This is a genomic window from Alloalcanivorax profundimaris, from assembly GCF_015265435.1.
GTDB classification, from domain to species: Bacteria; Pseudomonadota; Gammaproteobacteria; order Pseudomonadales; family Alcanivoracaceae; genus Alloalcanivorax; species Alloalcanivorax profundimaris.
This window is the reverse complement of sequence record NZ_JABJWH010000036.1, coordinates 392,377-439,666: the sequence shown is the minus strand read 5'-3', so window position 1 is coordinate 439,666 and position 47,290 is coordinate 392,377. Positions and strand designations below refer to the sequence as shown.

Genomic DNA, 47,290 nt, shown 5'->3' with positions numbered 1-47,290 from the left:
ACTGGCATCGACCCCATTCCAGCCTTGGCTATCTGCCTCCCGTCAGCCGGCTGCCCTTACTGAACAACCTGGTGGCTTTACACAACTAGCCCCAATCCCGAAGCCCCTATTACTGCGTAAAACTTTTGCACGATGGGATTTCGATCAATCACTTCTACACCTAACGCAAAGCTAAGCGGCGGCCCGTCAGGGACGTCCGGTGGACGGCCGACAGGCCGGGAACGTACTTGAGCGATTTGTTAAAAATGGCTCAAGGCTGCAACCAGTCCTTATCGGGCCTCGCAAGCTGTCGTGCGTTGTTATAGGCCATTTCCAAGGTTAAGCACGTTGATGCTCGGTAGAACGCACCGTGGTTTTCTACCACTAGTGCCAGATCGGCTACACCGGGGCTACCTATACACAGAGGCAACATCAACTGAACTCGACCGCGATAGTATTGGGGTATGGCCGTTTTATAGTTTCTTTTCACGCGCTCTTGGGCGTTGTCTATCGCACCTTTCAAAAAGGTCTGGAGGGGGTATTCATCCATTGAACGGTACGGCTCCGGAAATCGCTCCTTGTTGTCGGCGATTACGTGCTCAACGTTAACCCTCAACTCCTTTCGAGGATCTAACACTAAAACCGTAGGGTCGTCGAAATAATGGGCCATTTCTGGCAGTGCAGAAAAAGACGACAAGGCGTGGTCGCCTTTCCGTTTCCACGCCGTAAAATGCCACTGTACATCTGTATCCGGCATGTTATTGGGTGTGCAATAACAAAATATGGGCTCTTGGGAAGAGGTGACAAGACCAGTATTGAACACAAGAGCGCGGCCATCATCAGCGATTGCGATCTTGTCTTCCTCAGCCAGCCGCTTGTATGTGTATTTTATGTAGTTGTACAAAATTGGCTTTCGGTGATCAGCTTCAGAATGCTCGTACGCCCAGTCCTCGGGCTCTGCCATGGCAGCCAGATCGTCAATGTGCTCATCAATCCTTGGCAGGAAAATGAGATCGTGAAAGTTATCTGGCCAATCTACATTTGACATACTATCTCCATGTCTCTTCTTTATTTTTAACAGGTATTAGGACGCCGGCTCGAATATCCAGTGAACGAGCGGGCGTCATATCTTGTAAACCGGCATGTAATGGCTTCAGATCAAACCAGAAATCTCCAAGCTCGACAAATCCGGATAACGCCCTGTCGCGAAAGCACAAAAAACGCGGCCGAAGCCGCGTTTTTGTATCGGTACCGCTCGCGCTGCGCGCGGCGGCCGAAGGTTTGCCCGCGTGGGGCGGGTATTTACCAGGTCACGCTGAAGTCGGTGACACGGCCGCTTTTCCAGAGGTTTTTGGCGCCGTTGGGGGGCAGGCAGTTGGTGCGGCTGTTGCCGGAGAAGCCGCACAGGGCTTCGTCCCAGTCCGGGGAGCCGGTGGTGTTGTAGCCGTAGGCGCCGTTGCCTTTGGGGACCGCCGGCGAGAGGCGGACGTAGCCGCGGCCGCCGCGGCCGTCTTCGACTTTTAGCCAGAGGGTGGTGGAGGACGGGAGCGAGCAGTTGCCGTTGCCGGTCCATTTGTAGGAGCCGCTGACGGTGGGTTCGCCCATGAGGCTGTCGAGTTTGTAGATGACCTGCATGCTGCTGACCTGGCAGTTGCCGACGCGGAAGTTGTGGCGGCTTTGCGAGCCGGAGCCGGGGCCGACGGCGAGCGCGGCCACCGGGGCGGCGAGGAGCAGGGCGGCGAGGCCGCGTTGGAGAGAGGAAGAAAGGATCATGGTGGTGTCCCCAGTAATGACGGTATACGCCGGATAATCCACGCTCTGGAACCGGGGCGCATGCCCCATCTGGGGGGTGCGGTGGCGCGTGCGTCAGTGGCCGAGCAGGGCGCGCACCACGCCGTCGGCCAGGGCGTCCCGGTGTTCCAGGGGGCTGGCGGGCATCAGGCCGTCGAGCCAGGGGCGGGCCAGGTAGTCCACCGGGCCGAATACCAGGGCCAGCACCAGGGCGGGGCGACGGGCCAGGGGACGGGTTTCCGGCCAGCGATTCAGCCAGTCGCGCAGAGCGGTGAAGTAGCGCCCGTTGGCGTCGCGCAGTTGGGGGCCGGCCTGGCCTTCCAGGCGGGGACGGGCGGTGAGCAGGAAGCGGGCCCAGTCCGGGTGCGCCACGATCCATTCCAGGTAGTCACCGACCAGGGCGCGCAGGCCTGCTTCGGCGGAGTCGCCCCGGGCCATGGCGGCCATGGCGATCTCGCCGAAGTGCTCCACGCCGGCCACGAACAGGGCGGTGAACACGCCCTGTTTGTCGCCGAAATGGTGGTAGAGGCTGCCCACGCTGACGCCGCTGCGGGCACGGATCGCTTCGATGGTGACCGCGTCCATGCCGCTTTCCGTGGCGCAGGCCAGGGCCGCCGCCAGTACCCGTTCCCGGGCACCGGGGCGGGGCCGCAGGGGGCTTGCTTCGCTCATACTAGAATCCTATTCTAGAACAATATTCTAATTCACTGTTTCCTAGAGGTTGCCATGACACCGCAAGAATTGCAGGCCCTGGGCGAGCGCGTGCTGGAGGCCCAGCCGTTCAGCCGTTTCCTGGGCGCGCGTCTGGATCGTTTCGTGGAGGGAGAGGCCCAGCTTTCCCTGGCGATGAAACCGGAGTTCCTGCAGCAGCACGGCCGCCCCCACGGCGGCGTGCTCAGCTATCTGGCGGACAATGCCCTGACCTTCGCCGGCGGTTCGCTGTACGGCGACGGCCTGACGCTGGAGTTCAAGATCAACTACGTGAAGGCGGCCAAGGGCGATACCCTGGTGGCCCGCGCCCGGGTGGAGAGCGCGGGCCGTCAGGCGGCGGTGTGCCGGTGCGATCTGTTCGCGGTGGCCGACGACGGCGCCGAGACCCTGTGCGCCGTGGCCCAGGGCACCATCATGGCGCCGGCGGCCTAGGCCGGATCAGCGGCCGAGAATATCCCGGGCGATGATTTCCTTCATGATCTCGCTGGTGCCGCCGTAGATGCGCTGGATACGGGCGTCGACGAAGTCCCGGGAGATGGGGTATTCCTTCATGTAGCCGTAGCCGCCGAACAGTTGCAGGCACTGGTCGGCCACCTTGCCTTGCAGCTCGGTGGTGGTGAGCTTGGCGATGGAGGCGTTGGCGGTGCTCAGCTCGCCCCGGTCGTACTGGTCGGTGCACTGGGCGCAGAAGGCTTTGTTGACCTGGACCTGGGCGTGCAGGTCCGCCAGCACGAAGCGGGTGTTCTGGAATTTGCTGATGGGCTGGCCGAAGGCCTGGCGCTCCTGGGTGTAGGTGACGGTGCGCTCGATCATGCCTTCGCAGGCGGCGACGGCGCCCAGGGCCAGGATCAGGCGCTCGCGGGGCAGCTCGTTCATCAGGTTGAAGAAGCCCTTGCCTTCGCCGCCGAGGATCTGGTCGGCGCCCACTTTGACGCCCTCGAAGAACAGCTCGGAGGTGTCGGCGGCGTGGTGGCCCATCTTCTCCAGGTTGCGGCCCCGGGAGAAGCCCGGCAGGGAGGCGTCCACGGTGAACAGGGTGACGCCCTTGGCGCCGGCGTTGGGGTCGGTCTTGGTAGCGAGCACGATGACGTCGCAGTGCTGGCCGTTGGTGATGAAGGTTTTCTGGCCGTTGATCACGTAGCCGTCGCCGTCTTTTTCGGCGCGGGTTTTCATGCCTTGCAGGTCGGAGCCGGCGCCGGGTTCGGTCATGCCGATGGAGCCCACCGCTTCGCCGGTGACCATTTTCGGCAGCCAGGCCTGTTTTTGCTCCTCGGTGCCCAGGTGCAGGATGTAGGGGGCGACGATGTCGGAGTGCACGGAGAGGTTGGAGGCGAGCGCGCCGAAGCCCATGCGCGAGGCCTCTTCCACCATCACCGCGGAGAGCCGGAAGTCGGCGCCGAAGCCGCCGTATTGCTCGGGCACGTCCACGCACAGCAGGCCGTTTTCGCCCATGCGGTTCCACAGTTCGCGGGGCAGTTTCTCGTCCTTTTCCCACTGGTCGTAGTGGGGTTGCACTTCCTTCTCCAGGAACTTGCGGACGTTGTCGCGGAACAGGTCGATTTCGTTCTGATCAAGCATGGGGCGCCCTCTCTACTCTCTACAACGGCGGGAAAGCGGCTCCTGGCCGCCGGTGGAAGGCGACAGTTTAGCGACTCAAGGCCACGCGGTCGCCGGCCGGGCGTGGCCGGCCGGTCACGGGTGGCGGGGGCTCAGTCGTCGGGCTGGACCACCACTTCGGCGCGCAGGGAATTGGCGACGAAGCAGTTGCGGTGGGCGGCGTCGTGGAGCTTTTTCAGGGCCGCCGTCTCCGGGTCGGTTTCGAACACCACCCGGGGACGCAGCTCGATGCGGGTGATCGCCATGCGCCCGTCCTCGTTCTTCTCCACCACACCCTGGGGGCGGTCCACGTAGCTGAGCACCTTGAGGTGCTGCTTGGCGGCGATGGACAGGAAGGTGAGCATATGACAGCTGGCGGTGGCGGCGATCACCGCCTCGTCCGGGTTGACCCGGTTGGCGGAGCCGAAGAATTCCGGCGACGCGGACGCCTGTACCACCTCGCCGCCGGCGAAGGTCCACTCGTGGGACCGGTCGAAGTTCTCGTATTCGAAACTGGCATCCGGCGCCAGATGCCAGGCCACGGTGGCGCCGTATTCACTCATGGTGCCTCTCCCCTTTTTTCCGGTTGTTACCAACACCATGCTACGCCTTCACGGGTCGCGCAATACTGAGCCGCGTCAACGTTTGATCGGCACCCCCAGATACTGCAGTTTCACCGCGTTTTGCGGAATCCGCAGATCAATGTTGGCGCTCAGGAAACCCAGCAGCCGGGTCAGTTCCACGTTCACCGGGATCGGGTTGCGGTTGTACTGCTGGATGGCCATGCGCCCGTTGGGCAGGAAGGTGAGCGGGCCGGCCAGATCCATGGTCAGCGGGTAGCTGTGCTGGTTGTGCTCGCCGCCCAGGGGCGCCTCCAGATACGGCGCGTCCAGGTAGAGGTCGACCTTGGCGCGGAATTCCGGCCCGTCCTCCGTTTCCAGAATCCAGCCGGGAATCAGGCCGTCGCGGTCGCCGCAGTCCCCGTCGCCCTGGCCCGCCGAGCAGGTGTAACGCATGCGCATCACCTGGGTGCCGGTGGGGCTTTCGATGGGGATGCCACCCTGGATCAGCACGTCCGCTTTCACGGTCACCGAGGACGCCAGGATCAGGGTGGGGTGCAGCGCCACCCGCACGCCGGGAATGCGCTCCTCCTCGGGAGTGGACGGGTCGTCGTAGGTGCCGGGGCCGAGCACCTCGGAATTCAGGCCACCCACCACCTGGATGTCGCAGGATTCCGGGGTGTCGCAGTCCAGGCGCGGGTTCTGGGTCAGGGTGCTGCCGCCTTGCACCTGCAGCCGGGTGGTGTTGAAGCCCGGTTCGCCGGCGGCGTAACCCGGCTCGCCGGTGTCGAAGCGGCCGTTGCCGTTGACGTCGGCGCTGGGCAGGTTGTCCAGGGCCTGGAACACCCCGACCTTGGCGGGCTCGCCCCGGAAATGGATCTCCAGGTCCGGGCCGCCCCAGTCCGGCTCCGGACCTTCCAGCAGAGCGGTCTGCAGCCGCAGGCCGGCGCTGGAGCAAATCGCCTCGCCGCTGCGGCAGTCGTCGCCGGCCTGGCCGGAGGCGCGGTTCACCGATTGCAGCGCGTAGCGGTAGGCGACGCCGGGCTCCCAGGGCTGGTCGGGGACGAAAGTCAGCACGCGGGCGTGTTTCTCCAGGCGGCCGGGGACCGCTGCCTGGCAGTCGTATTTGCGTTTATCGCCATCGGCCCGGGCCACCGGATCCCCGTTGCCGTCGGTGGCCACGCGCTCGACCCGGAAGCTGCCTTCGCCGCAGCGCTGGCCGAGGATCACCGAATCCGGGTCGATGTCCTGGGAAAAGGTGACGCGGATCGGCCGCTTGGCCGGCAGCCGCGACACCGGCAGGTGATCGTCGTCCCCACGGCTGCCCCGACACAGGCCATGGTCGCCCTCGGCGATGCGCCAGGTGGTCTTGTCCACGGCGCAGGGGAAGCCCGGATAGACGGTGGTGGCCACCGGCGCCACCGGGTCGCCCACCAGGGCCGGCAGACGGAAATCGCGGCTCACCGGCAGCAGCGGGTTGGGCGGCTCGGCCAGGTCGGTGGCGCGGTCGTCCAGGGCCACCCGGTAGCGGCTACCGGGCCGCAGGGGCGTGGTGGGCCGCACCACCACGGTGGCGCCGTCCAGGGACCAGGTGAACGGTTCCGCCTGGCCGTCGCGGGTCAGCGACAGGGCCCGTTCCACGCTGTCCGGGTCCAGGGGCTCGCTGAAGTTAAGCACCAGGGGGTCGCCGGGCTTCACCGTGGTGGCCAGGCCGCCGTCCTCCACCCGGGGGGTCATCGATTGCAGCACCGGCGAGGTGGTGTCCGGCACCGGGGCCGGCGCGCCGGTCTGGTCCGGGTAGGATTCGGTGTGCAGGCTGAGCAGGCCGAAGCCGGTTTCCTGGCCCAGCACTTCCGGCTCCACCACGCCGAGGGCGTCCATCACCAGGCTGGCGCCATTGGTGCGCGCCTCGCCCACCAGTTCCACCTGCAGCAGGGTCTGGCTGAGGCCGCCGTTGGCTTCGGAATGCTCGGCGGTCATCGCCATGTCCACGTACAGCCGCACCTGGCGCGGCGCGTCGTCCCGGTTGCTGTAGGGGTTGGGCATCAGGTAGCCGGTGGCGTCGGACAGGAAGGTGACGGTGACATCGCCGGTTTCGATGCCGGCGGGCACGGTGCCGGCCACTTTCACGCTCACGTTGGTGCCGTTGAGCAGGCTGCCACGCGGAATGCGCAGCGGCGACACCTGGGGGAAATCGGGCTGGTAGGCCAGCTCGGTGAAGACATTGCCGCTTTGCTGGGTGGCGTCGCGGTCGCCGAGCAGCACCGCGTCGATGGGCACGCAGTTGAGCGGCGCGCCGGACAGTCGGGACATGCCGGCGTCCCCCGCGTGGCAGGGATCGGCCCGCTCCGAGGCGGGCGGCGTGTTCTGGACCATCACCGAGCGCGGCCGGGTATCCCGGGCCACCCAGCTGCGCTCCACCGGTTCGGCCAGAGTGGTGCCGTCAAAGGCCCGCACCGAGGTGTCCAGGGTCAGGGTGTAGCGCTCTCCGGGCCGCAGGTCCTGGCGCGGGTCCAGGCTTACCGCGTCGTCCTGTGCCAGCATCACCGCCGGTACCAGCTCGCCGCCCCGGGTCAGCCGCACGGACTGGCCGTAGACCAGGCTGTCGGTGTCCAGCACCCGGCTGAAGCGCAGCCGCCAGGTGGCGAAATCCGTGGCCGGTTGTTGCTCGCCGTCCGGGGTCATGGAGACCAGCCGCAGGGGGCCGTCCCGGCGCCGCTCCCGGTTGGGGCCGTCCGGGTCGAAGCGGGTCCGGAACACCAGACCGTCGTCCGGAAAGGCGAACGTAACCTCGTCACCGCCCAGGCCGGTGAGGCGCAGACGGTAGAGGGTATCCGGCTGCAGCGGGCCGTCCGCCGGGCGCACCACCAGACTTCGCCCGTCGCCCACCACCCGGGGTGTCGCCAGCGGCACCGGGTTGCCTTGCCCGTCCTGGAGCAGCAGATCGCTGGCCACCGGGTTGTCCACCGGCGCGGACAGACGCAGCACCAAGGGCGTGTTCGGAGAAACCCGCTCCTGGCCGTGGTAGGGGTAGCTGTAGAACACCTCGCCGCCGTCCGCGCCGGTGCGCGGCACGGCGGCGCTGCCCCCGGCGCTGCCGCCACCTCCACCGCCGCAGGCGCTCAGCGCGGCGAGGGCGGTTACCAACAACAGCACCGGGAGGGAAAAGGAATGCCTTGCCATGATCGTGGTCTCCAACGCCGCGCCGGGCGCCGGGCGGCGGTTTCTTGTTCTGGGGGCCGCGCTCGGAGGGAGCGGGCTGGTACGATTGTTCTATATTTGCACTAACGTACCACTTTTGCCCGGACAAGGAAGACCACGATTCCCGTCCTTACAAAAAACCAACAATCGGCGGCGAGTGCCCTCAGTCGGCGCGCAACCGGTCGGCCACGGCCCGCGCCACCCGGGGGCTGTAAAGCAGCGAGCAGTGGCCCAGGTAGGGCAGATGCAGGTTTTCCTCCGCGTTCTCGAGCACGGCGGTGGCGGCCGGCAGCACGAAGTTGTCCATCTCCGAGTAGAGGCAGAAGAAGCGGGCTCCGCCGGGGCATTCGCCCTCTTCCGCCAGTTCCTGGACGAAGGGGCTGCGGTAACGCATCTGGGCGGCGGCGCCCCGGGCCGGGAACAGGGCGGCGATGCGCGAGCCGTAGTGGGGGCTGCCCAGGGCGATCACCTTGCGCACCCGGCCGGCCAGGCCCAGGTTCTTGATCGCGTAGCGGCTCAGGGGGCCGCCCATGGAGTGGCAGACCAGGTCCACCTGCTCGGCGCCGGTGCGCTCCAGCACCCGCTCCACGTGGCGTGCCACCTGGTCGGAGAGCTTGCGCATATTGATGTGCGGCGGCGTGTAGCTCACCGCGTAAACGTTGCGGAACCCCCCGCGGCGCAAGCGCCACTGCATCCACAGAAAGTTGGCGCTGTTGCCGCCGTAGCCGTGGATCAGCACCACCGGCGGACGATCCGAGGCGTGGGCCCGCTTCGGCGAGGCGTCCTGAATCACGCGCAGCGGATAGGTGGCCACCAGAAAGGTCAGGCTGGCGGCCTCCAACAGCATGGCGCGCACCACCCGGCCGGGTTTCAGGGCCGGGGGCGCCTCGCCCAGCACCGGCTCCGGGAAATTGCGCCGGTCATAGTGCCAGACCAGATAGAAGGCCAGGGTGACGTAGGTGGGGATCAGGACGATCACCACCAGTACAACGGAAAGAATCCAGAACATGGCGGTCTCCAGTACCTCGATCACCGACCCTACCCCGGAGCGGCATCCTTGCTCAACGGAGCCGGCCCGAACACAACGGGCGCCGGCCATTGACCGGCGCCGGCGGCTGTGGCCGCCCGCCTGCCGCCATGGCACACTGCGGCTCCCCCCCCAAGGCACCGGGACACACCCATGACCGAAACCGCGATCATCAACGAAGTGGGCCTGCGCGACGGCCTGCAGAACCAGCCCACGCCGGTGGATACCGATACCAAGGCGCGCATCGCCGAGGCCCTGGTGGCCGCCGGGGTGCGCTATCTGGAGCCGGTCAGCTTCGTCAGCCCCAAGGCGGTGCCGCGAATGGCCGACGCCGCCGCCCTCACCGAGCGGCTGCCGCGCCGGGACGACCTGCACTACACCGCCCTGGTGCCCAACCTGAAGGGCTACCAGCTGGCCCGGGACGCGGGCTACCCCACCGTGGCCCTGGTGCTTTCCACCACCGACACCTTCAACCAGCGCAACCTGAACATGAGCCTGGAGCAGGCGGCGGCCAGCTGCGAGGCGATTCTGGCGGCGGCCCGCCAGGACGGCGTCGCCACCCGCACCTACATCTCCGGCGCCTTTGCCTGCCCCTACGACGGGCCTGTACCGGTGAGCCTGAGCCAGTCCCTGGCGGAGCGCATGTTCGCCGCCGGCAGTGACGAGGTGGCCATCGCCGACACCATCGGCGGCGGCAACCCGCGCCAGATGAAGGACATCATGGGCCCGCTGATCCGCGACTTCGGCGCCGAGCGCTTCTACGTGCACCTGCACGATACCCGCGGCCTGGCGGCGGCCATGGCCTGGGAGGCGGCGGATCTGGGCGTGCGCCGCTTCGACGCCTCCCTGGGCGGCCTGGGCGGCTGCCCGTTCGCCCCCGGCGCCACCGGCAACATGGCCACCGAGGATCTGGCCTACCTGCTGGAGAGCGTCGGCCTGAAGACCGGCATCGACATCGAGGGGCTGGGCGAGGCCATCGCGCTGGCCGCCGACGCCACCCAACGCCCCCTGGGCGGGCGCATCCTGTCCTGGATGGCGTCCCAGGAGCAGCAGGGCAAAACCGTCTGCGCCTGGTGACGGGGCCTTTGTTCACACCGCGCCATCAACCGATGCGGAGCGTCGCCATGGCATCCGCGTAGGGGGCCACCGGCGTGGGCCGGTGGCTGCGCCGGTCCAGCAACACCATGACGCTCTCCGCCGCCGCCACCGCCTCACCGTCCACGGCAATGCCACCGCTGAGCACGAAGGAGGTGTTACCCACCCGGCCCAGGCCGGTGGCCAGGCGCACCTCGTCCCCCATGCCCAGGTCCCAGCGGCCGAAACTCAGATCGATGCGCGCCACCAGCAGCCCCAGCTCCGGCTGGCGCAGCTCGGTGAGCGAACCGGCCCGGGCCTGCTCCGCATAACGCGCCAGGGCCAGCTCGGAGAGGCCCCGATCCGGGTCCAGATCCACGTAGCGGGCGCTCAGCGGCACCTGCAGGGGGTAGCCGGTGAAGGCCCCGGCGTCCAGGGCGGTCTCCGCCGGCCAGACCGCCTCCAGGGGCCGCTCGCCCAGGGCCCGCGACACGTCGTCCGGCAGCGCCACCCAGCGATCCCCTTGCCAGGCCCCCAGCAGGCAATCCTGCACGCCCACGCAGTCCCCGTGCTGGAACAGGGCGGTGCGCAGGTGGACACGGTCGGCGTCCGCCCCCAGCACCGCCGCCGTGGCGGTGACCGGATGGGGATAGTGGGTTTCCCCCAGGAACTGGGTCAGGGTCCGGCGCGGTCGCAGCAGCACGTCGTCCGAGTACCACACCGGCCGGTCCAGGGTGTCCATGAGCAGGCGAGTGCGCGCTTCCAGATGAAAACTCTGTACCGCCACGTTGTTGACGTGGCGCTCGGTGTCCAGGTGGCTGTAGTGGGGCACCAGGGGCAGATGGAAGGGGTAGGCGTCCGGCGTGCGCCAGATGCCGTCCGGTTTGCTGCCAGGGTTCAAGGTTCGCTCTCCCAAAACGATTTCAAGGCCGCAAGCCTACCGCCGCCGGCGGCCGGCGCCCAGGGGCGGCGATGACCAAAACCGCCGGACCGGCGTCGTAACTGGTGGTTGCGGGGGCCCCGGGGCTGGCCAATCATGAACGGTCACGCTTGCACCGAGGAGTCGCCATGGACCTGCCCGTTTTCAACACCCTGGAACTGACCGTCGACGACGACGGCATCGCCACCCTTTACCTGAACCGCCCGGAGAAGATGAACGCCTTCAACCGGGAGATGAAGGACGAGCTGCTGGCCGCCTTCGACTTCACCGACCAGCACGACGAAGTGCGCGCGGTGATCGTCACCGGCAAGGGCCGTGCCTTCTGCGCCGGTGCCGACCTGTCCTCCGGGGGCGACACCTTCGATTACAAGAAACGCGGTGGCGAGGGCGCCAACCCGGACGACGCCCACCGGGACGGCGGCGGCCAGGTGGCGATGCGCATCTACCGCAGCCTCAAGCCGGTGATCGGCGCGGTGAACGGCGCCGCCGTGGGCGTGGGCATCACCATGCAGCTGCCCATGGACGTGCGCATGGCCTCCGAGGACGCCAAGTTCGGCTTCGTGTTCTCGCGCCGGGGCATCGTCAACGAGGCCGCCTCGTCCTGGTTCCTGAGCCGGGTGGTGGGCATCTCCTCGGCCCTGGAATGGTGCTTCACCGGCCGCGTCTTCAAGGCCGACGAAGCCAAGGAGCGCGGCCTGGTGCGTTCGCTGCACAAGCCCGAGGATCTGTACCCGGCGGCGGTGGCCCTGGCCAAGGAGATGGTGGAACAGAGCGCGCCGGTGTCGGTGGCGGTGATCCGCCAGATGATCTGGCGCATGGCCGGCGCCGAGCATCCCATGGAGGCGCACAAGCTGGACAGCAAGGCGATGAAATCCCGGGGTGGCTCCGAGGACGTGAAGGAGGGGGTGATGTCGTTTTTGGAGAAGCGCCCGGCGGTGTTCCCGGACAAGGTGTCCCGGGATTTGCCGGACTTCTTCGACTGGCAGGGTGAGCCGCCGTTCGAATAGGCGGATCGCGGCTGAAGCCGCGATGCCGCGATCAGTGAAGCTGGAACAGAATCTTCAGGAACTGCACCCCCAGCAGCACGATCAGCGGGCTCAGATCGAGCCCGCCCATGTCCGGCAGCAACCGCCGGCAGGGCGCCATGATCGGCTCGGTGATCTGGATCACCACCCGCACGATGGGGTTGGAAGGGTCCGGCGCCACCCAGCTCAGAATCACCCGGATCAGCACCGCCCAGAAGATGTAGTTGAGCAGCAGGGTGGCCAGCTCCTGCAACGTATAGACCAGCAACACCGGCCCGATGCCATCCGGGATGCCACCGCGTTGCAGGGTCGTCAGCATCAACGCCTTGACCACGATCAGAACCACCACCAAGACCAGGGACGCTATGTCCAATCCCCGGTAGCCGGGGATGATGCGCCGCAGCGGCGCCAGCAACGGGTTGGTGGCGCGCAGCACGAACTGGGAAATCGGGTTGTAGAAATCCGCCCGTGCCACTTGCAGCACGAAGCGGGTCAAAACGATGAAGATGTAGACGCTGAACGCGAAATCGATCAGGAAAACCGCGGCACCCTGAGGGTTCATGGTGACTCCAGACTGTCCGTTTGGCGTCAGAGTATTGGGGTAAAGCGGAACGGTTTCAAATTTTACTCGGCCAGCTCCTCGGAACGCTCCCGGGCGGCGGCCACGGCGGCCTGGACCTGCTCGCGGAAACCGGCTTCCTCGAACACGCCGAGGGCGGCGGCGGTGGTGCCGCCGGGGCTGGTGACCCGCTGGCGCAGGATCTCCGGGCCGGCCTCGCTGGTGATCGCCAGCTGGGCGGCGCCCCAGGCGGTCTGCAGCACCATCTGCCGGGCGGTGGCGGCGTCCAGGCCCTGGGCCACGGCGGCGTCGATCAGGGATTCCATGAGCAGGAAGAAGTAGGCCGGGCCGGAGCCGGACACCGCGGTGACCGCGTCCAGTTCCTTCTCTTCCTCGAACCAGAAGGTCAGACCCACGGCGCTGAGAATCTGGCCGGCCATGGCTTTCTGTTCCTCGCTCACGCCCTCGGCGGCGAACAGGCCGGTGGCGCCGGCCTGGACCAGCGCCGGGGTGTTGGGCATGCAGCGCACGATGGGGGCGTCGCCCAGCCATTCGCGCAGGTTGGCCACGGTGACGCCGGCGGCGATGGAAATCACCATGGGCTGGCGTTCCGCGATGATCTCGCGCAGGTCGGCGCAGGCGTCGCCCATTACCTGGGGCTTCACCGCCAGCACCAGCACGTCCACGCGGCGGGCCACGTCCAGGTTGTCGTGGGTAACGTGAACCCGGTGCAGCTGGGAGACTTCATCCAGGCGGTCCTTGGACGGGTCGCTCATCCAGATGCGCGCCGGGCGGATGCCCTTGGCGATCATGCCGCCGGCCAGGCTGTTGGCCATGTTGCCGGCCCCGATGAATCCAATCAGTTGCTGTGCCATAACTGCGCCATTCCTTTATTGGCCGTCCGCTTTGGGCGGGCGCGGGCCGAACAGGGCGGTGCCCAGCCGGATCACGGTGGCGCCTTCTTCAATGGCCACCGGATAGTCCGCGCTCATGCCCATGGACAGGGTGTCGAGGGCCGGCATTGTATTGCGCAATTGTGACAGTGTCATGGCGAGACGCCGGAACGCCGCCCGGTTGCGGTCCTCGGCGTCGGCGCGGGGGATCGCCATCAGGCCGCGCAGCCGCAGCCGGGGCCATTCCGCGAACCGGGCCGCCAGCGCCGGCACCTCCGCCAGGGGCAGGCCGCTTTTGCTGGCTTCGTCGTCCAGGTTCACCTGCAGGCAGACCTGCAGCGGCGGCAGCCCCTCCGGACGCTGATCGTTGAGGCGGCGGGCGACCTTGGCGCGGTCCACGGAATGCACCCAGTGGAAGTACTCGGCCACCTCCCGGGTCTTGTTGGACTGCAGCGGGCCGATGAAATGCCAGATCAGGTCGCGGCCGGCCAGGGCCGGCATCTTGTCCAGGGCTTCCTGGAGGTAGTTCTCGCCGAAATGGCGCTGGCCCTGGTCCGCCAGGGCGGCGATCTCAGCGGCGCCCCGGGTCTTGCTCACCGCCAGCAGGGTGACCGAGTCCGGGTCCCGTCCGGCGGCGGCGCAGGCGGCCTGAATTCGTGCGCGAATCGAGGTTAGCGGCGTATCGGCGTCGGGCATGATTGAATGGCTTCCGGGGAGCGGTTAGTTTAAGACTCTGCGAAATTCTACTGAGAAGAATACCGAAACCCATGGACATCACCGAACTGCTTGCCTTCAGCGCCAAAAACGGCGCCTCGGATTTGCACCTCTCCGCCGGGCTGCCGCCGATGATCCGCGTCGACGGGGACGTGCGCCGGATCAATCTGCCGCCCATGGAACACAAGGAAGTCCACGCGCTGGTCTACGACATCATGAACGACAAGCAGCGCAAGGACTACGAGGAGTTCCTGGAGACCGACTTCTCCTTCGAAGTGCCCGGGGTGGCGCGCTTCCGGGTCAACGCCTTCAACCAGAACCGGGGCGCCGGCGCCGTGTTCCGGACCATTCCCTCCAAGGTGCTGACCATGGAGGATCTGGGCATGGGCAAGGTGTTCCAGAAGATCTCGGACTTCCCGCGCGGCATCGTCCTGGTCACCGGGCCCACCGGTTCCGGTAAGTCCACCACGCTGGCGGCGATGATGGACTACATCAACGAGTCCCGCTACGAGCACATCCTCACCATCGAGGACCCGATCGAATTCGTGCACGAATCGAAGAAGTGCCTGGTCAACCAGCGGGAAGTGCACCGCGACACCCTGGGCTTCGCCGAGGCGCTGCGCTCCGCCCTGCGGGAGGACCCGGACATTATTCTGGTGGGCGAGCTCCGTGACCTGGAAACCATTCGCCTGGCGCTGACCGCCGCGGAAACCGGTCACCTGGTGTTCGGCACCCTGCACACCACCAGCGCCGCCAAGACCATCGACCGGGTGGTGGACGTGTTCCCCGCCGAGGAAAAGGCCATGGTGCGCTCGATGCTGTCCGAATCCCTGCAGGCGGTAATCTCGCAGACGCTGATGAAGAAGAACGGTGGCGGCCGGGTGGCGGCCCACGAGATCATGATCGGCACCGCGGCGATCCGGAACCTGATCCGCGAGGACAAAGTGGCGCAGATGTACTCCGCCATCCAGACCGGCGGCGCGCTGGGCATGCAGACCCTGGACCAGTGCCTGCAGGGCCTGGTGCAGAAAGGCCTGGTGTCCCGGGAAGCGGCCCGGGAAAAAGCCAAGACCCCGGACGCCATTTAAGGGAGCCGCCATGGAATTCGAGGATCTTCTCAAGCTGATGGTGCAGAAAGGCGGTTCGGACCTGTTCATCACCGCCGGCGTGCCGCCCAGCATGAAGGTCAACGGCAAGGTGCTGCCGGTGACCCGCAACGCCCTGACCCCGGACATGACCCGGGATCTGGTGCTCAACGTGATGAACGAAAAACAGCGCAAGGAGTTCACCGAGCACCACGAGTGCAACTTCGCGATCTCCGCCCGGGGCATCGGCCGCTTCCGGGTGAGCGCCTTCTACCAGCGCAACCTGGTGGGCATGGTGCTGCGCCGCATCGAGACCAAGATTCCCAACGTGGACGACCTGCGTCTGCCGCCGGTGATCAAGGACCTGGCCATGACCAAGCGCGGCCTGGTGCTGTTCGTGGGCGCCACCGGCACCGGTAAGTCCACCTCCCTGGCGTCGATGATCGGCCACCGCAACAAGAACTCGAAGGGCCACATCATTTCCATCGAGGACCCGATCGAATTCGTGCATCAGCACCAGGGCTGCATCGTCACCCAGCGCGAGGTGGGCATCGATACGGACTCCTTCGAGGTGGCCCTGAAGAACACCCTGCGCCAGGCCCCGGATGTGATTCTGATCGGCGAGGTGCGTAGCCGCGAGGTGATGGACTACGCCATCGCCTTCGCCGAAACCGGCCACCTGTGCCTGGCCACCCTGCACGCCAACAACGCCAACCAGGCCCTGGACCGGATCATCCACTTCTTCCCCGCCGACCGGCACGGCCAGCTGTACATGGACCTGTCGCTGAACCTGCGCGGCATCGTCGCCCAGCAGTTGATTCCCACCCCGGACGGCAAGGGCCGGCGCGCCGCCATCGAGGTGCTGCTCAACACGCCGCTGGTGTCCGACCACATCCGCAAGGGCGAGATTCACCTGCTCAAGGCGCTGATGGGCAAGTCCCGCGAGCAGGGCATGCAGACCTTCGACCAGGCACTCTACGACCTCTACGACGCCGGCGAGATCACCTACGAGGACGCCATCGCCCACGCCGATTCGCCCAATGATCTGCGCCTGATGATCAAGCTCGGCAACGAAACCGATGCCTCCAGCCTGGACCACGCCACCCGTGGCCTGACCATCGAGAACCCGGACTGAGCCCGGCCCCGGGCTTTTGCCTTCTTTTACGATTGCCCGCCGGCCCGCGCTAGGGCCGGTCGCCGCCGCCGTGCTATGCATGGTCGGCGGCGTTCAAGCCGCCAAGCGGTTCATCGGAAAAGGAGAGCACGATCATGAACAAGTTCGCTTCCGCCCATTGGGAAGGCGACATCAAGCAGGGCAAGGGCACCATTTCCACCCACAGCGGCGCCCTCAAGGATCAACCCTACGGCTTCAATACCCGGTTCGAGGACGAGCCCGGCACCAACCCGGAAGAACTGATCGGCGGCGCCCACGCCGGCTGTTTCTCCATGGCGTTCTCGCTGCAGCTGGGCAACGCCGGCTACACCGCGGACAGCATCGACACCCAGGCCAAGGTCACCCTGGACAAGGACGGCGACGGCTTCAGCATCACCAAGGTGCACCTGGACATGACGGCCAGAATTCCCGGCATCGACGACGCTGAGTTCCAGAGCATCGCCAAGGCGGCGAAGGAAGGCTGCCCGGTGTCCAAGGTACTCAACGCGGACATCACCCTGGACGCCAAACTGGAAGGCTGACCCCGCACCCCGCCCGGCACCCGGGCGGGGTGCTTACACCAAATTGCTCTCCCTACCTACACGGTTCCGAGAGGGGGAAATGCTGCGCGGGCGCCGGGCCCTGAGCCCGGAAATGGCCCTGCGCCTGGCGCGGCTGTTCGGATGGTTTCGTGGTTCGGGGCCGGCGGTCAGGCCGCCGGTTCGGTGAGGGTGCCGGCGCGATAATCGCGCAGGGCCTGCTCGATCTCTTCCTGGGTGTTCATCACGAAGGGGCCGTACTGGGCAATCGGCTCGCCCAGGGGCTTGCCCGCCAGCAACACCAGCCGCGCGCCCCGGGCGCCCGCCTCAAGGGTGACCTGGTCGTCGTCATCAAGCACCGCGGTGTGTTCCGCCGGCACGTCCTCGCCGGCCACCGAAAGACTGCCTTCGAACAGATACAGAAAGGCGTTGTAGCCGGCTTTCAGCGGCACCGTAACCTGCTCGCCGGGACGCAGTTTCAGGTCCAGGTAGAGCGGGTCGGTGCTGCCGCCTTTCACCGGGGCGCTCAGCGTCTCGCCGTCCACCACCACCTCACCGGCAATGGCCTTGATCTGGCCGCCGCCGGGCAGATCCAGGCGCGGCATCTCGGTGTCGGCCACGTCCCGGTAGCCGGCGGGCTTCATCTTTTCGGCGGCGGGCAGATTGATCCACAGCTGGAAGCCGCGCAGCAGGCCATCCTGCTGCTGGGGCATTTCCTCGTGGATGATGCCGCGCCCGGCGGTCATCCATTGCACGCCGCCCTGCTTGAGGTCGCCCTCGTTGCCCAGGTGGTCGCGGTGCTTCATGTGCCCCTCGATGAGATAGGTCACGGTCTCGAAGCCGCGGTGCGGGTGCGCCGGGAAACCGGCGATGTAGTCGTCCGGGTTGTCCGAGGAGAAGGCGTCCAGCATCAGAAACGGATCCAGCCGCACCGCCGGGTTGTGGCCCAGGGCACGCTTGAGCCGGACGCCGGCGCCGTCGGACGTTTCCAGGGCGCGAATGGTGTGCAGTACACGACGTTCTTTCATGGTTGCCTCCTCGCCCTCTCGGGCGTCAATCCCACGGTGCCCGGTCAGGCACCGCGTATCTCCCGCTCGCCCAGACGGTCGCGGTCATGGGGCGCGGACGGATTCAGTTCCGGGCCGATCGGGATGATCCCGTGGGGGTTCACCGTGGGGTGGCTCCGGAAGTAGTGGTGGCGAATGTGGTCCATCCACACCGTGTCCGCCACGCCGGGCAGTTGATACAGCTCGTGCAGGAACCCGTTCAGGTTCGGGTAATCCACGATGCGTTTGCGGTCGCACTTGAAGTGCGTGACGTAGACCGGGTCGAAGCGCACCAGGGTGGTCCACAGCCGCAGGTCCGCCTCGGTGAGGGTGTTGCCCACCAGGTAGCGGCTCTCGCCGAGCCGGCGCTCCAGATCCTCAAGGGTGTCGAACAGGGCGGTCACCGCCTCGTCGTAGGCCTCCTGGCCGGTGGCGAAACCGGACTTGTAGACGCCGTTGTTGACCCGGTGATAGACCGGCTCGTTGATCGCCTCGATGGCCTCGCGCAGGTCCTCCGGGTAGTAATCCCCGGGCCGGGCGCCCAGCTCGTCGAAGGCGACGTTGAGCATGCGGATGATTTCCGCCGACTCATTGCTGACGATGGTTTCGCGCTCCTTGTCCCACAGCACCGGCACCGTCACCCGGCCGGTGTAATGGGCGTCCGCCTTCAGGTAGAGCTGGTAGAGCTTGTCCAGGCCGTACAACGGGTCGCCGGTGGCGCCATTGAAGTCATCGCGCAGCTCCCAGCCATTCTCCAACATCAACGGATGCACCACCGAGACGCCGATGTGCGCCTCCAGCCCTTTCCAGGCGCGCATCATCAGAGCGCGGTGGGCCCAGGGGCAGGCGTAGGACACGTACAGATGGTAGCGGCCCTTTTCCGCCTTGAAGCCGCCCTCGCCGGAGGGGCCGGCGGCGCCGTCGGCGGTCACCCAGTTGCGGAACTGGCTTTCCGAACGCTGGAAACGCCCGCCGGTGCTCTTGGTGTCGTACCACTTGTCCTGCCATTGTCCGTCGACCAGCAGTCCCATGGTTCCTCCTTCAATTTCTCGCAATTGCTCGTTGCCCGTGTCGCGGACGGGGCCAGGCCGCCGCCCTCAGGCGGCCGCCGTTTCCAGGGCGGTCAGTTCGGCGGCGATCTCCGCGTCGGCGCGCGCCAGCGCCTGGCGCTTCACCTCGTCACTGATGTTGAGACCCTCGGCGTAAACGAAGCGCACGTCCTGGACACCCATGAAACCGAAAATCTGCTTCACGAACGCGGTGGTGGTCTCGTAGGGCTGGCCGGCGTGCACGCCACCGTGGGCGGCGAACACCCGCACCGGTTTGTCGTCGATCAGCCCCACCGGGCCGGTCTCGGTGTATTTGAAGGTGACGCCGGCGCGGGCGATGTGATCGATCCAGGCCTTGAACTGGGTGGGCGCGCCGAAGTTGTACATGGGCATGCCGATGACCACCAGATCCGCGTCGCGCAGCTCCTGGACCAGGGCGTCGGAATGCGCCAGTACCGCCTTCTGGTTGTCGTCCAGGCTCTCGCTGAAACCGCGCAGGGCGCCGGCCCGGGCCAGGTCCAGATGGGGCACGCCGTCGGCGACCAGGTCCCGGGTCACCACCTCGGTGTCCGGATGACGCTGGCGATACCCGTCAATGAACGTCCGCGCCATCCGACTGGACTGGCCGTCTTCGCCGAACAGGCTGTTTTGCAGATACAGAATACGGGTCATGGCCCTGTCTCCATCGAATTTCGGAATGACACCATTGTCACTTCGGTCGATCCGATGAAAAACCCGATATATTTACTAAGTTAGATCGCATTATCCGATCAATCAGGCCTCTTTCCTCATCAATATTGAGAATCGTTTTTATTTGCATTATTTTTGCCTCCGCTCACACACGGGGGAGAGCCATGCCTACCAGTTCATACGGGGCCCTGCGCGTCCTGTTGTTGTCATTTTTCCTGTTACCTCTTCTGCACGGCTGCCTGGGCGAGGGCGGCGACAGCCAGAGCCGCCCGGACAGCACGCCGGACGGCAGCGTCAGCGGCCAGGTACTGGATCCACCGATCCAGGGCGCCCAGGTCAGGCTGGTGGACGCCGAAGGCAACGCCCTGTCCGCCCTGGTGCGCAGTGACGACCAGGGCCGCTTCAAGCTGCAATACCGGGGCGACACCGCCGGCGCCCGGCTGGTCGCCACCGGCGGCCGCGACGCGGGCACCGGCCTGTCCTTCCAGGGCCTCAGCCTGTCCGCGCCGCTCACCGATAACCCGGACGGCATTGTCTCTCCGGTGACCACCCTGGTGGCCCATCTCACCGCCCAGGGCTTCAGCCTGGATGGCGCCCGGGAGCGGGTCGCCCAACGTCTGGGGCTGGATCCGGAGCGCCTACTGGCGTCGCCCCAGGCGCACGGCGACCTGCAGCAACGGGCGGTGCTGGTGGCCCAGTTCCTGAGCCTGCTGCAAGGGGAACGGAACCCGGCGGACCTGCTCTGGCAGGCGGTGAACCAGTACGGTACCGACCTCGCCGCCGGCGCCCGCGCCCTGGCCGGCGATGAACTGCTGCTGGCTTCCACCCGGCAACGCCTCACGGACAACGCCGATCTGCTCGCCATCCTGGCCGGCGTCGACCCGGCCGGCCCGGCGGACACGGTACTCGACCGCGCCACCCGCGCCCTGGTCACCCGTACCCTGGCGCGCTACCTGTCGGAAAGCCTGGGTTATACCCCCGCCGACGACACCGCCCGCGACAATCTGGCGCGGCTGGCGGAGTCCATCTGGCAAGCCAACCAGGCGCGCGGCCTGCAACCCGCCAGCCCCGCCGGGCTGAACGTGGTGCGCTACCTGATGAACCATTACGGCATCACCACCGACGCCCTGGCCCAGGCCGGCTTCACGCCGCCGGCGGGCCTGGCCGGCGACGGCACCGTGCCCGAACTGGCCGACCGGGACGCCATCGACCCGGCCCAGCCCCTGGCCCCCGCCGAGCGGCTGGGCGACGACCAGGACGCCCGGCGCGCCTACTTCTATCGCTCCACGCTGTCGCCGTTCTACCGCTCCGAACAGCTGTTCCAGGGGGTCTACGACGACAACTACCTGGACCCGCTGTATGCGGCCATCGCCGAGGGGCAGGCCCGCGCCGGCCTGTTGGACGACGCCACCCGCACCCTGCGCACCCAGGTATTCAGCCCGCGGGAGCGCGTGAAAGCCTTCCGGGAGGCGGGCAAGGCCCTTCTGGAGCAAAACCAGCAAGACCCGGCCATCACGCTGCTGGACCGGGCGGCCGGGGAGTTCAGCGACTACCTGGACGGCGTGGGCTTGCGCAACATCGTCTACCAGGACGCGGAGAACGTGTTCAAGCTGGTGAGTACTTACCTTGAAGCCGGCCTTTCCGACCGTGCCGACGCCACCCTGGCACCGCTCTACGACTATGTGGACCTTTACGGCGACCCTGGGGGCGACTGGAACGGCGCCTACTACAACATCAACTCCGCCCTGCTGGATCTGGCCGAGGATCAGGTACAACAGGCGGAGAACCAGGGCCTGCGCGAGCCCTACTACCAGCAGGCGGTGACCTCAACGCGCCTGCTGCAACGCTGGACCGACGGTCTGGGTCGCCAGGCGGGCCCACTTACCTGCGCCGCCATCCAGACCCAGTACACCGCCCGCTACACCTCCCTGTTCGCCCGGCTCGGGCTCGACGAAGAAGCCCGCGCGGGCACCGACACCTTCGCCGATCTGCTTCAGATTCCTTGTAACGGTTTCTCCACCAACTACACCAACATGATCGCGCCGGCCTACGGCTACCTGGAGGACTTCGACGGCTTCGAGCGCTTCCTCACCGAGGTGGTGACACCGATCCCGCCACTGGGCAGCTACGGCGCCATGGAGGCACGCAAGGCGATCCGCGCTCAGCGCGCCGTGGCGCTGATCAAAGGCGATTCCGTTCAAGCCGGCCTGGACTATCTGGCCGGCGAACTGGGCGAGGACCTGGTGGGCCAGGTGACCCTGCTGACCTTCCAGGGCGGCGGCATCCAAGCGGATGACGACTACGAAATCGATGGGATCAACCGTTACGTTCTCAACACCCTGCACGACCAGAACCGGGACGATCTGGCCCGGGCGGTATCGGACGCCGCCTGGACGCTGGTCACCAGCCCGGACTACCAGGAACGGTACCCGGGCGCGGAAAACGGCATCGAGCAGGGCTGCCGCAAACTGGCCGTGGCCAGCGAATACCTGGGCAACATGGAGCAAGCCCGGGAACGCATGGGGGTGTGCGCGGAACGCGCCCTGAGCCTGGTCCCCGACGCCGACACCGTGGAACGGTACAACCTGCTGCGCCTGGCCGGCGAAGGCCTGTACCACTTCGAGCTCAGCGACGATTTGCCCTCCATCGCCGCCCGACTCGGTGACCTGAGCAACGCCTTGAGCGGCGAGGACCGGCTCACCGTGCAACGGCTTCGCCTGCGTCTGTTGGCCGCCGCCGATGACGCGGACGGCGCCCTGGCCACGTTCGACCAGGCCCGCGCCCAGGTCCACGACCTGGCCACCGCCGCCGGCGACGAAATCGAGCGCACCGCAGCGGGCACCGCCGCCAAAGACTTGCTGGCCACGGTGCGCTACGCCGCTAATAAGTTGCGCGGCCGCACCGCCGAACGCGGTGAGCCGGTGGCCACCGAGCTGGCCCTGGCGCACAGCCTGGAACAACAGGCCCGGCGCTTCGCCACCGGCGACACCGGCGACCAGCTCAATGCCCTGGCGGTCATCCAGCGCATCAACGGCCTGTCCCGACGCAACGGTGATCTGAAGGATCTGGCTCGCTTTCTGGGCCGCTTCGACGACCTGGAGGCGGCCCGCGAAGTGGCGGAAACGGCCCAGGGCCAGGCCCGCTACGACCGGCTCGCCGCCGCCGCGGACGGCCTCGCCGCCCGGGACCTGTTCCCCGGCACCGACCTGGCCAGCCGGGACTTCGACCTGGACGGCCGGCCGGACTTCTTCAACCCGTCCGCCAGCCTGGACGCCGACGCGCCGCCAGCGCTCACCCTGGACGACGACATCGACGGCGACGGCACCCCCGACGACGCGGACGCCACGCCCTACTGCGGGAGCTGCGGATGAGACGCCCCCATCGCTACGCGCTGACGCTGGTCGGGCTGACCCTGGCCGGGGCGCCGCTGGCGGACAACACCGTCCAGGAAGTGATCGTGGAGGGCGGCGCCGCCGAGCACACCCCCATGGCCGGCACCGAACAGGGCGAGTACCGCTTCAACCGGGACTATCTGGACGCCTACCGGGACGCCGACGGCGGCCTGGACAGCCTGTACCGCCAGGTGCCGGGTATCCAGTTCAGCGAGGACGCCCTGGAAACCGACGCCCTGGAGGACCTGTCACCGTCGTCGATCTCCATTTCCGGCGGCCGCTTTTATCAGAACGCGGTGCAACTGGACGGCCTGAACATCGGCAACCGCCTGGACCCGGCCGGCGGCGCGGACGGCATCGACGACGTGGGCGGCCACGAGTTGGGCCTGTTCCTGGACACCGACTTGCTGGAAAGCGTGCGCGTGCTGGACAGCAACGTGCCGGTGGAATACGGCCGCTTCACCGGCGGCGTGGTGGACCTGGAAACCCGTCGCGCCGGCGCCGAGCCGGAAGGGGCGGTGTTCTACAACACCACCCGCTCCGACTGGGTGCACTACAAACGCATCCAGCCCACCGTGGAGCCGGGGCAACCCATCTCCGAGGCGCCCTCGTCCGACCCGGAATTCCGCCGCGACCGTTTCGGCGCCCACTACAGCCTGCCGGTGGGCGAGCTGTCCGGCCTGATCCTCAGCGCCAGCCAGGCCAGCAGCCGTGCCCCCACGGAATCCCTGGGCCGGGTCTACAATCTGGAGCAGACCAACCAGAACCTGATGGGCAAGTTCTCCACCGCGGTGAACGTCACCGGCGAGCTGGACGCCAGCGTCACCTACGCCCCCTATGAGCGGGAGGCCCTGATCCGCAACGCCCGGGACAGCCGCCACGAGTTCCACGGCGGCGGCCTGTCCTCCCAGGTGCGCCTGATGCTGCCCGGCCGCTATTTCCGCCACCAGGTGGAAGCCGGCGTCAGCTACGTGGAAAACCGCCGCGAGGCGCCGCTGGATTACTTCCAGTGGGCCAACAGCCCGTCCCGGCAATGGGGCAGCGAAAACGGCCTGGAACAGAGCCTGCAGGGCGGCTACGGCAACCTGGACAAATACCAGATGACCAGCCGGGCACGCTGGATCGGCGAGCTGCCGCCGCTGTTTCTGGGCGAGGTGGCGGTGGACCGCCGGCTGGGGCTGGAGCTGAACCACCAGCGCCTGCGTTTCGACCGGCCCCAGGACCTGTATGTGTTCACCAACCCGGTGGTCAACACGGACATTCAGTGCCGGGGCCTGGACTATGATTGCCTGCAGGAGGAGCAGTACTTCAGTACCCGCGAAGTGTACGCCGGCGAGGACGTGGAAGTGGGCCTCACCGAGGCGGCGGCGTTCACCGACGCCACCTTCCACTGGGACCGCTACCAGGTCACCGCCGGGCTGCGCTACGACTACGACGACTTCCTGCGCAACCATAACGTGGCCCCGCGCCTGAGTGGCAGCGTGGACGCCTTCGACAACGGCGCCACCGTGCTCACCGCCGGCGCCAACCGCTACTACGGCGGCGCCCTGCTCACCTACAAGATGCGCCAGGCGCGCACGCCCTACGCCACCGAGTACCGGGGCGCCACCCAGAACGTGGTCAACGACTGGACCACCGGCAACGATCAGGGCCTGTACCGCTACGGCGACACCGACCTGGACACGCCCTACAGCGATGAGCTGTCCCTGGGGCTGCGCCAGCGTCTGCTGGGCGGGGTGCTGGAAGCCAAGCTGGTGCAACGCGACAACCAGGACGAATTCGCGCAGACGGTCAGCGACGTGATGGCCGACGGCTACCGGGTCTACCGGCTCAACAACGATGGCGAAAGTGAGTACAAGGGCGTGTCCCTGGCCTACTACCGCGCCTTCGGCGACCGCACCACCCTGGGCTTCACGGTGACCTACTCGGAACAGGAAACCAGCAACGCCGATTACGACGATCCCGCCAACCCGGGCAGCAACAGCCACGTGAGCTACCAGGGCGAGCGCGTCACCCTGGCCTCCCTGAACCGGGTGCGCGGCAATTTCGACCGCCCCTGGGTGGCCAACCTGAACCTGTCCCACCGCTTCGCGCCGCGCTGGTCCGGCCGCGTCAACGTCCGTTACCGGGGCGACTACGACACCGTGGAAAGCACCGGCCAGGTGGTGGACGGCGAGCCGATCATCACCGACGGCGACGACAACGCCTACGAGCAACTGGCGGTGTATGAGCGGGCCGAACGCCACGCCACCCTGATCAGCGATCTGGGCGTGACCTGGCGGCCGCTGGCCGCCCTCAGCCTGGAGGCGGAAATCCGCAACGCCTTCAACGCCCGTACCTATACCGTGCCGGAGAACTTCGGCGGCGTGGAGCTGGGGCGCTACTTCTGGCTCGGCGCCCGCTACCGGCTCTGATCGACACCGACTCGGGAGCCGCCGGGCCGGTCAGCGGCCCGGCAGCGCCGGCGGTCGCGCCTCCGGCATGGTGCCGGTGAGCGCGTCCAGGAAGGCGCGCAGATCGGCCAGCTCCTCGGGTTCCAGATCCAACGGCTGGATGTGCGGTGACAGGGTGGCGAAGGGAATGCCGTCGATCTTTTCGTCCAGCGGCGCGTTCTGCCACCAGCCCATGTTGTAGATGGAAAGCAGATCGTCCAGATCGTCGATCAGGCCGGCGCTGGTCCAGGGCCCGGTTTCGGTGACACCACGCAGCGGCGCGGTGCGAAAGGCGCCCACGTCCTCGGCGCGATGGCTGAGCGCGTAGCGGCCCTGGAAATTGCCCACCGCGTAGAACGACGAGCCGAGATGATGATAGCGGCCGTCGCTGAGCAGGGCGCCGTTGTGGCAGTTCATGCAGCGCGCCCGGGTGCGGAACAGATGCAGCCCGCGCACCTGGGCGTCGCTGAGCGCCTCGCGCTCGCCGCGCAGGAAGCGGTCGTAGGGGGTATCGGTCATGGTCACCGAGCGCATGTAGGTGGCAATGGCGCGCTGGATGCGAAGCGGGCTGAGGCGGGCATCGCCGAACGCCGACCGGAAACGGGCCGGGTAACCGGCCACCGCCGCCAGCCGGGCGGTGGCCGCCGCCGGGTCGGCGGCCATTTCCACCGGATTGGTCCAGCTCGCCAGCGCCTGCTCCTCCAGGCTGTGGGCGCGGCCGTCCCAGAACAGCTCGTCCAGATAGCCGCTGTTCACCACCGTGGGCGCGTTGAGATCGCCTTCCTGGTCCTCATGGCCCAGGGACTTGCGGCGGCCATCGCTCCACCCTTGCTCCGGGTCGTGGCAGGAGGCACAGGCCACGTCGCCGGCGACGGACAGGCGCGGGTCGAAGAACAGCAACCGGCCCAGTTCACGCTTGGCCGGCGTGTCCGGATTGTCCGCCGGGTAAGGCGGCCGGGCCGGCAGCGCCGCCAGCGGCCGGTAGGGCACGTCCTCATCCAGTTCCGGCGCCGGCCAGCCGGCGCGGTCACCCCGGTAGCGCTCCAGCAAACCGGCTTCGTCGGCCCCGGCCGGCGTCGCCATGGCGCCCAGCACGGCCCCCAGCACGGCGGCGCTCCCCACGCGCCCCATCCAATTCCGCAAAACGATCTCCCCAAACGATGACACAAACCCGGAAACGGATGCTAATGATAATAGTTATCGATATTATTTTTAAGCGGGCGTTTGATTCCGTTGTCCTGATCGAAAAAACGGTATAGAAATGGCGGACCCATGGCCCCCTGAGACGAATTTTTCGATATGTCGACCAAAATCACCCTGGACCAGTGGCAGGCGCTGATCGCCGTGGTGGACGAAGGCGGCTACGCCGCCGCCGCGGAGGCGCTGAACAAGAGCCAGTCGGCGATCAGCTACGCGATCCAGAAGATCGAGACCGAGCTGGGCGTGCGCGCCTTCGCCCTGGAGGGGCGGCGGGCCCGGCTCACCGAAACCGGCCACCTGCTGTACCGGCAGGCCAAGGTGCTGCTGGAGGAGGCGGGCCGCATCGAGAGCAGCGCCATCCAGTTCGGCCACGGTTGGGAGCCCTTGGTGCGGGTGGCCGCGGACGGTCTGTTCCCCCAGGACCTGGTGCTGTGCGCCCTGGTGGATCTGGCGGAGGAAAGCCCGCTGACCCGGGTGGAATTCCAGGAAACCATCCTCTCCGGGGCCGAGGAGGCGCTGTTGCGCCACGAGGCGGATCTGGTGATCACCGGGCGGGTGCCGCCGGGCTTCATGGGCGACCACCTGACACGCATCCGTTTCGTGGCGGTGGCGACGCCGGACCACCCGCTGCACCATCAGGGCACCCTGGGCCTGGACGATCTGCGCCCGCACCGGCAACTGGTGCTGCGCGACTCGGGCCGGCGGCGGCTGGATTCCGGCTGGTTGGGGGCGGAGAAGCGCTGGACCTTCTCCCACGGCCACACCCGCCGTCAGGCCCTGCTGCGCGGGCTGGGCTTCGCCTGGGTGCCGGAGACCGAGATCGGCGACGATCTCGCCGAAGGCACCCTGCACCCCCTGCCCCTGCGCGAGGGCGTGTACCGTTACCAGGAGCTGTACATGGTCTACGCCGACGGCCAGTACGCGGGCCGCGCGGCCCGTTATCTGGGCGAGGGCATCAAGGCCGGGCTAGCGGCCAGCGAACACGCTCCGCCGCATTGACGCCGGCATGCCGGTGGCGCTTTATACTGCCTGCAAGGCTTCACAAACGTTCCCCAGAGGAGAAACGCCATGCGCTGGTTTGCCCTTTTTCTCGCCGTGACCCTGGCCGGCTGTGTGTCGCCGGTGGTGGTGGACCACCGCGCCGGCACCGACTTCGGCAGCTACCGGACCTACGCCATCGACCCGCCGGAACAGGACGAGAAAGCCCTCAGCCTGGACGGCCAGCGGGTCCAGGAGGCCCTTCAGCGGGAGCTGGCGGGCCGGCCCCTGGACAGCGCCGGCGAGGACGGCGCCGACCTGCTGGTGCGTTATCGCTTCGTGCCGGTGGAAAAATTCCAGGGCAGCACCCTGCAGTTCGGTTTCGGCTGGTTCGGCAACGGCTATGGCCTGTCCACCAGCACCCCGGTGGAAGGCGAAACCTATAAGGAATACAAGCTGCAGGTGGCGTTCGTGGACCGCGGCACCAAGAAGGTGGTCTGGGAAGCCACCAGCCGCGACACCCTCTATGAGAGCCTGAGCAGCGAGCGCCGCGCCAAACGCATCGACGCCATGGTGGCGGACATGCTCAAACGCTATCCGCCGACGGCCAGCTGACGCGAACCCGCAGGCCGCCGCCGGGCGCGGCGGCCAGGGCCACCCGCCCGTCGGTGCGCGCCATGATGGTGGTGACGATGGCCAACCCCAGGCCCCGGCCACCGCCGTGGCCGCGCCAGCCCCGGTCCAGCGCGCGGCGACGCTGCTCCGCGTCCAGCCCGGGCCCCTGATCGTCGATCCGCACCCCCACGCCACCGTCTTCCAGGGCCGTCACGCCGATGATGCCGCCTTCCGGACTGTGGCGCACCGCGTTCTCCAGCACATTGCGCAGCACGATGCGCACCAGCCCGGCGGGCGCCGGGGGCACGCCGGCGACGGCGTCCCGCCGCACGCTCAGGTTCCTGGCCCGCAGCGGCGCCGCCAGTTCCTCCAGCACTCCGTCCAGGACCGCGTCCAGGGACGCCCGGTCCGCCGGGGCGCTGCGCTCCCGGGCCAGGGCCAGCAACTGGTCGAGGCTGTGGCCGAGCCGTTCCGCCGCCTGCTCGGCGGCGTCCCGGGCATGGTCCGCGCGGGGGCCCTCGGTGCGCTGGGCCACCTGCAGCTGGGTGCGGATCGCCGCCAGGGGAGTGCGCAGCTCATGGGCCAGGTCGTCGGTGAGCCGGCGTTCCCGGTCCAGGACGTCCCGCTCGCGGCCCAGCACCTGATTCAGGGTGGCCACCATGGGCTCCAGTTCCACCGCCCCCGGCGGCGTGGCCACCGCTCGACGGTCGCCGGCGTCGCGGCCGGCAAGCTGATCACGCAGGGAGGACAACGGCCCCAGGGCCCGGCCCACCGCCCACCAGACCAACGCCAGGCTGGCCAGCAGGCCCAGGGACAGGGCCGCCAGCAGCACCAGGGCCACCTGGCGCATGAAGCCGGTGCGCCCGGCCATGCGCTCCGCGGACGCCACCCGCAGATCGCCCTGGGTAACGGTGAACACCCGCCAGACTTCGCCATCCAGGCGGCGCTGGCCGAAGCCATCCTCGACCAGCGCCAGGCCGCCCTCCGGCGCGCCGCTGGAGCGCGCCAGCAGCTCCCCGCGCAGGCCGCTCACCTCGCAGGCGATGCCGCGCAGGGGCAGCCGGCCGCCTTCGGCCAGGGCGGCGGGCGCCGCCGCGCCGGCGTCCACCAGGGACGCCACCATGCGCGCCGAGGCCGCCAGCCGCTCGTCGAGCACCGCCGCCACCCGGTCGCGCACCTCGTGATGCAACCACAGCGCCAGCCCCAGCCACAGCACCGACAGCCCCAGCCCCAGGCCCAGCAGCAGCCGGCCACGCAGACTCGACGGCGCCAGCCTCATGGCGGCGCTCCCAACCGGTAGCCCTGGCCGCGCACGGTTTCGATCAGCCCGTCGCCAAATTTGCGGCGCAGGCTGTGGATGTGCACCGCCAGGGCGTTGCTCTCCACGCTCTCGGTCCAGCCGTAGACCCGGTCGGCCAGTTCGTCGGCGGTCAGCACCCGGCCCCGGGCGCCCAGCAGCGCCTGCAGCAGGGCCCGTTCCCGGCGCGGCAGGGACACTTCCCGGCCGTCCAGCCAGACCCGCTGCCGGCCCGGGTCGAAATGCAACCGGCCGTATTCCACCATGGGCGCGGCGCGGCCCTCGGCCCGGCGCAGCAGGGCATGCACCCGGGCCACCAGCTCATCCAGATCGAACGGTTTTTCCAGGTAGTCGTCGGCACCGGCGTTCAGACCCGCCACCCGATGGGCCACGCCGTCCCGGGCGGTGAGCACCAGCACCGGCTCATCCCGGCCCTGGCGGCGCCAGTGGCGCAGCAAAGCCAGGCCGTCCCGGTCCGGCAACCCCAGATCCAGGATCACCAGATCGAAGGCGGGCCCGGCCAGGGCCGCCTCGGCGGCGCCGGCGTCGGGCACCCAGGCCACGGAGAAACCGTGCACCTCCAGGCCCGCCTGCACGCCGTCGCCAAGCAGGGCATCGTCTTCCACCAACAGAATGTGCATGCTTGCTCCCGACGTTCACCGTGCCGGCCACCCTGGCGCGCCAGAATTAACCCGGCGTTAATCATCGGCGGCCAGCCTGTCGCCGACAACCGCCCGGGCCCCGAATCACGCCGAGGAGAGAGCCGACCATCATGACCGCCTTCAACCTGGGCCCCCTGGCCCTGCCCCTCGCCATGCTGCCGTGGCTGGCCGGCGTGCTGGTCGCCTGGGGCACGGCCGCCTGGCGCCGGCGCGGGGAACGCCCGGACGCGGAGCCGGTGCTCAGCTGGATGCTGTTCAGCGCCCTGATCGGCGCCCGGCTGGCGTTCGTGATTCGCTACGCGGATCAGTATGGCGGGCCCCTGGCCATGCTGGACCCGCGCGATGGCGGCTTCTGGTGGCCCGGCGCCGTGGCCGGCGCCCTGATCGGGCTGGCCCTGGCCCGCTGGCGCGGCCATGGCAAGGCGTTCGCGGAAACCGGCCGGGCGCTGCTCGGCGGGGGCCTGGCGGCGCTGTTCGCCGTGCTGGTGCTGGCGCCCCTGCGGCCCACGGCGGCGCCGGCGCCGGACGTCACCCTGTATGACCTGGGCGGCGACCCGGTGCCGTTGCGCGAGGCCGCCGGCGGCCGGGTTACCCTGATCAACCTGTGGGCCAGTTGGTGCCCGCCCTGCCGGCGGGAAATGCCGGTGCTGGAGCAGGGCCAGCGGGACTACCCGGCGGTGCGCTTCCTGTACGCCAACCAGGGCGAGGGCGCGGACGCCGTGCGTCGCTATCTGAGCACCGAGGGCCTGCGCCTGGAACGGGTCTTGCTGGACCCTCACCGGGACCTGGGCCGCGCCCTGGGCGGCGGCCTGCCTACCACCTTGCTGCTGGACGCCGACGGGCGTCTGGTGAACAGCCATCTGGGGGCGCTGTCGGCGGCCAGCCTGCGGCATTTTCTGCGCCCCCATCTGATATCCGAGCCACCCGAGAAGGAGTGAACCGTGCCGTTATTCCGCCGTTGTTATCCCCTGGTCCTGTTGGTGTTCGCCCTGTTGGGCACCACCGGCGCCGCCCGCGCCCAGGATGCCCCCGAGGACCGGGCCGCCCTGGAGAAACAGATCTTCGAGGTGCTCTCGCGCAGCCATTGGGTGGCCGAGGGTCCGGCGAACCCGGACCGGGTGGTGTACACCTTCACCGACATGAAGTGCCCCTACTGCACCCGCCAATGGCGGGACATGCGCCCGCTGCTGGACGATCCGGACAACCGCACCCAGGTGCGCCACGTGATCGTCGCCGTGCTGCGCCCGGGCAGCTACCCGGAGGGCGCGGCGGTGTTGGCGGCGGACGATCCGGCGGCGGCCCTGGCCAAGGGCCAGGAGCAGGGGCTGGCGCCGCTGGACCCGGTGCCCGAGGCGGTGGGCCGGAAGCTGCGGGAGAACAACGCCCTGATGCGGGAGTTCGGCATCCGTGGCACCCCGGCCACCATTTTCCGGGATCCGAACGGCAAGCTGCAGTTCGCCCCCGGCGTGCTGCAGCCGGAGACCCTGCGCAAGCTGGTGTTCCAGATCAGTCGCTCAGCCAGCTGACCCGGCCCTGGCACACGGTGAGCTTGACCACGCCGGGCAGGCGGCTGTGCAGCCAGGGCGAGTTGCGCCCCGCCGACAGCCAGTGGCTGCTCAGGGTGCGGCTCTCGTCCGCCGCCAGCACGCACAGGCTGGCGGGCCGGCCAGGCTCCAGATGCCCGGCCTGAATGCCCAGGCAGCGGGCCGGCGCGGCGGTCACCGCGTCCAGCGCCCGGGCCAGGGGCAGGGCGCCGTCCTCGGCCAGCTTGAGCATCAGCGGCAGCAGGGTGTCGAGCCCGGAAATCCCCGGCTTGGTGGAGGGGAAGGGGGCCGCCTTGCTGGAAGAGCCCACCGGCTGATGCTGGGAGCAAACCGCGTCGATGGTGCCGTCGGCCACCGCCGCCAGCAGCGCTTCTCGATCGGCGGCGCCGCGCAGGGGTGGGATCACGTGGCACTGGCTGTTGAAACCCTCCACGGCGGACTCGTCCAGCAGAAGATGGTGAACGCTTACATCGGCGGTGACCGGCAGCCCGCGGGCCTTGGCGGCGCGCAGTAGGGGCAGGGAATCGCGGCTGGAGATCTGCTGGAAGTGGGCGCGCACGCCGGTGGCCTCCACCAGCAGCAGGTCCCGGGCCAGCTCCACGGACTCCGCCACCGCCGGAATGCCCGGCAGCCCCAGGCGGGTGGCCACCGGCCCGTCGTGGGCGCAGCCGCCGGCGGACAGGGCCGCTTCCTGGGGCCGGAACATCACCGGCAGATCGAAGGTGGCGGCGTATTCCAGGCCCCGTTTGAGCACCAGGGCATCGGCCACCGGCGCGCCGCCCTGGCCCACGGCGATGCAGCCGGCCCGGGCCAGGGTGGCCATTTCCGCCAGTTGATGGCCTTCCAGGCCCTGGGTCAGGGCCGCCACCGGCAGCACCCGGGCGAAGCCGGCCTGGCCGGCCTGCTCGCGGATCAGGCGCACCACGGCGGTGGAATCCACCGGCCCGCAATCCGGCTGGGCGGCCAGATGGGTGACGCCACCGGCGGCGGCGGCGCGGGTTTCCGAGGCGATGTCACCGGCCCGGCCGCTGCCGGGCACGGACAAATGCACGCAGGCGTCCACCAGGCCGGGCAGCACCCAGTGCCCCTCGGCCTCGACGATTTCCGCGCCGGGGGCGTCCAGGCTGGCGCCGATGCGCGCCAGACGGCCGTCTTCCACCAGCAGGTCGGCCACCTCGTCACGGCCGGAAGCCGGGTCGATCACGCGCCCCTTGCGGATCAGCAGATGCGCCTTAACGGCCATGCTCGCCCCCTTGCTCCGGATTCTGGCTGCTTTCCTGGCCGCTGATGGCCATGGACATCACCGCCATGCGCACGGCGATGCCGAAGGTCACCTGGTTGAGGATCACCGAGCGCGGCCCGTCCGCCACCTCGGAGGCGATTTCCACGCCCCGGTTGATCGGGCCGGGATGCATGACGATGGCGTCCGGCTTGGCGTGGCGCAGCTTCTCGTTGGTCAGGCCATAAAGGCGGAAGAACTCCCCCTCGCTGGGCAGCAGGGCGGAATCCATGCGCTCCTTCTGCAGGCGCAGCATGATCACCACGTCCACGTCCTTGAGGCCCTGGGCCATGTCCGTGAACACGGTGACGCCGAGGCCCTCCGCGTCCACCGGCAGCAGGGTGCGCGGGCCGATCAGGCGCACTTCCGCGGCGCCCAGGGCATTGAGGGCATGGGCCTGGGAGCGCGCCACCCGGGAATGCAGGATGTCGCCGACGATGGCCACCCGCAGGCCGGCGAAGCCGCCCTTGTAGTGGCGGATGGTGTACATGTCCAGCATCGCCTGGGTGGGGTGCGCGTGGCGGCCGTCGCCGGCGTTGATCACCGCCACCTGGGGCGTCACCTCGTTGGCGATGAAGAAGGGCGCGCCGGAGTCCTGGTGGCGCACCACGAACATGTCGGCGGCCATGGCTTCCAGGTTGCGCAGGGTATCCAGCAGGGTCTCGCCCTTGCTGGTGGCGGACTTGGAAATGTCCAGGTTGAGCACGTCGGCGCTGAGGCGCTTGGCCGCCAGCTCGAAGGTACTGCGCGTGCGCGTGCTGGATTCGAAGAACAGGTTCACCACCGTCTTGCCGCGCAGCAGGGGCACCTTCTTGATGGCGCGCCCGCCCACGTCCACGAAACTGGCGGCGGTGTCCAGGATCTCTTCCAACAGGGAACGGGAAACGTGTTCAACGGAAAGGAAATGGCGCAGCTTGCCATCTTCGGTGAGCTGCACGCGGGAGGAGGGCGGCGGCGCAAGCGTCATTCGTCAGCCTTTACGGGGATCTCTATCACCTCCGCGACCAGAGGCGCGGGCCCGCGTAATTCTACCCGCTGATGGGGCGGCAATGCCAAAGTTTCCCCGCAAATATCGGGACGGATCGGCAATTGCCGGTGGCCGATGTCGAACAGCACCGCCAGCCGGATGGACGCCGGCCGACCGTAGTCGAACAGTTCGTTCATGGCGGCGCGGATGGTACGCCCGGTCATCAGCACATCGTCCACCAGCAGGATGTGGGCGCCGTCCACGTCGAACGGCAGATCCGAGGGCTGCACCGCGCGCTTGAGGCCCCGGGTGTCGAAATCGTCGCGGTAGAAACTGGCGTTCAGAGAACCCAGCGGCGCCGGCCGCGCCAGTTTGCCGTTGAGCGCCCGCGCCACCCAGGCCCCGCCGGCCTGAATGCCCACCAGCGCCGGCGACGCGTCGCCGTATCCGGACGCCACCTGCTCCGCCATGGCGGCGAGCCGTGCGTCGATGTCCGCTTCGTTCCAGCGCAAGGGTGTCTCCTGAAAGTGGATGGCAAGCAACCGCCGTAGAGTAGCAGATGAACACGGCTTTGCGAGCCGCTTCCGTGCCATCACGGCGGTGGGCGGTTACACTCGCGCGGCCTTATTGGCCGGTCACCCGGCGTTACCGTGACGCCCGCGCGGGCCACCTTTTTCATGGACTCTGTATTTTAAGGACGTATCAATGAATACCCTTGGCAAAACCCTCTCCGCCGCCGCCCTGCTGGCCGTCTTCGCCCATCCCGCCCAGGCCTTCGACCTCAAGGGCGCCATGGACTCCGCCAACAAGGCGGTGGACCAGGCCCAGCAGAAAGCCAACGACGCCTCCAGCCAGTCCCAGGCGGCCATGAACAAGGCCTCCGGCGACTGGCAGGTGGCCGGCGACACCGCCACCCTGGTCAACGACCTGTCCAGCGAACTGGGCATTTCCAAGCAGCAAGCCGCCGGCGGCAGCGCGGCGCTGTTCTCCATGGCGCAATCGCAACTGTCCGGCGAGCAATTCAGCGGCGTGACCAGCCAGGTGTCCGGCCTGGGCGCCCTGCTCGGCGGCGGCGAGGGCGAAGGCCAGGGCGGCCTGGTGAAAGCCGCCCTCGGCAACGTGAACACCCTGGCCGGCGTGCAGAGCGCCTTCAGCGCCCTGGGCCTGAGCCCGGAAATGATCAGCCAGTTCACCCCCATCATCACCCAGTTCCTGGGCAACCAGGGCGTGGCCGGCTCCGTCATCGGCACCCTGCGGAAGCTCTGGACCCCGGCTCAGTAACGCGCCGGCCGCCGGGGCGCCTACCCGCCCCGGCGACGTGTCTTCAGGCGCCGTTTCAGACGCTCCGAAGCGTCCGCCCGGGCCAGGAACTCCACCGTCTTCCCGGCTTTGTGAGGCACCAGAACCTCCAGCTCCTCCAGGGTGCGCAAATCGGCGCGGGCGGTGTTCTCCGACACGTCGAACAGGTTCTTCACTTCCTTGGCGGTAAACCCCACCCCCGGGTTCTTCAAGGCCTGACGCAACAGCATGCCCTGCCGGTGATTCAAGCGCCGACCGATGCCCATGTTGGCCAACCAGTCCATCAGTTCCAGGTATTCCCGCCGCTTGGCCGCCACGTATTCCAGGAAGGCATCGATGGCCCGTTGAATGATGCGCAGTTGATAGACCACGAAGTAGGTCAGGTCATTGTCGTCGCTTTCGGTGAACAGATAGGCCTCGCCGTACTGGATGGGCGCGTCTTTCAATAACGCGCTGATGGAGATGTACTCGAACGGCCAGTAGCCCGCTTTCAACATGTACCAGTAAAACAATGCCCGGGCGGTGCGGCCGTTGCCGTCCACGAACGGGTGCTCGTAACCGATCATGAAGTGCAGAATGATCGCCTTCACCGCCGGATGGATAAACATCCGCCCGTCGCGACCGTCGTGATTTTCGTTGGCGAAGCGGCACAGCGCCTCAAGCCGCTCCGGCAATCGCCGCGCCGCCGGCGGGCGGTGCGCCACGTCGCCATCCCGATCCACCACCACCACGTCGTCGCCTTGCCGGGGTTCACCGGGCAGCACCCCGGGCTGGGTGGTGTCATGGGTGGCCAGCTCATGGAAGCGGAAGATCAACGACGGATCCAGGTGTTCTTCCCGGGCCCGCTTGGCCTCCTTCATGAGCAGGTAGTTGTTGAATACCATGCGCTCATCCTCGGTGCGCGGCCGGCGCTCCCGGATCAGCATGTCCCGGGCCACCTCCCGGGTGGTGGCCGCGCCCTCCAGCTGGGCGCTGGAGATCGCCTCCTCCATCATCAGGGTTTCCACCAGATATTGTTCGCGCTGGCCGTGACTGGACAGGTCGAAACCACCCTCCCGCAGCGACGGCGCGCAGAGCCGGTCGATGGCGTGGAGGGTGCTTTCCACGGTATCCGGCGTGCAGAAACGAAAGGGACTACCGTCCGCCGCGTTCAAGGGGATCGGCTTAAGGAGACTTTGCCGGGCCAGCTTGACCGCCACCCAGACCGCCTCCTTGTCGACCCCGGCGGGCAAACGGCGACGCAAATCATGCCAATGCAGGTAGCGACCTTTTGCGTCGACGGTGCCATATCGGGCCATGGCATCCACAACAGCGCTCGACCGGGAAGAAAAAACCTCCTCTATATCAGGGGGTTGGCTTATTCGTGCCATGTTCAGCTCAATTATTTGAAAATTGAGCTGAATATCGCTCGCCAGGCCACGGCGGTCAAGCCGGCGAAGGCGACGGGCTCAGGGAGCGATCGGCTCGGCGCCGTTGAGGTAGCCCTCGGCGATCACCACCGCGGCCATGGAATCCACCTTCGGATCCGGGCCGCTCTGGCCGGTGCGCTCGCGGGCCTCGCGGGTGGAAAGGCGTTCGTCGACCATGGCCACCGGCAGGCCGAAGCGGCCGTGCAGGCGGCGGGCGAACTTGCGGGCGCGGGCGCTGGACGGGCTTTCGCTGCCGTCCATGTTGAGCGGCAGCCCCACCACCAGCTGGTCCGGGCGCCAGTCGGCGAGCAGGGCGGCGATGCTTTCCCAGTCCGGCTGGCCATCCCGGCAGGGCAGCGGGGCCAGCGGCGAGGCGGTGCCGATCAGGCCGTTGCCGCTGGCGACGCCGATCTTGCGGGTACCGTGGTCGAAGGCGAGCAGGATCAACCGTGGCCCACCTGGGTGGCGATCAGGCTGATGTCCACGCCGAGGCTGGCGGCGGCGGCCTGCCAGCGCTGATCGAAGGGGGTGTCGAGCACCAGTTCCGGGGTGCTGGCCACGCTCAGCCAGACGTTGTCCGCCAGCTCCCGCTCCAGCTGACCCTCGTCCCAGCCGGCGTAGCCCAGGCACACCAGAGTGGCTTCCGGACCCTCGCCCAGGGCGATGGCTTCCATGATGTCCCGGGAGGTGGTCAGGCACAGGCCGTCGGCCAGTTGAATACTGGAATCCCAGTGGCGGGCGGTGCTGCGGTGCAGCACGAAACCGGAGTCCTGCTGAATGGGGCCGCCGGCCACCACCTGGTGGTGGTCCGAGGGCGGCACCTCCACCTCGATGTCCATGTCCGCCAGGATATCGTTGAGGCTCAACGACACGGGGCGGTTGAGCGTCAGCCCCATGGCCCCCTCCTTGCCGTGCTCCACCACATAGGTGACGGCGTGCTCGAAGTTGGGATCGTCCATCTGGGGCATGGCGATCAGCAGCTGGTGTTTCAGGCTCGCGCTCTCCATGGCCACAGTATCCGGTGCCGATCCGGCGAGGGCAAGACGATGGCGACCGGTTTCCGGCGCTATTGCGACGACACCCGGCGGCCGGCGTCGAAGCGCCAGGTGCGGATGATTTCCAGCACGTCCATGCGCTCGCGCATTTCGCCGGTGAAGGACTCGAACGGCGCCGCCAGCCGCACGCTCTGTATCGCCGCCTGATCCAGGAAACGGTGGCCGGAGGATTCCAGCACCTTCACTTCCTCGATGCTGCCGTCGCGGCGCAGCGCCACCATCAGCCGCACGCCGCCGAAGGTGTTGTTTTCCAGGGCCTGGCGGGGGAAATGCCTGGTGCCGGTGGCCTCCACCTTGCGCCGGAAGGCGTCGATGTAGGCGGCTTCGTAGTGGGCCTTGGCGGATACCGAGGTGAGCCGGCGGATGCGCGGGCGCTTGGCGTAGGCCTGCTTCTGCTGGTCCAGGCGCGCCTGCAGGCTGGCGATCTCCCGGCTCAGTTCGTCCATCTGATCCCGATCCGCCTTGCGCTCGGGGCGCTCTTCCTGGCGGTCGCGCTGCTCGCTGGTGGTGTCACGCTCGCTGGCGGCGCGGGTGACGATGATTTTCTGGCGGGTCACCGGGCGCGGCTCCCGGGCGGTGCGCGGTTGCAGCTGCACGTCGCGGGTGTCCGGGTCGCTGAACGGCGCCGCCTCGGTGGTGGTGAGCTCGCGCTTTTCCTCCTCGGTGCCGGCGCCGGCCTGGTTGGTCTGGGCGATGAAGTCCGCCTCTTCCGGGGCGTCGTCGGCCCGGTGCATGGCCAGGGTGACTTCCAGGCTGTTGGGCGCGGCACGGGGCTTCTCCGGCGCGAAATTCAAGCCGAACAACACCAGGCCGTGCACGGCCAGTGCCAGAAACAATGTGAAGCCGAGCCGGTCGGCGGCGGTTACCTGAGGAGCTGCCATGAAGGATCTTGCGTCTTTATTATCGGCCCGATTGTCCCCCGAAAGCGCCACGCCGCCCAGGACGTAGCGCGCATTTCATCCCATCAGCCGCGCAGTTCGAGCAGGGCGTCGAACAACTGGCCGGCGATGTTGATGCCATAGATCCCGTCCAGTTCGCGCACGCAGGTGGGGCTGGTCACGTTGATTTCGGTGAGATAGTCGCCGATCACGTCCAGGCCCACGAAGTACAGGCCCTTCTCCTTGAGCACCGGCCCGACCTGCTGGCAGATCCAGCGGTCCCGGTCGGTGAGCTCGCGGCCCTGGCCGGTGCCGCCGGCGGCCAGGTTGCCCCGGAACTCGCCTTCCTTGGGAATGCGCGCCAGGGCATAGGGCACCGGTTCGCCGTTGATCATCAGGATGCGCTTGTCGCCGTCGGTGATCTCGGGAATAAAGCGCTGGGCCATCACCGGCGTTTTGCCGTTTTCGGTGAGCACGTCGATGATCACGCTCAGGTTGGCGCTGCCCGGCTCGATTCGGAACACATTGGTGCCGCCCATGGCATCCAGGGGCTTCATCACGGTGTCACCCTGCTCCTTTACAAACTCGCGCAACAGGGCGGCGCGGCCGGACACCAGGGTGGGCACGCAGCACTGCGGGAAGTCGGTGGCGAACAGCTTCTCGTTGCTGTCGCGAACACTGGCCGGTCTGTTGACCACGGTCACCCCCTGACGCTCCACTTTCTCTAGCATGTAGGTGGCGTACAGATAGGCGGCGTCGAAGGGCGGGTCCTGACGCATCAGGATCATGTCCATGCCCGCCAGGGCGCGAGCGGCCGGCTCGCCCAGGGTGAACCAGTCCTGGTTATCGTCGCGCACGGTCAGGTCGCGGGTCAGAGCCCGCACCTCGCCGTCGCGCACGTACAGGTCGGCCGGCTCCATGTAATGGAGGGTCCAGCCGCGACGCTGGGCTTCCAGCAGCATGGCCAGGGTGGTGTCTTTCCAGGGTTTGATGTGGTCGATGGGGTCCATCACCACGCCGATATTCAGGCTCATGGGGGCTCCAGAACGGATCGCGACAGGGGTGCCGGGCAATGGTATCAGCGCCTTGGCCGGGCCGCTACGGGACGCTTTTCTCAGGTCTCACAGGGTCTTATAGATTGAATGTAGAATCTGTGTTAAAACCTCGGCTTGGGCTGTTTCACCCAGTAGAGCCTCGGAAAAACGCCCTAGGGGATCGGCGGGGGCTCCCGGGCGCTGCCTGGCACACGCATATAAAAAAGGCCTCCGATTACAGGACGTTGCGGTCCGTAACGGTTCACGGTAAAGGCAGTTCTCCATGACTGACAATTTCCAAGACCTCAAGGTAATGGTAATCGACGATTCCAAAACCATTCGTCGTACCGCCGAGACCTTGTTGAAGAAAGCGGGTTGCGAGGTGATCACCGCCACCGACGGCTTCGATGCCCTGGCCAAGATCGCCGACAGCAAACCCAGTATTATTTTCGTGGACATCATGATGCCGCGACTGGATGGATATCAGACCTGCGCGCTGATCAAGAACAACAGCGCCTTCAAGGCGACCCCCGTGATCATGCTCTCCTCCAAGGACGGCCTGTTCGACAAGGCCAAGGGGCGGATCGTCGGTTCCGATGAGTACCTGACCAAGCCGTTCTCCAAGGACGAGCTGCTGGGGGCCATTCGTCAGCACATCTAAACGCAGCCGCGGTGCTCAACCCGAAGAGGAAAAGATGGCACGCATTCTTATCGTCGATGACTCTCCCACCGAGTGCTACAAACTGCGGGAGATTCTGGAAAAACACGGCCACCACGTGCTGGAGGCCGCCAATGGCGCCGACGGCGTGGCTCTGGCCCGTTCCGAACTGCCCGACCTGGTACTGATGGACGTGGTGATGCCCGGCCTGAACGGCTTCCAGGCCACCCGCCAACTCACCAAGGGCGCCGATACAGCCCATATTCCGATCATCATCGTCACCACCAAGGACCAGGAAACCGACCGGGTCTGGGGCAAGCGCCAGGGCGCCAAGGATTACCTGACCAAGCCGGTGGACGAGGACGTGCTGTTGCAGACCGTGGATCGGCAACTGGCCGGCGAATGACGGCGGGGACTTCATGAGCGCCGCCGCTTCCGCCGCCTTCATCAAGCTGGCGGACTATTTCGTCCGTTGCCGCCAGCAGGCCGCCGACCTCCCCATGCAGGAGGACGCGGTCGACTATTGGAGCGGGGTCGGCTTCACCCTCGACCAGCGCAATTTCGTGGCGCCCATGGACGAGGTGTCGGAAATTCTCTCGGTGCCCGCCTACACCCGGGTGCCGGGGGTGATGCAATGGATGAAAGGGGTGGCCAATGTGCGTGGCCGCCTGATGACGGTCATGGATTTGAGCCGTTTCCTGGGCCAGCCCTCGGAGCTGCAGGAGAAACGGCGCAGACTGTTGGTGCTCGATCAGGACGATCTGTATACCGGCGTGATCGTGGATGAGGTGCTTGGCATGCAGCACTTCCCCCTCGACGCGTACCGGCCGGTGCCACCGGAGCGGGAGGAGCACGTGGGGCCTTACCTGCGCGGCGGCTACAAGAGGGACGGGGAACTCTGGTCCGTGTTCAGCCTGAGACGGCTGGCGCAGGATCCGCGCTTCATGCAGGCGGCCCGCACGGGCTGACGGCATGGCCGCGCTGGGGAGATAAGAACAGAGCCAGGCCAGGAGCCAGTTATGAAGTTCAAACCGGGAAACTTGTTCAGCAAGGCGCGGGGGAGCGCGGGCGGCAATCCGCTCAATATCGCCCTGTATGTCGGGCTTGCCATTTTCATCGCCCTCGCGCTGGCCAACTTCCTGCTGTCGGCGACCCGGGCCAACCAGGCCCAGGAAAACATCACCGCCGCCTCGGAGCTACGCGTGGTGTCCCAGCAGATCGCCAAGAACGCGCTGGAAGCCTCCTCCGGCAACGCGGACGCCTTCGCGCTGCTGCAGGACTCCCGGGGTGACTTCCAGGCGGCCTGGAACCAGCTCCGCCAGGAGCCGATGGCGGACGAGCAGGTTAAACAGCGCCTGCAGTCCCTGTGGGACCAGGCCAGCGACAACACCGCCACCATCATCAACGGCCGCAACGCGGTCCTCGATCTGCATGAAGTGGCCGACACCCTGGCCCAGGCCATTCCGCAGCTGCAGTCCGAGTACGAAGCGGTGGTGGACATCCTGGTGGAAAACGACGCCGCCCCGGACCAGGTGGCCTTCGCCCAGCGCCAGATCTGGCTCACCGAACGGATTCTGCGCTCCATCTCCCGGGTGCTGGAAGGCGATGACAACGCGGTGATCGCGGCGGACAACTTCGGCCGCGACGCCACCGAATTCGGCCGCGTGCTCAACGGCATGCTGGAAGGCGACGCGGCCATGGGCATCGAGCGCATCACCAACCCCGAGGCCCTCAACTATCTGGGCCGCATTTCGCGGCTGTTCGACGAATTCGTTACCCAGTCCGTGGACGCCATCCTGTACACCGCGCCGGAGCTGTTCCAGGTCTCCAGCGCCGCGGACACCATCTTCCGCACCTCCCAGGATCTGCTTCAGGAATCCACCAACCTGAACGATCAGTTCGAGCGCAGCACCACCGGCCTGTTCCCGTCCCTGTGGCTGGGCGCGGTGTGCGCCGGTATCGCCGTGCTGATGTTCTTCCTGATCATGCTGCAGCGTAACCGCGAGGCGGCCCGCCGCCGTAACGAACTGGAGAGCGAGAACCAGCGGAACCAGGCGGCGATTCTGCGTCTGCTCGACGAACTGGGCGACCTGGCGGACGGCGACCTGACCGTGGAAGCGACGGTGACCGAGGACTTCACCGGCGCCATCGCCGACTCCATCAACTACTCCATCGACCAGTTGCGCAGCCTGGTGCAGACCATCAACAACTCCGCCGTGCAGGTGGCCTCGGCCGCCCAGGAAACCCAGTCCACGGCGATGCATCTGGCGGAAGCCTCCGAGCACCAGGCCCAGGAAATCGCCGGCGCCTCGGCGGCGGTGAACGAAATGGCGGTGTCCATTGACCAGGTATCCGCCAACGCCGCCGAGTCCGCCGCGGTGGCGGAAAAAGCGGTGGCGATCGCCAACAAGGGCGCGGAAGTGGTGCAGGCCACCATCCACGGCATGGACACCATCCGCGAGCAGATCCAGGAAACCTCCAAGCGGATCAAGCGCCTGGGTGAATCCTCCCAGGAGATTGGCGACATCGTGAGCCTGATCAACGACATCGCCGACCAGACCAACATCCTCGCCTTGAACGCCGCCATCCAGGCGTCCATGGCCGGGGAAGCGGGCCGCGGCTTCGCGGTGGTGGCGGATGAGGTGCAGCGCCTGGCGGAACGCTCCGCCGCCGCCACCAAGCAGATCGAAACCCTGGTAAAAACCATTCAGACCGACACCAACGAGGCGGTGATCTCCATGGAAGCCACCACCGCCGAGGTGGTGAAGGGCGCGCGCCTGGCCCAGGACGCCGGTGTCGCCCTGGAAGAGATCGAGAACGTATCCAAGAACCTGGCCGACCTGATCCAGAACATTTCCAACGCGGCGCGCCAGCAGGCGGCCTCCGCGGGTCACATTTCCAACACCATGAACGTGATCCAGGAAATTACCTCGCAGACCTCCGCCGGTACCACCGCCACCGCCCGCTCCATTGGCGACCTGGCGGAAATGGCCCAGGAGATGCGGAACTCGGTGGCCGGCTTCCGCCTGCCGGAACATTCCTGAACCGGCCCGGGCCGGTTCCGGAGACGGAACCATGGGTTACGCAGTGACAGATCGCTGGTCGATCAAGAACGCCCCCGCCATGGACGCCGAGCAGTTCCAGCTGTGGCAGGCGTTGCTGGAGGAGCGTACCGGCATGACCCTGGCGCCGGAACGCAAGCCGTTCCTGGAGACCAGCCTCAACATTCGCATGCGCGAGCTGGGCATCGACGGCTACGACACCTACTACGAGCAGTTGGTGACCGGCGCCACCGAAGCCCGCGCCATGGAATGGTCGGTGCTGGTGGACCGGCTCACGGTGCAGGAGACCAGCTTCTTCCGTCACCCCGGCTCGTTCGCCCTGGTGGAGGATTTCGTCAACCGCTTCGCCGCGGAACGGGCGGCCGGCGCCACCCTCAATGCCTGGAGCGTGGGGTGCTCCACCGGCGAGGAAGCCTACTCCCTGGCGATGCTGATCCAGGAACGCTTCGCCGATGCCGACAAGGAACTGTTCTACGGCATCACCGGCACCGACATCAGCCTGCCCACCCTGGCCAAGGCCCGGCGTGGCGTGTTCGGCCGGCGGCGCGTGGAGCAGATCGATCCGCGCCTGCGCCAGACCTACTTCACCGAAGTGGACGCCAACACCCTGCAGGCCGGCGACACTCTCCGCGAGCGGGTGTGCTTCGCCTATCTGAACGTGTTGAATCTGGATCAGGCGCCCATGGACAACATGGACCTGATCTTCTGTCAGAACATGCTGATCTACTTCCGCCGCTGGCGGAAACGTCAGATCGTGACCCGGCTCGCGGGCCGGCTGGCACCTGGGGGATTGCTGGTGCTCGGACCCGGCGAAATCACCGATTGGCAGGATCCGCGCCTGGAAAGGGTGCAGTTCGCGGATACCCTGGCCTTCCGGCGCCGGCAATAATAACGCGGGAGACGTCATGAGCGACCGTCACGACTATCTGGCACTGGACTGGGTTCGAGGGGAGATCCAGGAAACCCTGAACCAGGCCCAGCAGGCCCTGGAAGCTTTCGTGGAGAATCCCAACGACTCCACGCGCATGCGCTTTTGCCAAACCCATCTGCACCAGGTGTACGGCACCCTGCAGATGGTGGAGTTCTACGGCGCCGCCCTGCTCGCCGAGGAAATGGAAAAACTGGCCCGCGCCCTGGTGGACCGGCGCGTGGGCAACGTGAGCGACGGTCAGGAAACCCTGATGCGCGCCATCCTGCAGCTGCCGCCCTACCTGGACCGGGTGGCCAGCAACCGGCGCGACCTGCCGGTGGTGCTGCTGCCCCTGCTCAACGACCTGCGCGCCGCCCGTGGCGAGGCGCTGCTTTCCGAAACCGCCCTGTTCAAACCGGACATGCGCGAGGCCGAAGGCCAGGGCCGGGTGCCGGACGCGGTGCGCGACGATCCGCGCTTCGGCCAGCTGGCGCGCAAGATCCGCCAGATGTTCCAGCTCGCCCTGGTGGGCCTGATGCGCAACGACGACACCGAGCGCAACCTGGGCTACATGCGCAAGGTGTTCGCCAAGCTGGAGCAGGTCACCGGCGAGGCCGCCCGGGCGCCGCTGTGGCGCATCGCCGACGCCCTCGCCGAAGGGCTGCAGGAAGAGGTGATCAGCCTCGGCTCCTCGGTGAAACAGATCCTCGGCCAGGTGGACCGCGCCCTGCGCGAACTGGCCGCCGACGGCGCCGACAGCCTGGAACGGCCGGCGCCGCCGGAGCTGCTCAAGAACCTGCTTTATTACATCGCCAAGGCGGAGCACGACAGCCCGCGCATCCGCGAGGTGCGCGCCGGCTTCCGCCTGGACGAGGCACTGCCCTCGGACGATCTGGTCAATGCCGAGCGCGAGCGCATGACCGGCCCGGACGCGGTGGCCATGAGCTCCGTGGTAAGCGCCCTGTCCGAGGAGATCACCCAGGTAAAGGACGCCCTGGAGCGCTTCGTCCACGAGGGCGATTCCGACCCGGCCAGCCTGGAGCCGCAAACCGTGCGTCTCAAGCAGGTTTCCGACACCGTGGCCATGCTCGGCCTGGGCCAGCCCCGGGCCCTGGTGGAAGAACAGCTCAAGGTGATGGAGGACATCGTCGGCCGGCGCCGCCCGGCCCAGCGCGACACCCTGATGGACGTGGCCGGCGCGCTGCTCTACGTGGAAGCCACCCTGGCCGGCATCGGCGGCGACAACCGCCGCCCGGCGCCGCTCACCGGCGACGCCCTGCCCAGCCATGTGGGCCAGGCCATGGACGCGGTGCTGCGCGAATGCCGCGCCGGCCTGGAGGAAGCGAAGGACGGCATCGTCGAGTTCATCGCCTCGCAATGGGACCGGGCCCACCTGCGGCCGGTGCCGGAACGGCTCAACGCCGTGCGCGGCGGTCTGGAAGTGGTGCAGCTGACCCGCCCGGCGGACATCCTGCGCCAGTGCGTGCGCTTCGTGGAAGAACGCCTGATGCCCGGCGAGGCGAACCCGGACTGGCGCAGCATGGACACCCTGGCCGACGCCATCACCTCGGTGGAATATTACCTGGAGCGGCTCAGCGACGACCCGGAAACCCGGGACGACATTCTCGACCTGGCCCGGGCCAGCGTCGGCGATCTGGGCTATCCCCTGCCAGAGGTCGATGAAGAGCCAGAAGCCGATGAAGGGCCAGAGGCCGATGAGCAACCGGAGGCCGCCGAAGAGCCGGAAGTCACCGAGACGCCGGACGACGACGCCGGGGACGCCACCGGCAAAGAGACCGAAGAGGCCATCGACGCCACCCTGGATCACTCCGCCGACGAACCGACCGTCGAACCGGAAGCGGACGCCGAGGACGACGACGACCTGATCGACGACGAGATCATCGAGATCTTCGTGGAAGAAGCCGGCGAGGTGCTCGAGGCCCTGGACCAGTACTTCCCGCGCTGGGCCGCCAATACCAGCGACGAAACCGCGCTGGTGGAATTCCGCCGCGCCTTCCACACCCTCAAGGGCTCCGGCCGCATGGTGGGCGCCACCACGGTGGGCGAACTGGCCTGGTCCATCGAGAACATGATGAACCGGGTGATCGATCGCAGCATCGAACCGGACGCCACCCTGATCGAGCTGGTGCGCACCGTGCACGGCCTGATCCCGGCCCTGGTGGAGGCCTTCGCCAAACGCCAGCCGCCGCCGTTCGACGTGGCGCCCCTGGAAGAGGCCGCCTTCACCCTGGCCGACGGCGGCAAGCTGGACCGGGTGCCCCGGGTGGACGGGGACCCGGCCGACAACGAACCGGCGGCGCCGGAAACCATCGCCGAGCCCGACGCGCCCACCGACGAGGACGACGACGGCGAGGAAATCACCCTGAGCGCCTTCGAGCCGGCGCCGTCACCGGCCGATCCGGACCCGCTCGCCGACCTGGACGGCCTGGAATTCGAGCTGCCGCCGGAACAGCCGGCCCGTGCCGGCGACGGACCGGCGGCGGAAGACGCCGACCCGGTGCTGCTGGACATCTTCCGCAGCGAGGCGGAGCGCAATCTGGCCCTGGTGAGCCAGTGGCTGGATTCCCTGGATCCGCACCTCTCCCAACATCCGGTGGACGACCAGGTGCACCGCGCCCTGCACACCCTCAAGGGCAGCGCCCGCATGGCCGAGATCAACGCCGTGGCGGAGCTGGCGGAACCGGCGGAGAAACTGGTCAAGGAGCTGATCAACGGCGGCCGGCGCGCCGACGATGAACTGGTCACCCTGATCCGCGAAGCCCACGAGCAACTGCGGCGCGGCCTGACCGACCTGGGCGACGGCCCGGTGACCCTGCCCGACGCGCCGCCGCTGATCGCGCGCCTGCTGGCCGCCCGCGAGGCCCTCAACGAGGACAGCGAGGGCACCGATCCGCATATTCTGTCCGTGTTCCTGTCCGAGGGCATGGACCTGATCATCGACACCGACAACCTGCTCGAGCAGTGGG

The 47,290-nt window shown here is 67.5% G+C and carries 44 protein-coding genes (1 of these 44 cut by a window edge); 19 read left to right on the top strand and 25 right to left on the bottom strand.

Going from position 1 to position 47,290, the window contains the following annotated elements; genetic code table 11:
* Positions 1–250: 250 nt before the first annotated feature.
* The 3 genes from HMJ39_RS16675 to HMJ39_RS16665 all read right to left on the bottom strand — a co-directional run bounded on the left by HMJ39_RS16675 (position 251) and on the right by HMJ39_RS16665 (position 2,442).
* Positions 251–1,027, bottom strand: a complete 777-nt coding sequence (locus HMJ39_RS16675; protein ID WP_062363523.1) for a DUF3825 domain-containing protein — start codon at positions 1,025–1,027, stop codon at positions 251–253.
* A gap of 254 nt (positions 1,028–1,281) precedes the next feature.
* Positions 1,282–1,752, bottom strand: coding sequence for a hypothetical protein (locus tag HMJ39_RS16670; protein WP_161382644.1), 471 nt, complete (start codon positions 1,750–1,752; stop codon positions 1,282–1,284).
* 93 nt (positions 1,753–1,845) lie between these two features.
* On the bottom strand, positions 1,846–2,442 hold the full coding sequence (locus HMJ39_RS16665) for a TetR/AcrR family transcriptional regulator (RefSeq protein WP_161382645.1): 597 nt from the start codon (positions 2,440–2,442) through the stop codon (positions 1,846–1,848).
* Positions 2,443–2,496: 54 nt separating this feature from the next.
* Between HMJ39_RS16665 and HMJ39_RS16660 the strand changes: the two genes are divergently transcribed.
* Entirely contained in the window at positions 2,497–2,913 is a 417-nt protein-coding gene (locus HMJ39_RS16660) for a PaaI family thioesterase (RefSeq protein WP_194298147.1), read from the top strand.
* Positions 2,914–2,919: 6 nt separating this feature from the next.
* Here HMJ39_RS16660 and HMJ39_RS16655 read toward each other — a convergent pair whose 3' ends face one another.
* The 4 genes from HMJ39_RS16655 to HMJ39_RS16640 form a co-directional block, all read right to left on the bottom strand.
* Complete coding sequence (locus HMJ39_RS16655; protein WP_161382647.1) at positions 2,920–4,059, bottom strand: acyl-CoA dehydrogenase family protein; 1,140 nt, start codon at positions 4,057–4,059, stop codon at positions 2,920–2,922.
* Positions 4,060–4,190: 131 nt separating this feature from the next.
* Entirely contained in the window at positions 4,191–4,640 is a 450-nt protein-coding gene (locus tag HMJ39_RS16650; RefSeq protein ID WP_194298146.1) for an OsmC family protein, read from the bottom strand.
* A 75-nt stretch (positions 4,641–4,715) separates the two neighbouring features.
* Complete coding sequence (locus tag HMJ39_RS16645) at positions 4,716–7,820, bottom strand: Ig-like domain-containing protein (protein ID WP_194298145.1); 3,105 nt, start codon at positions 7,818–7,820, stop codon at positions 4,716–4,718.
* 181 nt (positions 7,821–8,001) lie between these two features.
* Positions 8,002–8,871, bottom strand: coding sequence for an esterase/lipase family protein (locus HMJ39_RS16640; protein ID WP_323370925.1), 870 nt, complete (start codon positions 8,869–8,871; stop codon positions 8,002–8,004).
* A 147-nt stretch (positions 8,872–9,018) separates the two neighbouring features.
* Here HMJ39_RS16640 and HMJ39_RS16635 point away from each other — a divergent pair, with 147 nt between their 5' ends.
* A complete protein-coding gene (locus tag HMJ39_RS16635; protein WP_194298144.1) occupies positions 9,019–9,942 on the top strand; it encodes a hydroxymethylglutaryl-CoA lyase in 924 nt (307 codons plus the stop codon).
* Between the two features lie 25 nt (positions 9,943–9,967).
* On the opposite strand, the gene HMJ39_RS16630 is transcribed toward HMJ39_RS16635, so the two are convergent.
* On the bottom strand, positions 9,968–10,840 hold the full coding sequence (locus HMJ39_RS16630) for an acyl-CoA thioesterase family protein (RefSeq protein ID WP_194298143.1): 873 nt from the start codon (positions 10,838–10,840) through the stop codon (positions 9,968–9,970).
* Positions 10,841–11,007: 167 nt separating this feature from the next.
* On the opposite strand from HMJ39_RS16630, the gene HMJ39_RS16625 reads away from it, so the two are divergent.
* The gene (locus HMJ39_RS16625; RefSeq protein WP_161382652.1) at positions 11,008–11,886 is read left to right on the top strand and encodes a crotonase/enoyl-CoA hydratase family protein; all 879 of its coding nucleotides are present in this window, start codon (positions 11,008–11,010) and stop codon (positions 11,884–11,886) included.
* Positions 11,887–11,917: 31 nt separating this feature from the next.
* On the opposite strand, the gene HMJ39_RS16620 is transcribed toward HMJ39_RS16625, so the two are convergent.
* The 3 genes from HMJ39_RS16620 to HMJ39_RS16610 form a co-directional block, all read right to left on the bottom strand.
* Positions 11,918–12,466 carry a YggT family protein gene (locus tag HMJ39_RS16620; RefSeq protein WP_194298142.1) on the bottom strand — a complete coding sequence of 183 codons (549 nt, stop codon included), beginning with the start codon at positions 12,464–12,466 and terminating at the stop codon, positions 11,918–11,920.
* A gap of 62 nt (positions 12,467–12,528) precedes the next feature.
* The gene (gene proC, locus HMJ39_RS16615) at positions 12,529–13,338 is read right to left on the bottom strand and encodes a pyrroline-5-carboxylate reductase (protein ID WP_161382654.1); all 810 of its coding nucleotides are present in this window, start codon (positions 13,336–13,338) and stop codon (positions 12,529–12,531) included.
* Positions 13,339–13,353: 15 nt separating this feature from the next.
* Entirely contained in the window at positions 13,354–14,052 is a 699-nt protein-coding gene (locus HMJ39_RS16610) for a YggS family pyridoxal phosphate-dependent enzyme (RefSeq protein ID WP_194298141.1), read from the bottom strand.
* A 71-nt stretch (positions 14,053–14,123) separates the two neighbouring features.
* Here HMJ39_RS16610 and HMJ39_RS16605 point away from each other — a divergent pair, with 71 nt between their 5' ends.
* From HMJ39_RS16605 to HMJ39_RS16595, 3 genes are all read left to right on the top strand, one after another.
* The gene (locus HMJ39_RS16605) at positions 14,124–15,158 is read left to right on the top strand and encodes a type IV pilus twitching motility protein PilT (RefSeq protein WP_161382656.1); all 1,035 of its coding nucleotides are present in this window, start codon (positions 14,124–14,126) and stop codon (positions 15,156–15,158) included.
* Between the two features lie 10 nt (positions 15,159–15,168).
* A complete protein-coding gene (locus tag HMJ39_RS16600) occupies positions 15,169–16,290 on the top strand; it encodes a PilT/PilU family type 4a pilus ATPase (RefSeq protein WP_161382657.1) in 1,122 nt (373 codons plus the stop codon).
* A 134-nt stretch (positions 16,291–16,424) separates the two neighbouring features.
* Positions 16,425–16,850: an OsmC family protein gene (locus HMJ39_RS16595; protein ID WP_194298140.1), complete on the top strand. Its 426-nt coding sequence runs from the start codon at positions 16,425–16,427 to the stop codon at positions 16,848–16,850.
* 167 nt (positions 16,851–17,017) lie between these two features.
* Here HMJ39_RS16595 and HMJ39_RS16590 read toward each other — a convergent pair whose 3' ends face one another.
* The 3 genes from HMJ39_RS16590 to HMJ39_RS16580 all read right to left on the bottom strand — a co-directional run bounded on the left by HMJ39_RS16590 (position 17,018) and on the right by HMJ39_RS16580 (position 19,614).
* Positions 17,018–17,875 carry a pirin family protein gene (locus HMJ39_RS16590; protein WP_194298139.1) on the bottom strand — a complete coding sequence of 286 codons (858 nt, stop codon included), beginning with the start codon at positions 17,873–17,875 and terminating at the stop codon, positions 17,018–17,020.
* A gap of 44 nt (positions 17,876–17,919) precedes the next feature.
* Complete coding sequence (locus tag HMJ39_RS16585) at positions 17,920–18,924, bottom strand: glutathione S-transferase family protein (protein WP_194298138.1); 1,005 nt, start codon at positions 18,922–18,924, stop codon at positions 17,920–17,922.
* A gap of 66 nt (positions 18,925–18,990) precedes the next feature.
* Positions 18,991–19,614 carry an FMN-dependent NADH-azoreductase gene (locus HMJ39_RS16580; protein ID WP_194298137.1) on the bottom strand — a complete coding sequence of 208 codons (624 nt, stop codon included), beginning with the start codon at positions 19,612–19,614 and terminating at the stop codon, positions 18,991–18,993.
* A 182-nt stretch (positions 19,615–19,796) separates the two neighbouring features.
* Between HMJ39_RS16580 and HMJ39_RS16575 the strand changes: the two genes are divergently transcribed.
* Positions 19,797–23,003 carry a hypothetical protein gene (locus tag HMJ39_RS16575; RefSeq protein ID WP_194298136.1) on the top strand — a complete coding sequence of 1,069 codons (3,207 nt, stop codon included), beginning with the start codon at positions 19,797–19,799 and terminating at the stop codon, positions 23,001–23,003.
* Positions 23,000–25,438: a TonB-dependent receptor plug domain-containing protein gene (locus HMJ39_RS16570; protein WP_194298135.1), complete on the top strand. Its 2,439-nt coding sequence runs from the start codon at positions 23,000–23,002 to the stop codon at positions 25,436–25,438. The genes HMJ39_RS16575 and HMJ39_RS16570 overlap by 4 nt, the downstream gene beginning before the upstream one ends.
* A gap of 30 nt (positions 25,439–25,468) precedes the next feature.
* Here the strand turns inward: HMJ39_RS16570 and HMJ39_RS16565 are convergent, their stop codons facing one another.
* Positions 25,469–26,587: a cytochrome-c peroxidase gene (locus HMJ39_RS16565; protein WP_228462416.1), complete on the bottom strand. Its 1,119-nt coding sequence runs from the start codon at positions 26,585–26,587 to the stop codon at positions 25,469–25,471.
* A gap of 168 nt (positions 26,588–26,755) precedes the next feature.
* Between HMJ39_RS16565 and HMJ39_RS16560 the strand changes: the two genes are divergently transcribed.
* Positions 26,756–27,655 (top strand): LysR family transcriptional regulator, encoded by a 900-nt coding sequence (locus HMJ39_RS16560; protein ID WP_194298133.1) that lies wholly within the window; start codon positions 26,756–26,758, stop codon positions 27,653–27,655.
* Positions 27,656–27,724: 69 nt separating this feature from the next.
* Positions 27,725–28,249, top strand: coding sequence for a DUF4136 domain-containing protein (locus tag HMJ39_RS16555; protein ID WP_194298132.1), 525 nt, complete (start codon positions 27,725–27,727; stop codon positions 28,247–28,249).
* Here HMJ39_RS16555 and HMJ39_RS16550 read toward each other — a convergent pair.
* Both HMJ39_RS16550 and HMJ39_RS16545 read right to left on the bottom strand, forming a co-directional pair.
* Positions 28,221–29,528, bottom strand: a complete 1,308-nt coding sequence (locus HMJ39_RS16550; RefSeq protein ID WP_194298131.1) for a sensor histidine kinase — start codon at positions 29,526–29,528, stop codon at positions 28,221–28,223. The genes HMJ39_RS16555 and HMJ39_RS16550 overlap by 29 nt on opposite strands.
* Positions 29,525–30,187: a response regulator gene (locus tag HMJ39_RS16545; RefSeq protein WP_194298130.1), complete on the bottom strand. Its 663-nt coding sequence runs from the start codon at positions 30,185–30,187 to the stop codon at positions 29,525–29,527. Before HMJ39_RS16545 ends, HMJ39_RS16550 begins: the two co-directional genes overlap by 4 nt.
* 131 nt (positions 30,188–30,318) lie before the next feature.
* On the opposite strand from HMJ39_RS16545, the gene HMJ39_RS16540 reads away from it, so the two are divergent.
* On the top strand, positions 30,319–31,146 hold the full coding sequence (locus HMJ39_RS16540) for a TlpA disulfide reductase family protein (RefSeq protein ID WP_194298129.1): 828 nt from the start codon (positions 30,319–30,321) through the stop codon (positions 31,144–31,146).
* Positions 31,147–31,149: 3 nt separating this feature from the next.
* The gene (gene dsbG, locus HMJ39_RS16535) at positions 31,150–31,734 is read left to right on the top strand and encodes a thiol:disulfide interchange protein DsbG (RefSeq protein WP_194298128.1); all 585 of its coding nucleotides are present in this window, start codon (positions 31,150–31,152) and stop codon (positions 31,732–31,734) included.
* Here the strand turns inward: dsbG and HMJ39_RS16530 are convergent.
* From HMJ39_RS16530 to pyrR, 3 genes are read right to left on the bottom strand one after another with little or no spacing between them, the layout of a single operon-like run.
* A complete protein-coding gene (locus HMJ39_RS16530) occupies positions 31,715–32,995 on the bottom strand; it encodes a dihydroorotase (protein WP_194298127.1) in 1,281 nt (426 codons plus the stop codon). The genes dsbG and HMJ39_RS16530 overlap by 20 nt on opposite strands.
* Positions 32,985–33,998, bottom strand: coding sequence for an aspartate carbamoyltransferase catalytic subunit (locus HMJ39_RS16525; protein ID WP_194298126.1), 1,014 nt, complete (start codon positions 33,996–33,998; stop codon positions 32,985–32,987). Before HMJ39_RS16525 ends, HMJ39_RS16530 begins: the two co-directional genes overlap by 11 nt.
* The gene (gene pyrR, locus HMJ39_RS16520; protein ID WP_228462415.1) at positions 33,995–34,510 is read right to left on the bottom strand and encodes a bifunctional pyr operon transcriptional regulator/uracil phosphoribosyltransferase PyrR; all 516 of its coding nucleotides are present in this window, start codon (positions 34,508–34,510) and stop codon (positions 33,995–33,997) included. The genes HMJ39_RS16525 and pyrR overlap by 4 nt, the downstream gene beginning before the upstream one ends.
* Positions 34,511–34,703: 193 nt before the next feature.
* Between pyrR and HMJ39_RS16515 the strand changes: the two genes are divergently transcribed.
* Positions 34,704–35,279: a DUF2780 domain-containing protein gene (locus tag HMJ39_RS16515; RefSeq protein WP_194298125.1), complete on the top strand. Its 576-nt coding sequence runs from the start codon at positions 34,704–34,706 to the stop codon at positions 35,277–35,279.
* Positions 35,280–35,299: 20 nt separating this feature from the next.
* On the opposite strand, the gene HMJ39_RS16510 is transcribed toward HMJ39_RS16515, so the two are convergent.
* The 5 genes from HMJ39_RS16510 to gshB all read right to left on the bottom strand — a co-directional run bounded on the left by HMJ39_RS16510 (position 35,300) and on the right by gshB (position 39,673).
* Positions 35,300–36,595: a Fic family protein gene (locus tag HMJ39_RS16510; RefSeq protein WP_194298124.1), complete on the bottom strand. Its 1,296-nt coding sequence runs from the start codon at positions 36,593–36,595 to the stop codon at positions 35,300–35,302.
* A gap of 150 nt (positions 36,596–36,745) precedes the next feature.
* Positions 36,746–37,150: a Holliday junction resolvase RuvX gene (ruvX, locus tag HMJ39_RS16505; protein WP_161382978.1), complete on the bottom strand. Its 405-nt coding sequence runs from the start codon at positions 37,148–37,150 to the stop codon at positions 36,746–36,748.
* Entirely contained in the window at positions 37,150–37,713 is a 564-nt protein-coding gene (locus tag HMJ39_RS16500) for a YqgE/AlgH family protein (protein ID WP_194298123.1), read from the bottom strand. Before HMJ39_RS16500 ends, ruvX begins: the two co-directional genes overlap by 1 nt.
* 59 nt (positions 37,714–37,772) lie before the next feature.
* Positions 37,773–38,642, bottom strand: a complete 870-nt coding sequence (locus tag HMJ39_RS16495; protein ID WP_161382678.1) for an energy transducer TonB — start codon at positions 38,640–38,642, stop codon at positions 37,773–37,775.
* Between the two features lie 83 nt (positions 38,643–38,725).
* Positions 38,726–39,673 carry a glutathione synthase gene (gshB, locus tag HMJ39_RS16490; RefSeq protein ID WP_194298122.1) on the bottom strand — a complete coding sequence of 316 codons (948 nt, stop codon included), beginning with the start codon at positions 39,671–39,673 and terminating at the stop codon, positions 38,726–38,728.
* Positions 39,674–39,956: 283 nt separating this feature from the next.
* Between gshB and pilG the strand changes: the two genes are divergently transcribed.
* The 6 genes in view from pilG to HMJ39_RS16460 are tightly spaced (at most 51 nt apart) and all read left to right on the top strand, a layout consistent with a single transcriptional unit that may run on beyond the window.
* Positions 39,957–40,334 carry a twitching motility response regulator PilG gene (gene pilG, locus HMJ39_RS16485; RefSeq protein WP_161382680.1) on the top strand — a complete coding sequence of 126 codons (378 nt, stop codon included), beginning with the start codon at positions 39,957–39,959 and terminating at the stop codon, positions 40,332–40,334.
* A 34-nt stretch (positions 40,335–40,368) separates the two neighbouring features.
* On the top strand, positions 40,369–40,737 hold the full coding sequence (gene pilH / locus HMJ39_RS16480; RefSeq protein ID WP_194298121.1) for a twitching motility response regulator PilH: 369 nt from the start codon (positions 40,369–40,371) through the stop codon (positions 40,735–40,737).
* 13 nt (positions 40,738–40,750) lie between these two features.
* Positions 40,751–41,299, top strand: coding sequence for a chemotaxis protein CheW (locus HMJ39_RS16475; protein WP_194298120.1), 549 nt, complete (start codon positions 40,751–40,753; stop codon positions 41,297–41,299).
* A 51-nt stretch (positions 41,300–41,350) separates the two neighbouring features.
* Positions 41,351–43,375: a methyl-accepting chemotaxis protein gene (locus tag HMJ39_RS16470; RefSeq protein WP_194298119.1), complete on the top strand. Its 2,025-nt coding sequence runs from the start codon at positions 41,351–41,353 to the stop codon at positions 43,373–43,375.
* Positions 43,376–43,406: 31 nt separating this feature from the next.
* Positions 43,407–44,282 (top strand): CheR family methyltransferase, encoded by an 876-nt coding sequence (locus tag HMJ39_RS16465; RefSeq protein ID WP_161382684.1) that lies wholly within the window; start codon positions 43,407–43,409, stop codon positions 44,280–44,282.
* 16 nt (positions 44,283–44,298) lie between these two features.
* Positions 44,299–47,290, top strand: partial view of an Hpt domain-containing protein gene (locus tag HMJ39_RS16460; RefSeq protein ID WP_194298118.1) — the start only. The gene runs 3,638 nt beyond the window's last position; 2,992 of the gene's 6,630 nt are visible here — the first part of the coding sequence; the start codon lies at positions 44,299–44,301; the stop codon falls past the right edge of the window.

What these genes read in the sequence shown, in the direction of transcription:
- HMJ39_RS16660 (WP_194298147.1), top strand. Translation starts at nt 2,497, where the DNA reads ATGACACCGCAAGAATTGCAGGCCCTGGGCGAGCGCGTGCTGGAGGCC.
- HMJ39_RS16525 (WP_194298126.1), bottom strand. Translation starts at nt 33,998, where the DNA reads ATGACGCTTGCGCCGCCGCCCTCCTCCCGCGTGCAGCTCACCGAAGAT.
- gshB (WP_194298122.1), bottom strand. Translation starts at nt 39,673, where the DNA reads ATGAGCCTGAATATCGGCGTGGTGATGGACCCCATCGACCACATCAAA.
- HMJ39_RS16585 (WP_194298138.1), bottom strand. Translation starts at nt 18,924, where the DNA reads ATGGGACTGCTGGTCGACGGACAATGGCAGGACAAGTGGTACGACACC.
- HMJ39_RS16665 (WP_161382645.1), bottom strand. Translation starts at nt 2,442, where the DNA reads ATGAGCGAAGCAAGCCCCCTGCGGCCCCGCCCCGGTGCCCGGGAACGG.
- HMJ39_RS16625 (WP_161382652.1), top strand. Translation starts at nt 11,008, where the DNA reads ATGGACCTGCCCGTTTTCAACACCCTGGAACTGACCGTCGACGACGAC.
- HMJ39_RS16540 (WP_194298129.1), top strand. Translation starts at nt 30,319, where the DNA reads ATGACCGCCTTCAACCTGGGCCCCCTGGCCCTGCCCCTCGCCATGCTG.
- HMJ39_RS16515 (WP_194298125.1), top strand. Translation starts at nt 34,704, where the DNA reads ATGAATACCCTTGGCAAAACCCTCTCCGCCGCCGCCCTGCTGGCCGTC.
- HMJ39_RS16560 (WP_194298133.1), top strand. Translation starts at nt 26,756, where the DNA reads ATGTCGACCAAAATCACCCTGGACCAGTGGCAGGCGCTGATCGCCGTG.
- HMJ39_RS16620 (WP_194298142.1), bottom strand. Translation starts at nt 12,466, where the DNA reads ATGAACCCTCAGGGTGCCGCGGTTTTCCTGATCGATTTCGCGTTCAGC.
- HMJ39_RS16655 (WP_161382647.1), bottom strand. Translation starts at nt 4,059, where the DNA reads ATGCTTGATCAGAACGAAATCGACCTGTTCCGCGACAACGTCCGCAAG.
- HMJ39_RS16470 (WP_194298119.1), top strand. Translation starts at nt 41,351, where the DNA reads ATGAAGTTCAAACCGGGAAACTTGTTCAGCAAGGCGCGGGGGAGCGCG.
- HMJ39_RS16590 (WP_194298139.1), bottom strand. Translation starts at nt 17,875, where the DNA reads ATGAAAGAACGTCGTGTACTGCACACCATTCGCGCCCTGGAAACGTCC.
- HMJ39_RS16570 (WP_194298135.1), top strand. Translation starts at nt 23,000, where the DNA reads ATGAGACGCCCCCATCGCTACGCGCTGACGCTGGTCGGGCTGACCCTG.
- pilH (WP_194298121.1), top strand. Translation starts at nt 40,369, where the DNA reads ATGGCACGCATTCTTATCGTCGATGACTCTCCCACCGAGTGCTACAAA.
- HMJ39_RS16545 (WP_194298130.1), bottom strand. Translation starts at nt 30,187, where the DNA reads ATGCACATTCTGTTGGTGGAAGACGATGCCCTGCTTGGCGACGGCGTG.
- HMJ39_RS16465 (WP_161382684.1), top strand. Translation starts at nt 43,407, where the DNA reads ATGGGTTACGCAGTGACAGATCGCTGGTCGATCAAGAACGCCCCCGCC.
- HMJ39_RS16600 (WP_161382657.1), top strand. Translation starts at nt 15,169, where the DNA reads ATGGAATTCGAGGATCTTCTCAAGCTGATGGTGCAGAAAGGCGGTTCG.
- HMJ39_RS16500 (WP_194298123.1), bottom strand. Translation starts at nt 37,713, where the DNA reads ATGGAGAGCGCGAGCCTGAAACACCAGCTGCTGATCGCCATGCCCCAG.
- pilG (WP_161382680.1), top strand. Translation starts at nt 39,957, where the DNA reads ATGACTGACAATTTCCAAGACCTCAAGGTAATGGTAATCGACGATTCC.
- HMJ39_RS16675 (WP_062363523.1), bottom strand. Translation starts at nt 1,027, where the DNA reads ATGTCAAATGTAGATTGGCCAGATAACTTTCACGATCTCATTTTCCTG.
- HMJ39_RS16635 (WP_194298144.1), top strand. Translation starts at nt 9,019, where the DNA reads ATGACCGAAACCGCGATCATCAACGAAGTGGGCCTGCGCGACGGCCTG.
- HMJ39_RS16650 (WP_194298146.1), bottom strand. Translation starts at nt 4,640, where the DNA reads ATGAGTGAATACGGCGCCACCGTGGCCTGGCATCTGGCGCCGGATGCC.
- HMJ39_RS16605 (WP_161382656.1), top strand. Translation starts at nt 14,124, where the DNA reads ATGGACATCACCGAACTGCTTGCCTTCAGCGCCAAAAACGGCGCCTCG.
- HMJ39_RS16495 (WP_161382678.1), bottom strand. Translation starts at nt 38,642, where the DNA reads ATGGCAGCTCCTCAGGTAACCGCCGCCGACCGGCTCGGCTTCACATTG.
- HMJ39_RS16530 (WP_194298127.1), bottom strand. Translation starts at nt 32,995, where the DNA reads ATGGCCGTTAAGGCGCATCTGCTGATCCGCAAGGGGCGCGTGATCGAC.
- HMJ39_RS16550 (WP_194298131.1), bottom strand. Translation starts at nt 29,528, where the DNA reads ATGAGGCTGGCGCCGTCGAGTCTGCGTGGCCGGCTGCTGCTGGGCCTG.
- HMJ39_RS16595 (WP_194298140.1), top strand. Translation starts at nt 16,425, where the DNA reads ATGAACAAGTTCGCTTCCGCCCATTGGGAAGGCGACATCAAGCAGGGC.
- HMJ39_RS16670 (WP_161382644.1), bottom strand. Translation starts at nt 1,752, where the DNA reads ATGATCCTTTCTTCCTCTCTCCAACGCGGCCTCGCCGCCCTGCTCCTC.
- HMJ39_RS16645 (WP_194298145.1), bottom strand. Translation starts at nt 7,820, where the DNA reads ATGGCAAGGCATTCCTTTTCCCTCCCGGTGCTGTTGTTGGTAACCGCC.
- HMJ39_RS16555 (WP_194298132.1), top strand. Translation starts at nt 27,725, where the DNA reads ATGCGCTGGTTTGCCCTTTTTCTCGCCGTGACCCTGGCCGGCTGTGTG.
- HMJ39_RS16475 (WP_194298120.1), top strand. Translation starts at nt 40,751, where the DNA reads ATGAGCGCCGCCGCTTCCGCCGCCTTCATCAAGCTGGCGGACTATTTC.
- HMJ39_RS16510 (WP_194298124.1), bottom strand. Translation starts at nt 36,595, where the DNA reads ATGGCCCGATATGGCACCGTCGACGCAAAAGGTCGCTACCTGCATTGG.
- HMJ39_RS16580 (WP_194298137.1), bottom strand. Translation starts at nt 19,614, where the DNA reads ATGACCCGTATTCTGTATCTGCAAAACAGCCTGTTCGGCGAAGACGGC.
- HMJ39_RS16610 (WP_194298141.1), bottom strand. Translation starts at nt 14,052, where the DNA reads ATGCCCGACGCCGATACGCCGCTAACCTCGATTCGCGCACGAATTCAG.
- HMJ39_RS16565 (WP_228462416.1), bottom strand. Translation starts at nt 26,587, where the DNA reads ATGGGGCGCGTGGGGAGCGCCGCCGTGCTGGGGGCCGTGCTGGGCGCC.
- HMJ39_RS16575 (WP_194298136.1), top strand. Translation starts at nt 19,797, where the DNA reads ATGCCTACCAGTTCATACGGGGCCCTGCGCGTCCTGTTGTTGTCATTT.
- proC (WP_161382654.1), bottom strand. Translation starts at nt 13,338, where the DNA reads ATGGCACAGCAACTGATTGGATTCATCGGGGCCGGCAACATGGCCAAC.